Source organism: Lichenifustis flavocetrariae, from assembly GCF_026130545.1.
In the GTDB taxonomy this organism is placed as follows: Bacteria; Pseudomonadota; Alphaproteobacteria; order Rhizobiales; family Beijerinckiaceae; genus Lichenihabitans; species Lichenihabitans flavocetrariae.
This window is the reverse complement of record NZ_JAMOIM010000009.1, coordinates 57,257-114,927: the sequence shown is the minus strand read 5'-3', so window position 1 is coordinate 114,927 and position 57,671 is coordinate 57,257. Positions and strand designations below refer to the sequence as shown.

General features: G+C 63.9%; 49 protein-coding genes and 1 pseudogene (1 of these 50 cut by a window edge). 38 read left to right on the top strand and 12 right to left on the bottom strand.

What is annotated here, in order from left to right:
- The 6 genes from hfq to dusB form a co-directional block, all read right to left on the bottom strand.
- Positions 1 to 135, bottom strand: the 5' portion of a protein-coding gene (gene hfq, locus M8523_RS15010) for an RNA chaperone Hfq (RefSeq protein ID WP_282585694.1). 126 nt of this gene lie to the left of the window's left edge; the window shows 135 of its 261 coding nt (coding positions 1–135); its start codon is at positions 133 to 135; its stop codon lies off the left edge, out of view.
- 125 nt (positions 136 to 260) lie between these two features.
- The gene (gene ntrX, locus M8523_RS15005; protein ID WP_282585693.1) at positions 261 to 1,628 is read right to left on the bottom strand and encodes a nitrogen assimilation response regulator NtrX; all 1,368 of its coding nucleotides are present in this window, start codon (positions 1,626 to 1,628) and stop codon (positions 261 to 263) included.
- A 4-nt stretch (positions 1,629 to 1,632) separates the two neighbouring features.
- The gene (locus M8523_RS15000) at positions 1,633 to 3,879 is read right to left on the bottom strand and encodes a sensor histidine kinase NtrY-like (protein WP_282585692.1); all 2,247 of its coding nucleotides are present in this window, start codon (positions 3,877 to 3,879) and stop codon (positions 1,633 to 1,635) included.
- A gap of 209 nt (positions 3,880 to 4,088) precedes the next feature.
- Positions 4,089 to 5,567, bottom strand: coding sequence for a nitrogen regulation protein NR(I) (gene ntrC, locus M8523_RS14995; protein WP_282585691.1), 1,479 nt, complete (start codon positions 5,565 to 5,567; stop codon positions 4,089 to 4,091).
- 12 nt (positions 5,568 to 5,579) lie between these two features.
- The gene (locus tag M8523_RS14990) at positions 5,580 to 6,755 is read right to left on the bottom strand and encodes a two-component system sensor histidine kinase NtrB (protein ID WP_428350608.1); all 1,176 of its coding nucleotides are present in this window, start codon (positions 6,753 to 6,755) and stop codon (positions 5,580 to 5,582) included.
- A complete protein-coding gene (gene dusB, locus M8523_RS14985; RefSeq protein WP_345894251.1) occupies positions 6,739 to 7,725 on the bottom strand; it encodes a tRNA dihydrouridine synthase DusB in 987 nt (328 codons plus the stop codon). The genes M8523_RS14990 and dusB overlap by 17 nt, the downstream gene beginning before the upstream one ends.
- Before the next feature lie 325 nt (positions 7,726 to 8,050).
- On the opposite strand from dusB, the gene M8523_RS14980 reads away from it, so the two are divergent.
- From M8523_RS14980 to tssH, 11 genes are all read left to right on the top strand, one after another.
- Complete coding sequence (locus M8523_RS14980; protein WP_282585689.1) at positions 8,051 to 9,247, top strand: bifunctional 2-C-methyl-D-erythritol 4-phosphate cytidylyltransferase/2-C-methyl-D-erythritol 2,4-cyclodiphosphate synthase; 1,197 nt, start codon at positions 8,051 to 8,053, stop codon at positions 9,245 to 9,247.
- 6 nt (positions 9,248 to 9,253) lie between these two features.
- Positions 9,254 to 9,763 (top strand): CinA family protein, encoded by a 510-nt coding sequence (locus M8523_RS14975; protein WP_282585688.1) that lies wholly within the window; start codon positions 9,254 to 9,256, stop codon positions 9,761 to 9,763.
- Between the two features lie 291 nt (positions 9,764 to 10,054).
- Complete coding sequence (locus M8523_RS14970; RefSeq protein ID WP_282585687.1) at positions 10,055 to 10,189, top strand: hypothetical protein; 135 nt, start codon at positions 10,055 to 10,057, stop codon at positions 10,187 to 10,189.
- Complete coding sequence (locus M8523_RS14965) at positions 10,186 to 10,758, top strand: OmpA family protein (protein WP_282585686.1); 573 nt, start codon at positions 10,186 to 10,188, stop codon at positions 10,756 to 10,758. The genes M8523_RS14970 and M8523_RS14965 overlap by 4 nt, the downstream gene beginning before the upstream one ends.
- 174 nt (positions 10,759 to 10,932) lie before the next feature.
- The gene (gene tssB / locus M8523_RS14960; protein ID WP_282585685.1) at positions 10,933 to 11,493 is read left to right on the top strand and encodes a type VI secretion system contractile sheath small subunit; all 561 of its coding nucleotides are present in this window, start codon (positions 10,933 to 10,935) and stop codon (positions 11,491 to 11,493) included.
- Positions 11,493 to 13,037 carry a type VI secretion system contractile sheath large subunit gene (gene tssC, locus M8523_RS14955; RefSeq protein WP_282585684.1) on the top strand — a complete coding sequence of 515 codons (1,545 nt, stop codon included), beginning with the start codon at positions 11,493 to 11,495 and terminating at the stop codon, positions 13,035 to 13,037. Before tssB ends, tssC begins: the two co-directional genes overlap by 1 nt.
- A gap of 259 nt (positions 13,038 to 13,296) precedes the next feature.
- Positions 13,297 to 13,779: an Hcp family type VI secretion system effector gene (locus M8523_RS14950; protein ID WP_282585683.1), complete on the top strand. Its 483-nt coding sequence runs from the start codon at positions 13,297 to 13,299 to the stop codon at positions 13,777 to 13,779.
- Positions 13,780 to 13,966: 187 nt separating this feature from the next.
- Positions 13,967 to 14,485, top strand: a complete 519-nt coding sequence (gene tssE, locus M8523_RS14945) for a type VI secretion system baseplate subunit TssE (protein ID WP_282585815.1) — start codon at positions 13,967 to 13,969, stop codon at positions 14,483 to 14,485.
- A gap of 7 nt (positions 14,486 to 14,492) precedes the next feature.
- Positions 14,493 to 16,463 carry a type VI secretion system baseplate subunit TssF gene (gene tssF / locus M8523_RS14940; protein ID WP_282585682.1) on the top strand — a complete coding sequence of 657 codons (1,971 nt, stop codon included), beginning with the start codon at positions 14,493 to 14,495 and terminating at the stop codon, positions 16,461 to 16,463.
- Positions 16,409 to 17,482 carry a type VI secretion system baseplate subunit TssG gene (tssG, locus tag M8523_RS14935; RefSeq protein WP_282585681.1) on the top strand — a complete coding sequence of 358 codons (1,074 nt, stop codon included), beginning with the start codon at positions 16,409 to 16,411 and terminating at the stop codon, positions 17,480 to 17,482. Before tssF ends, tssG begins: the two co-directional genes overlap by 55 nt.
- A gap of 19 nt (positions 17,483 to 17,501) precedes the next feature.
- Complete coding sequence (gene tssH / locus M8523_RS14930) at positions 17,502 to 20,135, top strand: type VI secretion system ATPase TssH (protein ID WP_282585680.1); 2,634 nt, start codon at positions 17,502 to 17,504, stop codon at positions 20,133 to 20,135.
- Between the two features lie 248 nt (positions 20,136 to 20,383).
- Here the strand turns inward: tssH and M8523_RS14925 are convergent.
- Positions 20,384 to 20,757 (bottom strand): annotated as a pseudogene (locus tag M8523_RS14925) (IS110 family transposase); the annotation flags it as partial.
- 369 nt (positions 20,758 to 21,126) lie between these two features.
- Here M8523_RS14925 and M8523_RS14920 point away from each other — a divergent pair.
- The 4 genes from M8523_RS14920 (at position 21,127) to M8523_RS14905 (ending at position 27,034) form a co-directional block, all read left to right on the top strand.
- Complete coding sequence (locus M8523_RS14920; RefSeq protein ID WP_282585679.1) at positions 21,127 to 23,046, top strand: sigma-54-dependent Fis family transcriptional regulator; 1,920 nt, start codon at positions 21,127 to 21,129, stop codon at positions 23,044 to 23,046.
- A gap of 181 nt (positions 23,047 to 23,227) precedes the next feature.
- Positions 23,228 to 25,045 (top strand): NAD(P)/FAD-dependent oxidoreductase, encoded by a 1,818-nt coding sequence (locus M8523_RS14915; protein ID WP_282585678.1) that lies wholly within the window; start codon positions 23,228 to 23,230, stop codon positions 25,043 to 25,045.
- 75 nt (positions 25,046 to 25,120) lie between these two features.
- Positions 25,121 to 25,900, top strand: a complete 780-nt coding sequence (locus M8523_RS14910; protein WP_282585677.1) for a glucose 1-dehydrogenase — start codon at positions 25,121 to 25,123, stop codon at positions 25,898 to 25,900.
- A gap of 60 nt (positions 25,901 to 25,960) precedes the next feature.
- Positions 25,961 to 27,034 carry a 2,3-butanediol dehydrogenase gene (locus M8523_RS14905; RefSeq protein WP_282585814.1) on the top strand — a complete coding sequence of 358 codons (1,074 nt, stop codon included), beginning with the start codon at positions 25,961 to 25,963 and terminating at the stop codon, positions 27,032 to 27,034.
- 478 nt (positions 27,035 to 27,512) lie between these two features.
- Here the strand turns inward: M8523_RS14905 and M8523_RS14900 are convergent, their stop codons facing one another.
- Positions 27,513 to 28,262 carry a GntR family transcriptional regulator gene (locus tag M8523_RS14900; RefSeq protein WP_282585676.1) on the bottom strand — a complete coding sequence of 250 codons (750 nt, stop codon included), beginning with the start codon at positions 28,260 to 28,262 and terminating at the stop codon, positions 27,513 to 27,515.
- 145 nt (positions 28,263 to 28,407) lie between these two features.
- On the opposite strand from M8523_RS14900, the gene M8523_RS14895 reads away from it, so the two are divergent.
- The 7 genes from M8523_RS14895 to M8523_RS14865 are packed head-to-tail and all read left to right on the top strand — an operon-like array spanning position 28,408 to position 34,533.
- Positions 28,408 to 28,890, top strand: a complete 483-nt coding sequence (locus tag M8523_RS14895) for a RidA family protein (protein WP_282585675.1) — start codon at positions 28,408 to 28,410, stop codon at positions 28,888 to 28,890.
- Positions 28,887 to 29,636: an aspartate/glutamate racemase family protein gene (locus tag M8523_RS14890; protein WP_282585674.1), complete on the top strand. Its 750-nt coding sequence runs from the start codon at positions 28,887 to 28,889 to the stop codon at positions 29,634 to 29,636. Before M8523_RS14895 ends, M8523_RS14890 begins: the two co-directional genes overlap by 4 nt.
- Positions 29,636 to 30,823, top strand: a complete 1,188-nt coding sequence (locus tag M8523_RS14885) for an ABC transporter ATP-binding protein (RefSeq protein ID WP_282585673.1) — start codon at positions 29,636 to 29,638, stop codon at positions 30,821 to 30,823. Before M8523_RS14890 ends, M8523_RS14885 begins: the two co-directional genes overlap by 1 nt.
- Entirely contained in the window at positions 30,820 to 31,860 is a 1,041-nt protein-coding gene (locus M8523_RS14880) for an ABC transporter substrate-binding protein (RefSeq protein WP_282585672.1), read from the top strand. The genes M8523_RS14885 and M8523_RS14880 overlap by 4 nt, the downstream gene beginning before the upstream one ends.
- An 11-nt stretch (positions 31,861 to 31,871) precedes the next feature.
- Entirely contained in the window at positions 31,872 to 32,699 is an 828-nt protein-coding gene (locus M8523_RS14875) for an ABC transporter permease (RefSeq protein WP_282585671.1), read from the top strand.
- Positions 32,692 to 33,516, top strand: coding sequence for an ABC transporter permease (locus tag M8523_RS14870; protein ID WP_282585670.1), 825 nt, complete (start codon positions 32,692 to 32,694; stop codon positions 33,514 to 33,516). The genes M8523_RS14875 and M8523_RS14870 overlap by 8 nt, the downstream gene beginning before the upstream one ends.
- A gap of 15 nt (positions 33,517 to 33,531) precedes the next feature.
- Entirely contained in the window at positions 33,532 to 34,533 is a 1,002-nt protein-coding gene (locus M8523_RS14865) for an asparaginase (protein WP_282585669.1), read from the top strand.
- Positions 34,534 to 34,563: 30 nt separating this feature from the next.
- Here the strand turns inward: M8523_RS14865 and M8523_RS14860 are convergent, their stop codons facing one another.
- Positions 34,564 to 34,980 carry a hypothetical protein gene (locus tag M8523_RS14860; protein WP_282585668.1) on the bottom strand — a complete coding sequence of 139 codons (417 nt, stop codon included), beginning with the start codon at positions 34,978 to 34,980 and terminating at the stop codon, positions 34,564 to 34,566.
- 205 nt (positions 34,981 to 35,185) lie between these two features.
- Here M8523_RS14860 and M8523_RS14855 point away from each other — a divergent pair, with 205 nt between their 5' ends.
- From M8523_RS14855 to M8523_RS14845, 3 genes are read left to right on the top strand one after another with little or no spacing between them, the layout of a single operon-like run.
- Entirely contained in the window at positions 35,186 to 36,706 is a 1,521-nt protein-coding gene (locus M8523_RS14855; protein ID WP_282585667.1) for a sugar ABC transporter ATP-binding protein, read from the top strand.
- Complete coding sequence (locus M8523_RS14850; protein WP_282585666.1) at positions 36,703 to 37,728, top strand: ABC transporter permease; 1,026 nt, start codon at positions 36,703 to 36,705, stop codon at positions 37,726 to 37,728. The genes M8523_RS14855 and M8523_RS14850 overlap by 4 nt, the downstream gene beginning before the upstream one ends.
- Positions 37,729 to 37,784: 56 nt before the next feature.
- Positions 37,785 to 38,762 (top strand): substrate-binding domain-containing protein, encoded by a 978-nt coding sequence (locus M8523_RS14845; protein WP_282585665.1) that lies wholly within the window; start codon positions 37,785 to 37,787, stop codon positions 38,760 to 38,762.
- 534 nt (positions 38,763 to 39,296) lie between these two features.
- On the opposite strand, the gene hydA is transcribed toward M8523_RS14845, so the two are convergent.
- Positions 39,297 to 40,727, bottom strand: a complete 1,431-nt coding sequence (hydA, locus tag M8523_RS14840) for a dihydropyrimidinase (RefSeq protein WP_282585664.1) — start codon at positions 40,725 to 40,727, stop codon at positions 39,297 to 39,299.
- 332 nt (positions 40,728 to 41,059) lie between these two features.
- Here hydA and M8523_RS14835 point away from each other — a divergent pair, with 332 nt between their 5' ends.
- The 7 genes from M8523_RS14835 to M8523_RS14805 are packed head-to-tail and all read left to right on the top strand — an operon-like array spanning position 41,060 to position 47,966.
- Entirely contained in the window at positions 41,060 to 42,475 is a 1,416-nt protein-coding gene (locus tag M8523_RS14835) for a substrate-binding domain-containing protein (protein ID WP_282585663.1), read from the top strand.
- Positions 42,476 to 42,499: 24 nt separating this feature from the next.
- Positions 42,500 to 43,354, top strand: coding sequence for an ABC transporter permease (locus M8523_RS14830; RefSeq protein WP_282585662.1), 855 nt, complete (start codon positions 42,500 to 42,502; stop codon positions 43,352 to 43,354).
- Positions 43,355 to 43,364: 10 nt separating this feature from the next.
- The gene (locus tag M8523_RS14825) at positions 43,365 to 44,189 is read left to right on the top strand and encodes an ABC transporter ATP-binding protein (protein ID WP_282585661.1); all 825 of its coding nucleotides are present in this window, start codon (positions 43,365 to 43,367) and stop codon (positions 44,187 to 44,189) included.
- Positions 44,186 to 45,043 (top strand): ABC transporter permease, encoded by an 858-nt coding sequence (locus M8523_RS14820; protein ID WP_282585660.1) that lies wholly within the window; start codon positions 44,186 to 44,188, stop codon positions 45,041 to 45,043. The genes M8523_RS14825 and M8523_RS14820 overlap by 4 nt, the downstream gene beginning before the upstream one ends.
- A complete protein-coding gene (locus M8523_RS14815) occupies positions 45,040 to 46,353 on the top strand; it encodes an amidase (RefSeq protein WP_282585659.1) in 1,314 nt (437 codons plus the stop codon). The genes M8523_RS14820 and M8523_RS14815 overlap by 4 nt, the downstream gene beginning before the upstream one ends.
- 10 nt (positions 46,354 to 46,363) lie before the next feature.
- A complete protein-coding gene (locus tag M8523_RS14810; protein ID WP_282585658.1) occupies positions 46,364 to 47,122 on the top strand; it encodes an aspartate/glutamate racemase family protein in 759 nt (252 codons plus the stop codon).
- On the top strand, positions 47,109 to 47,966 hold the full coding sequence (locus tag M8523_RS14805) for a 6-bladed beta-propeller (protein ID WP_282585657.1): 858 nt from the start codon (positions 47,109 to 47,111) through the stop codon (positions 47,964 to 47,966). The genes M8523_RS14810 and M8523_RS14805 overlap by 14 nt, the downstream gene beginning before the upstream one ends.
- A 123-nt stretch (positions 47,967 to 48,089) precedes the next feature.
- Here the strand turns inward: M8523_RS14805 and M8523_RS14800 are convergent, their stop codons facing one another.
- A complete protein-coding gene (locus M8523_RS14800) occupies positions 48,090 to 48,839 on the bottom strand; it encodes an SDR family NAD(P)-dependent oxidoreductase (protein WP_282585656.1) in 750 nt (249 codons plus the stop codon).
- Between the two features lie 409 nt (positions 48,840 to 49,248).
- Between M8523_RS14800 and M8523_RS14795 the strand changes: the two genes are divergently transcribed.
- The 3 genes from M8523_RS14795 to M8523_RS14785 are packed head-to-tail and all read left to right on the top strand — an operon-like array spanning position 49,249 to position 51,824.
- Complete coding sequence (locus tag M8523_RS14795; RefSeq protein WP_282585655.1) at positions 49,249 to 50,007, top strand: SDR family NAD(P)-dependent oxidoreductase; 759 nt, start codon at positions 49,249 to 49,251, stop codon at positions 50,005 to 50,007.
- A gap of 9 nt (positions 50,008 to 50,016) precedes the next feature.
- Positions 50,017 to 50,916: a polysaccharide deacetylase family protein gene (locus tag M8523_RS14790; protein WP_282585654.1), complete on the top strand. Its 900-nt coding sequence runs from the start codon at positions 50,017 to 50,019 to the stop codon at positions 50,914 to 50,916.
- Positions 50,913 to 51,824, top strand: coding sequence for an allantoinase PuuE (locus tag M8523_RS14785; RefSeq protein WP_282585653.1), 912 nt, complete (start codon positions 50,913 to 50,915; stop codon positions 51,822 to 51,824). Before M8523_RS14790 ends, M8523_RS14785 begins: the two co-directional genes overlap by 4 nt.
- 2 nt (positions 51,825 to 51,826) lie before the next feature.
- On the opposite strand, the gene M8523_RS14780 is transcribed toward M8523_RS14785, so the two are convergent.
- On the bottom strand, positions 51,827 to 52,498 hold the full coding sequence (locus tag M8523_RS14780; RefSeq protein WP_282585652.1) for a GntR family transcriptional regulator: 672 nt from the start codon (positions 52,496 to 52,498) through the stop codon (positions 51,827 to 51,829).
- A gap of 246 nt (positions 52,499 to 52,744) precedes the next feature.
- On the opposite strand from M8523_RS14780, the gene M8523_RS14775 reads away from it, so the two are divergent.
- From M8523_RS14775 to M8523_RS14765, 3 genes are read left to right on the top strand one after another with little or no spacing between them, the layout of a single operon-like run.
- Positions 52,745 to 54,082: an aspartate aminotransferase family protein gene (locus M8523_RS14775; RefSeq protein WP_282585651.1), complete on the top strand. Its 1,338-nt coding sequence runs from the start codon at positions 52,745 to 52,747 to the stop codon at positions 54,080 to 54,082.
- The gene (locus M8523_RS14770) at positions 54,079 to 56,088 is read left to right on the top strand and encodes a hydantoinase/oxoprolinase family protein (RefSeq protein ID WP_282585650.1); all 2,010 of its coding nucleotides are present in this window, start codon (positions 54,079 to 54,081) and stop codon (positions 56,086 to 56,088) included. The genes M8523_RS14775 and M8523_RS14770 overlap by 4 nt, the downstream gene beginning before the upstream one ends.
- On the top strand, positions 56,078 to 57,670 hold the full coding sequence (locus M8523_RS14765) for a hydantoinase B/oxoprolinase family protein (protein WP_282585649.1): 1,593 nt from the start codon (positions 56,078 to 56,080) through the stop codon (positions 57,668 to 57,670). Before M8523_RS14770 ends, M8523_RS14765 begins: the two co-directional genes overlap by 11 nt.
- Position 57,671 lies beyond the last annotated feature (1 nt).

Genomic DNA, 57,671 nt, shown 5'->3' with positions numbered 1-57,671 from the left:
GCAGAAGTTGTCAAACCATGTGACGACGCCCTGCAGCTTAACCCCATTCACCAGGAAGATGGTTAAGGGAACCTTATTCTTACGGACGTGGTTCAGGAACGTGTCCTGCAAGTTTTGCGCGCGTTCAGCAGCCATGTTGTTCTTATCCTTGGTGGTCGCTTCGATTGGACTCGAAGCCTCCACTCTATTGCAGGGTCAATCGCTTGAATACCCCCTGAAGGGCGACGTCCCGTCCGTTAAAGATGTCAGATGAGCGCAGCTCAGTCGATGCCGAGAGACTTCAGTTTGCGATGAAGCGCCGACCGTTCCATACCGATGAATTCCGCGGTCCGCGAAATATTGCCGCCAAAACGGCTGATCTGAGCCACGAGATATTCCCTCTCAAAAGCCTCGCGGGCATCGCGCAAGGGTAGGCTCATGAGGCGTTCCCCCCCTGCCCCGCTCGGCGTGGAAGGAACGAGCGCGCCCACCTCTGACGGAAGCATGTCGGCCGTGATCTCGACCTCGGAATCACCCGTCGCCAGGATCATGAGCCGTTCCACGTTATTGCGGAGCTGGCGGATGTTCCCCGGCCAGTCATGAGATTGCAGGACAGCCATGGCGTCGGCCGCGATGTTGCGGCGCGGCAGGCCACTGGTGAGCGACACCTGATCCATGAAAAAGGTAATCAGTTCGCTGATATCCTCGCGCCGCTCCGACAAGGAAGGGACGCGGATCGGCACGACAGAGAGGCGGTGGAAGAGATCCTCGCGGAACGTTCCGGCCGCGATCCCCTCGGCGAGATCCCGACTTGTCGACGACATGATTCTCACATCGACATGGACGCGAGTGGTCCCGCCGACACGAAGAAAATTCTGGTCGACGAGAACGCGGAGGATCTTGCCTTGGGTCTCCTTCGGCATGTCCGCGACTTCATCGATATAGAGCGACCCCCCATGAGCCTCTTCCAAGGCGCCGACCTTGCGGCTCCGCCCCTCCACGGCTTCTGTTCCGAAGAGTTCGACTTCCATCATGTCTGGAGTGATGTTGGCCGCATTGATGACGATGAAGGGTGACGAGGCGCGGGACGACGATTCGTGAATCATCCGCGCCGTCAGTTCCTTGCCGGACCCTGGCGCCCCCGTGATCATCACACGGGAGTTGGCCGGTGCCACGCGCTCGATCGTTTGCCGCAGGTGATTGACCGCACTCGACTTACCGACAATGCGATTCGGCGTATGCGACTGGACTCTAAGATGCGTGATTTCCCGCTTCAGGCGCGATGCCTCTAGGGCACGATCCGCGACTAATACGAGGCGATCCGCCTTGAACGGCTTTTCGATGAAGTCGTAAGCGCCAATTTTGATCGCCGAAACAGCGGTCTCGATATTGCCATGGCCAGAAATCATGACAACCGGCAGCGTCGGGTGCTGCTCCTTGATAATCTCCAGCAATTGCAGGCCGTCGAGCCGTGAGCCCTGGAGCCAGATGTCCAGAAACACAAGATGCGGACGTCGTGCCCCGATCAGCGTGAGAGCCTCGTCGGAGTTCTTGGCCGTTCGGGTTCCATGGCCTTCGTCAGACAGGATGCCCGACACGAGTTCTCTGATGTCAGTCTCGTCGTCAACAATGAGAATGTCGGTTGCCATCAGGTCAAGCCTTATTGATCATTGGTTCAGAAGCCTCGAGAGACGTGGGTCGGATCTTGGTCGGGCCGTGCACTGGCCAGAACAAGCGGACCCTCGCACCCCCGCCGCTCTCTCCCTGGCGGTCGTTGTCCAGCAGCTCCAGGCCGCCGCCGTGATCCTCAAGGATCTTCGCGACGATCGGGAGGCCGAGGCCGGTTCCTTCCGCTCTGGTGGTCATGTAGGGCTCAAGAAGCCGCTGACGATTTTCCGTGGGAAAACCTTTTCCATTATCGTCGACATCGATCACCACCGCACCGTCCTGAACCGTCAGCGCCACCGTCACGATTCCGGGGCGCTCACGTTCTGGATCGAGGCCGGCGATTCCCTCTGTCGCGTTCTTGACGATGTTCGTGAGCGCCTGGGTGAGCAGGCGGCGGTCGAATCGAGCCACGATCGCCTCGTCGGGCAACTTTTCTTCGAACGTGATGCCTGGGTGACCGACCCGCATGAGGAAAAGCACCTGTTGAATGCATTTCGTGAGGTCGTCCTCTTCGAGGGTTGCCTTCGGCATCCTGGCAAACGACGAAAATTCGTCGACCATGCGTTTGATGTCGTCGACCTGACGGATGATCGTTTCGGTACACTGGTCGAAGACATCCCGCCCTTCCACGATCACGCGGCCATACCGGCGCTGGAGGCGTTCGGCCGAGAGCTGGATTGGCGTCAGAGGATTCTTGATCTCATGCGCGATTCGCCGAGCGACATCGGCCCAAGCTGAAGTGCGCTGTGCCGAAACGAGGTCGGTGATGTCGTCGAGAGTCACGACGTGGCTCTGGTCGGAGCGCGCGGAAGCTTCGGCAGTCACCCGGACATTGAAGTTCCGTTCACGGCCACTGCGCACCAACGTCACCTGGGCCTGATACATCCGGTGGCGGGATGCCTTCGCGTCTTCCATCATGGGAGCCAGTTCAGGAAACTTGTCCGCGAAAGGTTGGCCTACAGCCCCCTCCTCCGCCTGATCCAGCGACAGCAGTTTGCGCGCGAACGGGTTCAGAACCGTGATGATGCCTGTCGCAGCGACGCCGATGACGGCCGCCGGAACGCCCGACAAGACGGCTTCGGTGAACATTCGCCGCTCGTCGATCACCCGGCTTGCCTCGATGAGCCGGTTCTGGTGGTGGCGCAGTTCCGAGGTCATCTTGTTGAAGGTTTCCCCCAAATGGGCAAGGTCACCTTCCGCACGCCGCACCGGAACCTGGACATAGAGATTGCCGGACGAGACTTGATCTGTCGCATGGATGAGCCGGCGGATCGGAGCGACGAGCGTGTTTGCGAACGACAGCCCGAGCCAGATGGCGGACAGGAGCATGATCAGCGCCAGCAGGGCGTACATGCTGATGAATGCGAGTTGGATCGACCGTCGATGCTGATCGAAGGCATCATAGAGACCGATGATATTCTGCGCCTGTTCATCAAATTCGACCGCGAAAGGGTCTACGGGCCGGCCAAGATAGAGGTAGGTGTCGTCAAACGAAGGAAGGACCCGCAAGGCGATGAAGGTTTTGCCCTCGTCGAGCACGAAGCAGACCGGCTCCTTGCTTTTCGCGTCGTTGAAGTCCGCGGCACTTGGCGTGACCACCTGGGCGGGACGGCCCGTGTCAACCTTGGCGATGACAGTGCCGTCACCCTTCATCATGACGGCCGTCGTGAACCCGAGAAAGTGGACCCGCGAGGCGAAATAGTTCTGAAAAAAGCTTCGGTCGGTGAAACCGACCTTGGCGCGATCAAGGTCGGATGCGGTCAGATCCGATTCGCGTAGAAGCGAATGACATTGAGTTTCGCGATAGAGGCGGGCCGCATCCGCCGTGTGTGAGATGAAGCCCCGCACGTCCTGCATGAAAGCCGGATAGAGCCCTCGCTCCAGGGTGACCGAACCGACGACCGCCATGATGATGGCCGGGACCGCCGCAATGATCGAGAACAAGCCGATGATGTAGAGATGCAGCCTCGCGCCCGCGGCGCGGGCACGCCAAGCTGCCACGATCCGCAGCGTCTCCACGCTGACCAGGACGAGAAGGATCAACACGATCACGGCATTGGCCATGAAGACGTCGATCACGACGGCATCCGTCGGCATGATCGGCGTGTAACCCGTGAACACCGCGAAGGACGCGAGGGCCAGGATCAAAGCCAAACTGACGATGACACGTCCCAGGCGCGGCGCGAAACGCCGCTTGATTTGCGGCATCACCGTCGAGTCGGTGGCTGACATTCAAGCTCCGGACATCGGCATCCGCTGTGAATGCAGAACGGGCTGTTCCCACCCAGGGCGCGGCTCACCGCGAAGGCGCGTTGCATTTGGGTGTCAGTGTTGCTGAATTACGACGTTTTGAGGGCGTCAGATCGAGTTACTGTCCGAAGACGATCGATCTGGCTGGGCTCTTCGATGTTTGCAGGACCGGCGGGATTGCTCCGCTGTCTTCAGCGCGGGGCGCGCATCAGGCGGATATCGAGCTCCCGCACCTTCTTGCGCAGCGTATTGCGGTTGAGGCCTAACAGCTCCGCCGCCTTGATCTGGTTGCCGCGCGTTGCCGCCAACGCGGCGGAAACCAGCGGCACTTCCAACTCCCGCAGCACCCGATGATAAAGACCGGGCGGCGGGAGGTGGTCGCCATGCTGCTTGAAGAGATCGGCGAGATGGCGCTCGACGGAGCCCATCAACCCTCCCTCGTCGCCCACGGTCATCGCCTTGCCCGGGAGCGATCCGGCGTGGGCGTCGCTCATGGACGCTGGCGAAGGCTGATCCATGCCGAGCTCGGCCTCGACCAGTTGCGCCGTGATGAGATCGTGAGGATAGAGCGCCGTGAGGCGGCGCGTCAGGTTTTCCAGTTCACGGATGTTGCCCGGCCAGCGATACCGCTTGAGTCGGTCGAAGGCGGCGGCATCCATATGTTTGAGCGGGAGCCCTTCGGTCGCCGCCAATTGGAAGAAATGACGCGTGAGATCGGGAATGTCTTCGGTACGTTCCCGCAATGGAGGAAGCCGAAGGGGTACGACGTTCAGACGAAAGAACAAGTCCTCGCGAAACAATCCCTGTTGGATCGAGATCCGAAGATCCTTGTTCGTCGCCGCGACGATGCGGACATTGGTCTTGATCGGCGTGCGACCGCCGACCGTGGTGTATTCGGCCTGCTGCAGAACACGAAGCAATCTGGTCTGAGCTTCCATCGGCATATCGCCGATCTCGTCAAGGAACAGGGTGCCGCCTTCGGCCTGCTCGAAGCGTCCGGCCGAGCGGGTGTTGGCGCCCGTGAAGGCGCCCTTCTCGTGCCCGAACAGTTCGCTTTCGATGAGGTCGCGCGGGATCGCCGCCATATTAATGGCGACGAAGGGCCCGCTCTTGCGCTTGCCATAATCATGCAGCGCGCGCGCCACCAACTCCTTGCCGGTCCCGGATTCGCCTGTGATCATGACAGTGAGGTCGGTGCGCATCAACCGGGCAAGCGACCGGTAGATCTCCTGCATGGCTGGGGAACGCCCGACGAGCGGCATGCCCTCAAGCTCTGGATCCTTGACGGCTGGCAGACGGTTGCGGGGCTCGCTGAGTGCCCTTCCAACGATCGCAACGAGTTCCTTGAGGTCGAACGGCTTGGGAAGGTAGTCATAGGCCCCGCGCTCGGAAGCCTTGATCGCGGTCATGAACGTGTTCTGGGCGCTCATCACCACGATGGGCAGATCCGGCCGAAGCTTCTTGATGCGCGGCAGCAGTTCAAATGCATTCTCGTCCGGCATGACCACATCGGTGATCACGAGGTCGCCGTCGCCCGCCTGGACCCAGCGCCACAGAGACGCCGCAGTCGCGGTTGTCCTCACATCATAGCCGGCGCGCGAGAGCGCCTGGCTCACCACAGTGCGGATTGCCGTGTCATCGTCAGCGACGAGGATGTGGCCATTTATCATTAAAACACCTTCCTAAACCTTCGACCGTTCCTGCCGCACGTCGGAGTCGCTCCGACCATCGCGAGCCGCGAACATTGGCATCAGGACACGGAACGTGGTGCGCCGCGGATGAGATTCGCATTCGACGATGCCCCCATGGTCGCCGATGATCTTGGCCACCAGTGCAAGTCCAAGGCCAGTTCCCGACGCCTTGGTGGTGACGAATGGATCGAAGAGGTGGCGCCGGATATCGTCCGGAACGCCGTGCCCGTTGTCACGCACACAGAACTCGAGAGGCAAGCTGACGGGGGTGCGTGATCCCGGTGTTCGGAGCCTCACGCCGGGGCGAAATGCCGTCGAGAGTTCAATTTCCCCGTCGACAGCGTCGGGCCCAAGGGCCTCGGCGGCATTCTTGACGAGATTTAGGAAGACCTGGATCAGCTGGTCCCGGTTGGCGTGGATATGCGGCAGCGAGGGGTCGTAGGACTCTTGAAAGCGCACATTGCGGGCAAACCCGGCTTGGGCCACACGTTTCACATGGTCGAGCACCACATGGATGTTGACGCTTTCCCGGTCGACAGGCCGATAATCCGTGAAAGCTTCCATGCGATCGACCAGCTTCACGATCCGGTCGGTCTCCTCGCAGATCAGCCGCGTGAGGCTGCGGTCCTCGTCGCTGACCGCCGTCTCCAGCAATTGTGCCGCGCCGCGAATGCCGGATAACGGGTTCTTGATCTCGTGGGCCAGCATGGCGGCGAGCGCAGAAACTGAGCGGGCTGCTCCCCGATGTGTCAGCTGCCTGTCCATTTTGTCGGCAATTGTGCGTTCCTGAAGCACAATGACGATTGAGTCGCCGGCGTCTCCCATTGGCGCGACATGGATGTCGACCATGCGGTCCGGCCCGAGTCGCGGCGTGCCGAGGTCGACACGATGCTCTTTCATGGCTGAATTGCGCAGCTTGACCTGATCCACCAGGGCAAGGAGCGGTGAGCCGAACGGCAGCAACTCGGCGAGGCTGTGCCGGATCATCATGCCCCGACTCATGTCGAAGAAGCTTTCCGCCGCGGCGTTGGCGTCGATGATTGCGCCGTGAGGATCTACCGCGATGACCGCATGCGGGAGAGCGTTCAGAACGCTTGCGGCGTTCTGAGCGAGGGTCGTCGGGTTGTGAGGATTAGGCATCTCGGCGAGCTCAAGCAGCGCGTGCATCGTGTCGCTCTCCAGGATCTTCGGCAAAAACCTGATCGAGGGCGGCGAACACATCGGCAGGTGTTTCACTGCGAACAAGGCGGGCGCGCATCCCGTCCTTTTCGGCCGGGTCTATCTCCGCATGCGTGACATAGGCCGCGAGATGCTTGCGGGCGTGCCGAAGGCCTTTCTCAGTCCCGAAAGCGCTCAGCAGCCATTCGTAGTGACCTCGAGCCGCCAGGGCTCGCGCGGCAGCCGAAACCGGCCTACGGGTTTGTCCTGTGGCCAGGCTTTCCGAAATATTCCCCACGATCCACGGTTGACCAACCGCGGCGCGCCCGATCATCACCGCTTGTGCGCCGGAAGCCGCTATCATTCGGTTGGCGTCATCGGCATTCGCGCAATCACCATTCACGACAACGGGAATGCGCACGGCTTCGGTCACACGTCGCACGGCCGGCCAGTCTGCCGCCCCTTTGTAGAACTGGCATCGTGTCCGCGCGTGAACCGCGATCATCGCGACGCCTTCCTGTTCTGCCCGACAAGCGAGGTCCGGCGCGTTGCGAGAAGCATCGTCCCACCCGAGCCGCATCTTGACCGTGACCGGGATCGAGACGGCCGAAACGGTGGCTCGGATCAACTGCAAAGCCTGGGGAAGGTCACGCATGAGTGCTGAACCGGCCTCCCCGCCTGTGACCCGCTTTGAAGGACACCCCATGTTGATGTCGATCCACGTGGCGCCGCTGCCCTCCGCGAGACGCGCCGCTTCGGCCATATCGGCGGGTTGGCAGCCGGCGATCTGCACGACGTGAGGAGACATGCCGTGTCCCTCGGCCCTGATACGGTGCTCCGTCTCACCTCGGGCGAGCCCAGGTGCCGCCACCATTTCGCTTACCGTGAAGGCGGCGCCAAACTGTTGCGCCACGCGTCGCATACCAAGGTCAGTGACACCAGCCATTGGCGCCAAAACGGCCAGCCCGTGGATCGCCACAGATCCTATCGACCATGTCTGTGAACCCGCCACACGGTTCAAAGCTTATCTCCCGGTTGCGAAACAGCCCCGCCCTTCATCAGCCTTCCCCACACTTAGTGAACGATCGAGCCGATTTTCGTGAGGCGGTGAAAACCATCAGCATCCTTCGGGCGGCCGCGATTGAGGTCGTGCCCGCATCATAGGCAGCAAGCAGATTGATTACACAATAGTCAATTGCTGCAGCACAGCAAGCAAGCGATTGGCAAGCTTGGAACGATTCGCATGGAGGTTTGACGCAGGCCGGAAAACAGGGGAGAAGCCCGTGGTACCACACGGGTTCTGAATGGCCGGATCATCTCACATTCTTGTCGTTGCGGCGGGCAGAGGATCGCGGGCAGGCGAAGGCTTGCCGAAGCAGTATAGGTCTGTGGCCGGCGAACCACTTCTCACGCGCACCTTGCGTGCGATGCTGGCCGACCCGAGCGTCGAGGGTGTGACACCCGTCATTCACCCTGATGACGAGGCGCTGTTCCAGCAATCGGCGTCGATCCTCAATGGCGCGGGATCAGGCCGCCTCGGCGCTCCAGCGCATGGTGGCGCGACCCGGCAGCAGAGCGTTCATGCCGGCCTTGAGGCGCTCGCACGCCGTAACGGCCCAAAGCCGGACATCGTGCTGATCCATGACGGGGCACGACCCTTCTCGTCCCCTGCCCTGATCAAACGCGCTGTGCGGCACGCCCGACTGCATGGTGCTGCGGTGCCCGGCTTCCTTGTGACCGACACGATCAAGCAAGTGTCGTCCGACGGCGCCGTTGTCGGAACCCCGGACCGACGAGCCTTGCGGGCCGTGCAAACTCCGCAGGCCTTTGCCTTCGATCTTATCCTCGACGCCCACCGCCAAGCGAGTGAAGCCGAGCGCCACGACCTGACGGACGATGCAGCTGTGGCCGAGTTCGCCGGTCATCAGGTCTTTGTTTTCGAGGGCGAACCGGAGAATACCAAGATTACGACCCTTGATGATTTCGCGCGCGCGGAAGCGCGCATCCAGTCTTCCCTGCTCGACGTACGCGTGGGCCAGGGTTATGACGTGCACGCTTTCGCCCCAGGTGATCATGTCTGGCTTGGCGGCATCAAGGTGCCGCACGACCGCACCCTCTTGGGCCATTCTGACGCCGACGTTCTCCTGCATGCGATCACGGACGCGATTCTGGGTGCGATCGGTGACGGCGATATCGGCGCCCATTTTCCGCCCAGCCAGCCGCAATGGAAAGGCGCAGCCTCGGATATCTTCCTCAAGGATGCCATGGCCCGAGTTGCCGCGCTTGGCGGCATCGTGGCCCATATCGACGCCACATTGGTCTGCGAACGCCCCAAGATAGGTCCTCACCGCGACGCCATCCGTGAACGCATCGCGGCGATCACGGGACTCTCAATCGGCCGTGTCGCCGTCAAGGCCACCACCTCTGAACGCCTCGGTTTTACCGGTCGTGAGGAAGGAATCGCGGCCCTGGCCATCGCCACCGTACGGCTTCCGGTTTAGAGGCCCGTGAGTGGTCCTTTCGCCGATCACGAACTCGCGCGCGCCGCAGACCTTATCGCAGCATGCCGTACGCGTGGCTTCCAGATCGCGACCGCCGAATCTTGCACGGGCGGGCTTGTCGCTGCCCTCCTGACCGAGGTGACCGGATCCTCCGCGGTCTTTGATCGTGGATTTGTCACCTATTCCAACGCTGCGAAGCACGACATGCTCGGCGTGCCGCAAGATACGCTTGCGCATTTCGGTGCAGTTTCGGCTGAAACCGCGGAGGCCATGGCCCGAGGGGCCATCGACCGCTCCGGTGCCGCTCTCGCCGTAGCCATCACGGGGATTGCGGGTCCGGGTGGTGGTTCGGTGGAAAAGCCGGTCGGTCTTGTGTTTTTCGGGCTTGCGCGACGAAAGGGCGACGTTCTGACGGTTGAACGGCGTTTCGGTGATCTCGGCCGCAACGCCGTCCGGCGCGCCGCACTCGACCAGGCCCTGCAGCTGCTCGAGCAAGCATCTGCGGCTCAGGTCTGAAGTGCGGGAAGCAATTCAAGCCCCCTGACGCGCGGCTGCCGAGCGATCAAAACGCTCCCGCGCAGATCACCTTCGACGATCGTGCCGCCCCCATGAGACTCCGCGACGACGCCTCTGAACTCCTAGGGTGGCGAGTGTGAGCCGCGTCACTGTTCTCAGTGCGATCCTGCGCTTAGATGGCGCCGCTGATGTCGTTCCAAGCAGATGCAAGAGCGAGCTATCGACCTTGCGAAATGTAGCGGCTTTCTCAGCAGACACTTGTTGAAGAACAGACAAGTCGGGGTCCGATCGATGAAAACGGCTCTTACCCATTTGGGTGTCACAGTCGCGCTCTGCGTGCTGCCGTTGAATGCCTCGGCACATAAAATCATCGGGGCGGCGCTGGCTCAGTTCGCTCAGCCAACCGACGTGCAGATCACCAAATGAAGATCGCCGGGCTTCTGGCGCGCGAAACTCTCGCGACGACCCTCGTGTGGCTCGCACCACCTCTCACGGCCGCGAAAGCCTCGTCGCGTGATCTCCATCTCCCCACCCGCTCGCTAACCATGCCGAGCCAAGAGATTTCGACCAGCTTGCGCGACATCCGGATGTCCGTGATCGATACGGTGGCGGTTCGCGAGACGCCAGCAGAGATCCATGTCGAACTACCGGCAGACATCCTGTTTGACTTCGACAAGGCGGTCATCCGCGAAGCGGCGCAGCCTGCCTTGGCGTCGGCGGCCGCGATCTTGCGCGCGCATACGGCCGGGTCCGTCGAGATCCACGGTCATGCGGATGCGAAGGGCAGCGACGCCCACAATCTGCCCCTGTCGCTCAAACGGGCCGAGGCCGTGCGCCGATGGCTTACTGATCGCGAGGGCCTGCGCGTCGATCATCTGAAGACCGCAGGCTTCGGGTCCCGCCGACCGGCTGTGCCGAATTTCAAGCCTGATGGGTCTGATGATCCCAACGGCCGGCAACGGAACCGCCGTGTCGAGATCATCATCGAGAAATAAGGCCAATGCCATGCCTTCCATGCTGCAAAACAGTTCCGGCCGCAGGCTCTATTCCGCACGTGACGGCCCATTTGCAAATTGACGACCGCCCCAAATTTGTCTTCAATGCGGACGCATTTTCGGCGGCAAAAAACGCGTAAATCTTTCTTTTTATTCAAATTACCGAGGCACTACATGGTCTCAAACAGCGGGCAAAGCTTCATCAAGCGGAATCGCCCCCCGCGCGTGCACATCACTTATCAGGATCCTTATGACGCCGACGTCAAGGTTGAATTGCCTTTCGTCACCGGCGTTCTCGCGGATCTGTCCGGCAATACACCCGGCGTCGAGAAGAAAGATCTCGAAGAGCGCAAGTTTCTCGACATCGACATGGACAATTTCGATGCCCGCATGGGCGAGTCCGTCAAGCCGGGCATTGCCTTCGCGGTGCCGAACAAGCTGTCGGACGAACCGGGCGAGAAGCTTTCGGTACAGCTGAATTTCCGAAAGATGGACGACTTCAGTCCGGCCGCAGTCGCGCGGCAGGTCCCGGCTCTGGCGAAATTGCTCGAAGCGCGGGAGCGTCTGTCCAACCTTCAGCGCTTCATGGATGGGAAAGCCCAGGCTGAACGCGAACTGAAAAGTCTTCTCCGCGATCCGAAGCTGATGGAGGCCCTGAGGCAGCTCGGAACATCCGATGCGGCAATGGCCGAGGCAAGGGCCTTGGCCGAAGCCAAAGACAAGGAGGCCGAGTGATGGCGCAAGCAGGCGAAGAAACCGTCGCGACCGCGGCCTCTGCCAGCGAACTGGCGACCACTCAGGACGCGGGAGAATTCTCATTCCTGAAAGAGCGGTTTTCCGTTCTCAAGGACAGCTTCAAGCCACGCACCGAACGGGCGCGGATTGAAGTCGAGGGTGCCATTACGACTCTCGTGAATGAGGCCTTGGCGGATAGCACCGTGATCAAGGCCGACGTGCTCGACACGATCGAGGAAATGATCGCCCGGATCGATCAGAAGCTCACGGCGCAGATGAATGAAATCCTGCATGCGCCGGAGTTCCAGCAGCTCGAAAGCGCTTGGCGGGGACTGCACTACTTCGTCTTGAATTCCGAGACGGATGCGATGCTAAAGATCAAGTTCCTGAACGTCTCCAAAAAGGAACTCGGCCGCAATCTGCGTACCAGCTACCCCGGTGCCAAATGGGACCAGAGCCCGCTGTTCAAGGCGATCTACGAGAATGAGTTCGGCATCCTCGGCGGCCAGCCCTATGGCTGCCTGATCGGCGATTTCGAATTCACGCATCTGCCGACTGACGTGCAACTCCTGCGCGACATCAGCAAGATCGCCGGCGCGGCGCATGCGCCCTTCTTCTCGGCCGCGAGCCCCACCCTGATGGGCATGGATTCGTGGACGGAACTCGGCAATCCGCGCGATTTGAGCAAGCTCTTCGACACGGTGGAATATGCCGGATGGAAGGGTTTGCGCGAACAGACCGATTCGCGTTACGTCGGACTCTGCATGCCGCGCGTGCTGGCGCGACTGCCCTATGGCGCCAAGACAGAACCGGTCGAGGAATTCGCCTTCGAGGAAGAGACCGACGCGCATGCGGGCACGAAATATGCCTGGATGAACGCCGCCTACGCCATGGGCGTGAACATCAACCGAGCCTTTAAGGAAAACGGCTGGTGCACACGCATCCGGGGTGTCGAGTCGGGTGGTGAGGTCATCAACCTGCCCTCGCACACGTTCCCGACCGATGATGGCGGCGTCGACCTCAAATGCCCGACCGAGATCGCCATCAGCGATCGGCGCGAGCATGAACTCGCCAAATCCGGTCTCATCCCGATCATTCACCGCAAGAACACCGACAAAGCCGCTTTCATCGGCGCGCAATCCGTGTTCAAGCCCCGCAGCTTTTCCGGGCCGAAGGGGGTGGAGGCCACCGCATCCGACAATCTCTCGGCGCGGTTGCCCTACATGTTCGCGGTGTGCCGCTTCGCGCATTACTTGAAGGTCATGATCCGCGACAAGGTCGGCAGCTATCGTGAGGCGCCTCAACTCACACGCTGGTTGACCGAGTGGATCAACGAATATGTCGATGGCGATCCCATCAACTCCAGCGAACTGGACAAGGCGCGAAAGCCCTTGGCGGCGGCCGCGATCGAGATCGTGCCTCTTGAGGAAAACCCCGGCTATTACTCTGCCAAATTCTTCCTTCGCCCGCATTTCCAGCTGGAAGGCATGGATGTCGGCTTGAGCCTCGTCTCGAAAGTGCCGGAGAATATGCTGGCCAAATAATTGGCTGCAAACCTTGGTTTACGTGACCTCCGTCACATCGAAGATGCCGGGTTTAACATAGAAAGAAGGGGTTCCGCAGAGGCGGGGCTCAACAGGGCAAGAGAGCAGATAGCAGAGTTTGGTGAAATAGACCTAGCTTCTTTCACTGAGAGCTGCATCTGATACTTTTGTTCTGAAGAAGTATAAATCGAATATATTGAACTAAATTTTAACAGAGATCCGTGCGACAGTTGTCGCCAACCATACTTGGAGCAAGACAATGGCTGTAGACATTCTCCTCAAGCTTGACGGCGTCAAGGGCGAGTCCAAGATCGACGAGCACAAGGAGGAAATCGACGTTCTCTCCTGGTCCTGGGGCGCGTCGCAGAGTGGCACGACCCACACCGGCAGCGGCGGCGGTTCGGGCAAGGTCGCGGTGCAGGACGTCCATATCACCAAATATCTCGACGCGGCGTCCTCGACCATCATGCGGTTCTGCTGCAACGGCAAGCACGTCGCCAAGGGGACGCTGCTGGTCCGCAAGGCTGGTGAGAAACCGGTCGACTATCTCAAGCTCGACATGGAAGAGATCATCATCACGAGCGTCACCACAGGCGGATCGGGCGGCGAAGACCGTTTGACCGAGAACATTTCGCTCAACTTCGCCAAGTTCAAGTTCGAATACTTCACCCAGGAAGATTCCGGCTCGAAGGGCAAGAGCGCGCCGCTCAGCTGGGACATCGCCGCCAACAAGGCCGCCTGAGCCGCTGGTTCAAGTTGAAATCAGCCGCCGGTTTCGTCGGGCCCGCACGTCATCCCTCTCGGGCTCCGTGCAAACTCGATCGATTGCGGCGGCTCCTCCCTGCAGCAGGCTGTAGGCACCTCCTCCGACGGGATGTTTGCTGACCATGGCAGGCTTAAAAAAGTCGAATAGGCTCAGCCCACCCTTGATGTGGGCCTTCCGGAGCGCCGCGGAAAATCGCGACTCGCGCGACCAACCGGAGCGCCGTAACGACACGAACGGGCAACAGCTCGTTCCCGACCGCAAGGGCACTTCCGCAGCGTCGATCACGGAGCCGATCCTGCGGCGGGAAGTCTGGCGCGACCTTGAAAATCTTCTGAACACGATCGCGCTCGAATCCACGCAGAGGGAGGTCGGCCGCGCCCCGCATGTCCGCACCTCGATTCTTAACTTCGGCCTACCCGATATGGCCCATCGCTCGATCGACGAGCTTCTCGCCAACGACCGCGGCATGGAACGCCAGATTGAAGCGGCTCTCAAAGCCTTTGAGCCCCGGCTTGTCGAAGGGACCATCAGGGTCAAACGCGATGCCACCGTAGACCCAAGCGGGCTGAAGGTGCGCTTCCTGGTTAGTGCGGACCTGATCTGCAGGCCCGTCGATATCCCGCTGGAATTTACGGCGGACGTCGATATCGGCAGCGGCCGTTTCGCGATCTCTCGCCTGTGAAGCTCTGATGAACCGTGAATTCCTTGATCTCTTCAACCAGGAACTCGGACTGCTTAAGGAGCAGGCTAAAGAGTTCGCCGACGAATTTCCCGGCATCGCGTCCCGGTTGGGCGGCCTGATTGAGGACCGGCCCGACAATATGATACTCGGCCTGCTCGAAGGCTCCGCCTATCTCGCGGCCCGCGTGCAACTCAAGATCAAGCACGAATTTCCGGAGTTCTCGAACAATCTCCTGCAGCAGCTGGTCCCGAACTACCTCGCCCCCACACCCTCGGTGATGATGGCCCGGATCGTCCCGCCCTACGGCGATGCTGCCCTCAGGGACGGATGGACGATCAAACGCGGCGCCTATCTTGACGCCAATTACCGCGAGCGCGACCGTCGCGTCGCTTGCCGCTACCGCCTCACGTCAAACGTGACCCTTTGGCCCTTCGACCTGACGCATGCAGAATATTTTTCGAGCCCCGCACCGCTGCAGGCCTTGGGACTCGACGTCGGGCCCGACGTCAAGGCAGGCCTGCGCATGCGGATCACCTGCCGGTCGGCCGCAACTCTCGAGGATGAGGTCGACGAGGCCGCGGCTCTCAAACAGCCTGACAAGCTTGTCGCCGGATGCCGGATCACGGATTTGCCCGTGTACCTTTTGGGCGACGAGGCAGATGCGGTCACGCTCTATCAATCCTTCATCGGCAGCTGCACCGGCGTTTACGTGCGCTCGCTCGACACATTCGGCAATCCCGTCCTGCCGGTCCCGCGCCTGCCGGCCGGTTCAATTGTCCAGGTCGGGTTCGACGAAGACGACGCGTTGATGCCGAACGACGATCGCATCTTCCGCGGGTTTGATCATCTGCGGGAATATTTCATGTTTCCGCGCAAGTTCCTCGGTTTCAAGCTGCTTCGGCTCGATAAGGTTCTGCGCCACCTGCGGGTGAAATCCTTCGACCTCATCTTCTGCTTCGATACGGTCCAGGCGAAGCTCTCGGCCGCGGTGCGCTCCGAAAAATTCGCCTTCTACGCCGCGCCGGCCATCAACCTCTTCACCATGGAAATGGACCGGATCCCCATCAAACCCAACCAGCACGAATACCACATCGTGCCGGACCGCAGCCGGTCCCTGGATTTCGAGCCGCACCAGATCATCGACGTGCATGCTCATTATCCGGGCGCACAGAACAAGCAACGGATCCCGCCACTCTATTCGACGGCGATCGATGGCACCTCATATTCGCAAAACCTCTTCTACACCGTGCGCCGTCTCCCCCGCCGCCGGACCATCGAGGAAAAGAAGTATGGCTCGGTGTCGGATTACCTGGGCACGGATGTCTTTCTGTCATTGATCGAACCTGTCGGCATCGAGGACGAGGATCGGGCGACGGAAGTGAGTGTCCGAGCGCTCTGTTCCAACCGCCACCTCACGGAACGTCTGCCGATCGGAGACAATCGGGGCGACTTCCAGTTCTGCGACGATACGGAGATGAAGATCCTCTGTGTCGAGGGGCCGACCGCCCCGCGAGAGCCGGTGCTGGCGCAATTGCGCAGCCGTGGCGAGACCGCGCACACGGGTGTCGTAACGTGGCGCCTCATCAACATGCTGGCGTTGAACCATCTGGGCCTTGTGGAACGCGGCGGCGGGCGCAACGGAAATGCGCTTCGCGACATCCTGTCGATGTTCGCCGACATGGGCGACAGCATCATGGAAAAGCGCATCCGTGGGATTCGCTCGGTCGATAGCCAACCCATTGTGCGCCGCATTCGCCGCGCCGGCGGGGTGGGGGCGGCGCGTGGCATTGAGGTGACGATCACGTTCGATGACCGGGCCTTCGAGGGCAGCGGCGTGTTCCTGCTCGGCGCGGTGCTCGACCGGTTCTTCGCCGAATATGCCGCGATCAACTCTTTCACACAGACGGTGATACGGACCGTTGAATGGGGCGAAATCATCCGCTGGCCGCCCCGGCTTGGGGCACGGGGCGCGCTATGAGCCGGCTCGACGACATGACGGAGGAGCCCTGGCGCTTCGATTTTCTGGGCACCATGCGGCTCATCGAGCGCAGTCACCCCGAAAAGCCGAGGATCGGCGACAGCGCGGCCGTAGCCGATGAGACGGTGCGGTTGGGCCAGGACCCCTACATGGCGTTCCCAGCTTCGAATCTCAGCAAGGTCGAGGTTCTGAAGGACGGACGCCTGCAGGTGCTGACGAAATTCCTCGGGCTCCTGGGACCGCAAGGGGCCCTGCCCCTGGCCACCACCGAAGAAGCGCTCGGCTGGCAGGAATCCCTGCACGACGATGCCTTTCCCCGCTTCGCCGACCTCTTGAACAATCGCTTCCTCCAGCTCTTCTTCAGGGCCTGGGCGGACGCGCGGCCGATCTCCCAGCACGACCAGCCCGACCGTGATCGCTTCAAAACATATATCGGCGCGATGGTGGGTATCGGGACGGAGACGCTGCAGGATCTCGACACGGTCCCGGATGCAGGCAAGCTCAACTTCGCGGGTCTTGCCGCATGCCAGACCAAGAGCGCCTCACGGCTTCGGCATATGGTGCGTGGCCTGTTCGGGGTGCAGGTCGAAATCGATGAGTTCGTCGGGTCGCGCTTGGCCCTGGAGGTTGGTGAACAGACCAAGCTCGGCGACTGCAACTCCCGCCTTGGCGACGATATGATCTTGGGCGGCAGCTGCTTCAGCGTCGAGGATAAATTCCGTCTCCGCATCTATGTCCGCGACTTGGCGCAGTACATGCGCTTCCTGCCGACGGGCGATCGCTGCGAACCGCTCGCCGACCTCGTCTTCTACTATGTCGGCGAGGCGCTCGACTGGGAGGTCGAACTCGCCCTACCGACCGCGGAGGTTGCGCCGATGCGGCTCGGCAGCTTTGGCCAGATCGGCTGGACCACGTGGCTGTCACCCAATTGGGCCAGCACCGACGCCTACCGCTGCGACGCCCGATTTCACCCCGCAAGCCGCCTCCGTGAGAAACGGCAGCGGACACATCAGTCCTGACTGTTGAGGAGGCGCGACCATGGCTGAGATCAGTCTTGAAACTGTTACGGGAAAACTCAATCGCATCGGCCACGACGCCTTCTTCCAGGCGCTGCGGCAGGCCAAGGCCGCCCGCAACAGCCATGTCGAACTCGTTCATTGGCTGCACCAGGTCTTGCTCCAACAGGGGACCGACCTCGACCTCGCGGTCGATCACTTCAAGCTCGATCGGGCGCGTCTGTCGGCCGATACGGCACGCGCTATCGAGGGTCTCGATCGCAACCAGACGCAACTGGCCGGCGTGGGCAAGCCGCTGCTCTATGCCCTTGATCGCGGCTGGCATTTCGCGACCTTGCTGTTCGGCGAAACGCAGATCCGCACCGGGCATGTTCTCGTCGGCGTGCTGATGACGGAGGATCTGCGGCCCGCGCTGCTGTCGATCTCGAAGGAATGGGGCAAGATCGGCCTCGATACGTTGACCAATGAATTCGGCCGCATTCTGCGGGTCTCGATCGAAGAGGATCTCCGGCCGATCGATGGCTCCGGACTACGCGGGGCCGACACGCCAGGTGCGGCCGCGGCTGCGGGAACACAGGGCAATACCGCGCTCGATCGCTATTCGCAGGATCTCACCGCCAAGGCCGCCACTGGCTCGATGGACCCGATCCGGGGTCGCGACGAGGAAATCCGGCAGGTGATCGACGTGCTGATGCGACGTCGGCAGAACAACCCCATCCTCACGGGCGAGGCCGGCGTCGGCAAGACGGCTGTTGTCGAAGGATTTGCCCAGCGCATCGCCGCGGGCGATGTGCCGCCGCCCCTGCGGGGCGTGACCCTGAGGGCGCTCGACATCGGGCTGATGCAGGCCGGCGCCTCAATGAAGGGCGAGTTCGAGCAGCGACTGCGATCGGTCATCGACGAGGTGCAGAATTCTCCGACCCCGATCATCCTTTTCATCGACGAGGCTCATACGTTGATCGGCGCCGGTGGCCAGGCCGGGACGGGCGACGCCGCTAACCTCTTGAAGCCCGCGCTGGCGCGCGGCACGCTCCGCACCATTGCGGCCACCACCTGGTCGGAATATCGCCAGCATATCGAGAAGGATCCGGCGCTGACCCGGCGCTTCCAGCCAATCGGCATTGACGAGCCGGATGCCGCGCGCTGCTGCGACATGCTGCGCGGCCTGCTTGCGCCCATGGAAAAGCACCATGGAGTACGGATTGCGGATGCCGCCGTCGTCGCGGCCGTGCATCTGTCGCAGCGCTACATCCCGGCCCGGCAATTGCCCGACAAGGCCGTGAGCCTGCTCGACACCGCCTGCGCCCGTGTCGCCATAAGCCAGACCACGACCCCGGCCGCGCTGGCCGACCTTAAGGTCGGCATCTCGGCGTTAGAGACAGAGAAGGCCGCCCTCGTGGCCGATGAGGAACTCGGCACGGACGCCACGAAGCGCCTCGACGAGATCGAGGCGCAACTCGCCGATTTGCGCGAGGATCTCGCGGCCCTCCAATCCGAATGGGCAAGCGAGCAGACGCTGGTTGGCGAGATCCACGCGCTACGGGCCGATTTGAAGAAGCCCGATGTCGATCAAATCGAGACCCGTGCGGCTCTCAAAGGCAAGGCGGCCGATCTCTCCGCGATCGATCCGGAAAGCCGCATGATCTACCCTCATGTCGACGAGCAGTCGATCGCCGCCGTCGTCTCAGACTGGACCGGCATTCCGGTCGGCCGGATGATGAAGGACGAGATTGAGACGGTTCTCAATCTGGCCGACATTCTCAATCGGCGCGTCGTGGGCCAAAGCCACGGCCTCGCAATGATCGCCAAGCGGATCGAAACGAACCGCGCGAGGCTCGACAACCCGAACAAGCCGATCGGCGTCTTCATGCTCTGCGGCCCTTCGGGCGTCGGCAAGACCGAAACCGCCCTGGCGCTCGCCGAAGCCCTCTACGGCGGCGAGCAGAACATGATCACCATCAATATGTCGGAGTTCCAAGAGGCCCACAGCGTCTCGACGCTGAAAGGCGCGCCGCCCGGCTACATCGGCTACGGCGAAGGCGGACGCCTGACCGAGGCTGTGCGCCGCAAACCCTATAGCGTGATCCTGCTCGACGAGGTCGAGAAAGCCCATCCGGACGTGCACGAGATCTTCTTCCAGGTCTTCGACAAGGGCCAGATGGAGGATGGCACGGGACGGAGGATCGACTTCAAGAATACGCTGATCATCCTCACCTCGAACGTCGGCACCGACCGCATAATGGCGGCGCAACAGAAGGGCGGCGCCATCGATGCCACAGAGCTGGCGACGGCCTTGCGGCCCGATCTCCTCTCAGTGTTCCCCCCTGCCCTGATCGGCCGGCTCGTTGTGATCCCCTATTTTCCACTCTCGCCCGACATGCTCGGCGGCATCGTACGCCTGCAGCTTGATCGCATCGGCCAGCGTATCGCTGATAACCAGAACACCGCCTTCAGCTACGGGCAAGCCGTGGTCGACCACATCGTCTCGCTGTGCAACGATCCCGACTCCGGCGGCCGCATGATCGATAACATCATCACCAATACCCTGCTGCCCGACTTATCGCGCGGGTTTTTGGACCGGGCACTTCAGAATGAAGTGCCCGGTCGGGTCAGAGTATCGGTCGAGGACAGCGTTTTTTCATATAAGTGGGATTGATTTTTGAAAATAAGTTTTACCAAGTAAGTCAGTTGTCCTTCAAAAAACTTATTTAGTGTCCATAAAAATTCATATTGGATCCAAATAAGACGAATTTGTTTTTCTGAGCACCTTGCTGGGCATTGATAAGTGGAGTTCCGCTGGGTTCAAGCAGCTACGGTTTGCGGCAATCGAGTGAAGTAGGTCTGGTCCGACGTCTGTCGGTTAAGCGTCGGCACGCTGCGGCCTTGTGACAGCGTCCGCGGCACCAGCAAAGGGCGAACCAGCGTTTCGCCGTCGATCCTGTCGGTCGTTGCGCACCGCCGCCGGCGTGACGTCGCGATGGAGGCAGGATGGACGACATAGCTCTCGGTCCCTTCCTGTTCGAGAACCCGGTGGATCCAGAAACCATCCAGACCCGCCTCCTGAACCAAGATTATCCGGAAGCTTTGGCCCGTACGAACAGCCGCCTTGCGCTGGAGATCTGCGAAGCGTCCCAGAAATGCCGAAAGGTCGCCGCCCTGGACAGCAATTTCGACATCTTCTCTCCCTCGCCGAGCGACTGCAACGTAATAAGCCACTTTAAATGAGAAAACTCCAGCGAAACAAAGATGGCGGCGAGGTCTGTCCGGACAGCAGCCAGGGTCTATAGTGTTGTCGTCGGCAACGTGCATGCTGGTCTCCACGGGTCTTGGCCGGCCTCACTCCGCTAGAGCATCGGTCGCTCGCCATACCGATGCGATCCCAGTAGATGTCGACCCAACCAAACTTTGAAGAGATCTGCCTCAGCTGAAGCTGACTGGCCGCGAACGGGCGAGCCTGGCCGATAGCCGATGGACGGTTTCGGAAGCGCGGCCAGAAAGGGCGGACCTAAACACGCTCGGCATTCGCGCCGGTGTTGCATCGCTTGTATGCAGCCTGCCGCCGTGCCCACTCGAACGACCTTAACCATCGCTTTCCAGCAGCGCCGTCCCGGTGCACACTCTCGTAAAAACAAACGGGGAGGATGGCGATGCGGCCCAATGGGAGCACCCATGTGGACGAGCTGATCAGGGCCGCGCACGGCGAGGTCTGGGGGCGGGACCCCGTGATCGGCCAGTCGTGGCGACGCTGCATGGACGAGTATCGACTTGATCCGGGCGCGCCGCGGCGCGCCTATATCCACACCCACCAGCGGCTGCGCGAGCATCGCGAGGCTATGGACGATCTGATCCGGGTCGCGCGTTTCGGCGTCGAATCGCTCTACAAACAGGTCTCCGGCCTTGGCTATGTGCTGATCCTCAGCGATGCTGCGGGCGTCGCTGTCGATTTCATCGGCGATCCGAGCCAGGACGATGCCCTGCGCCGCAGCGGACTCTACCGCGGCTCCGATTGGAACGAGCGCCTCGCCGGCACCTGCGCGGTGGGCACCTGCATCGCCACCGGAGAACCGCTCACTGTTCACCTCGACGACCATTTCGCGGGCGATCACATCGCGCTCACCTGCACGGCGGCGCCGATCTTCGCCAGCGACGGCACGCTCGCGGCCGTGCTCGACATCTCGGCCCTGCAGTCACCAACCCCGAAGACGAGCCAGCATCTCGCCCTGCAGCTCGTGCAATCCTTCGCGCACCGGATCGAGACCGCGAGCCTGCACAACCGGTTTCGTGGCGACTGGATCGTACACCTGTCGCGTTCACGCGAATTCGCCGAGATCGAACCGGAGCTGGCGCTGGCCGTCGATGCGAGCGGCCTCATCACCGGATTCAACAGCCGGGCCCGGAGGGCGTTGGAACAGTCCAGCACCGGGCGCGGCGATCCCGCCGCTCTTCTCGGAGCACGCTTCGAGGACATATTCGACGCCCGGCTCGATGATCTGCCGAGCCTTACGCGCGCGACCCCTTCCGACCGCCGCACGCTCCGGTTGCGGGGTGGGGGGACGTTCTCCGCCCTGGCCTTGCGACCCGCTGAGCCGCGCAGCCGGCGCGAAGGGAAGAGCGCCGGGACGCCCACGTCGCCAGCCGAACCGGACCTCAATCCGGCGCTGGCGATGATTGCCACCAAAGCCGGCCGCCTGCTCAAGGCCGGGATCGGCGTTCTGCTGCAAGGCGAGACGGGAACCGGCAAGGAGTACATGGCGAAGCTGCTGCATGCCCGCTCGGCGCGTGCCGCGAAGCCCTTCGTGGCCGTGAATTGCGCGGCCTTGCCCGAGACGCTGATCGAGGCCGAACTGTTTGGCACGGAGCCGGGCGCCTTCACGGGTGCCGCGCCGCGCGGGAGGCCGGGCCTGGTGCAGCGGGCCGACGGGGGCACGCTATTCCTCGACGAGATCGGCGACATGCCGCTCGCGGTGCAGACCCGGCTCCTCCGCTTGCTCAGCGAGCGTGAGGTCACTGCGATCGGCGGCGGACAACCCCGCGCGGTCGATCTGCAGGTCCTGGCTGCCACGAATCGCGACCTGCCGGCGCTGGTGCGAGAGGGTCGCTTTCGAGAGGACCTCTGGTATCGCCTCGCAGGTGGCGTGTTCACGCTGCCGCCCCTGCGCGACCGCGACGACCTTATTCCCCTGATCGATCGGCTGCTGCGCCAGCAGAAACGGGCGCTTCGCCTTTCGGCGCCGGCACGGGAGCGCCTACAGACCCATTCATGGCCCGGCAATGTGCGGGAGCTCGCTCAGGCGCTGGCCTATGCGGCTGCCATGGCCGACGGGGAGGAGATCGGGTTCGAGGACCTTCCGGCGCACCTCTCGGCAGCGGCCACGCCCGTCGTGCCGCGCCAAGATGAAGCGGCCCCGCGCGGGACTGAGGCGGACCATCTCGCCTGTGTGCTGCAACGGTCCGGGTGGAACGTTTCCGAGGCCGCCCGCGTCTTGCATGTGGATCGCACAACCATCCATCGCCGCATGCACCGTTTCGGCATCGTGGGGCCTCACAAGACCGGATCCAATCCGTAGCACACCTGAGGCGTCGCCGCAGGTCGTGCGCCACAGCTGAGGCGCGGAAATCGACTGCTCGGCGACCGCACGCCCGACCGACCCCTGGGATCTGCCTGGACTCCGACGTCGCGAAGGCGGCGCCCGACGTTGGCACCATGCTTGCGATGCCTCCCGCAACCATAAACCGGGAGGACCATCAATGAATGCCGTAGCCCTCGCGCCTCAGCGCCTGTCCGCCGCCGATGAACGCGTGCTCGCCTGGCTCGACCGTTTCGAAAAAGCTCTGTCGAAACAGGATACCGCCGGCGCCGCTTCCTGTTTCGCCGCCACATGCTTCTGGCGCGACTTGATCGCGTTGACCTGGAACATCACGACGCTGGAAGGCCGCGACGCCATATCCGGGATGTTGGAGGCGCAGCTCGGCGCCGTTCGGCCGCGCAACTTCGCGCTGGATGAGGCGGCGACGGAGGCCGACGGCGTCACCGAAGCCTGGATCACATTCGAGACCGAGCATGCTAGCGGCTTGGGTTACCTCAGGCTCAAGGGCGAGGAGGCGTGGACGCTGCTCACCACCGCGCGTGAGCTGAAGGGTTTCGAGGAGCCGCGCGGTCCCCGGCGCGAGAAGGGCGTGCAGCATGGCGCCGCGCCGAGCCGTCGCTCCTGGCTGGAGCAGCGGCAGGACGAGGAGGCCGCCTTCGGCCGCTCGCGCCAGCCCTATTGCCTCATCGTCGGTGGCGGCCAGGGCGGTCTCGCGCTCGGCGCGCGCCTGAAACGCCTCGGTGTCCCGACCCTCATCGTCGACAAGCACGCGCGCCCCGGCGACCAATGGCGCAGCCGCTACAAGTCGCTGCACCTGCACGACCCGGTCTGGTACGACCATCTGCCTTATCTACCCTTCCCCGACCACTGGCCCGTTTTCGCGGCCAAGGACAAGATCGGCGATTGGCTGGAAATGTATTGCAAGGTCATGGAGCTCAACTACTGGGCCAAGACCGAGTGCCGTTCCGCGCGCTACGACGCCGACAAGAAGGAATGGACCGTCGAGGTCAACCATGACGGCGAGACGGTGACGTTGCATCCAAAGCAGCTCGTACTCGCCACCGGCATGTCGGGCGTTCCCAACCTGCCGAACTACCCCGGCATGGCCGATTTCAAGGGCGAGAGCCACCATTCGAGCCAGCACCCCGGCGGCGAGCGCTTCAAGGGCAAGACGGCGGTGGTCATCGGCTCCAACAACTCGGCCCACGACATCTGCGCCGATTTCTATGAGAACGGCGCAGATGTCACCATGGTGCAGCGCACCTCGACCCACATCGCCCGCTCGGAATCGCTGATGGAGCTGGCGCTCGGCGGCCTCTACTCGGAGGAGGCCGTCGCCAAGGGCATCACCACCGACAAGGCCGACCTCATCTTCGCTTCCGTGCCTTACCGCATCATGCACGAATTCCACGTGCCGGTGTACGCCGAGATGAAGAAACGCGACGCCGACTTCTACGCGCGCCTGGAGAAGGCCGGCTTCAAGCTCGATTTCGGCGATGACGAGTCCGGCCTCTTCATGAAGTACCTGCGTCGCGGCTCGGGTTACTATATCGACGTCGGCGCGTCCGAGCTGATCGCCGACGGCAAGATCAAGTTGAAGCACGGACAGGTGGAGCGCGTCACCGAGACGGGCGTGCGGCTCGCAGACGGCACCGAACTGCCGGCCGACGTCATCGTCTACGCCACAGGCTACGGCTCCATGAACGGTTGGGCCGCGAAGCTCATCAGCCAGCAGGTCGCCGATGCGGTCGGCAAGTGCTGGGGCCTCGGTTCCGACACGACCAAGGACCCCGGCCCTTGGGAGGGCGAGCTGCGCAACATGTGGAAGCCGACCCGGCAGGAGGGGCTGTGGTTCCACGGTGGCAACCTGCACCAGTCGCGGCACTATTCCCTCTATCTCGCGCTGCAGATCAAGGCGCGCCTGGAGGGCATTCCGACGCCCGTCTACGGCCTCGCCGAAACGCACCACAAAGGCTGAGACCGGCTACCGGCACGCCCTTGACCGCCGCGCCCTCGATGGCGCGTCGGCGCACAACCATTCAGGGAGGTAAACATGGAACTGCAACTCGACGGCGCGCGCGTTCTCATCACCGGCGGCGGCCGGGGCATCGGCGCCGCCATGGCGCGGGGCCTGGCCGAGGCGGGCGCCAAGGTGGCGGTGGCCGATATCGACGGCGGCCTGGCGGAAGCCACGGCTGGCGCGATCGGCGGGGCGGCCTTTCCGCTCCGGATCGACGTGCGGGATCGCACCTCGGTTCGCGATGCGGTCGCGGCCTGCGTGGCGCGCCTCGGCGGCCTTGACGTCATGTTCAACAATGCCGGCATCGCCCAGGTGCGCAACTTCCTCGACATCACGGAGGAGGATTTCCGCACCGTCATGGACGTGAACGCCCTCGGCGTACTGATCGGCATGCAGGAGGCGATCCGACAGATGCGCCTGCAGGGCACGGGCGGCTCGATCGTCAACACGGCCTCCATCGCCGGCAAGCAGGGCTATGAACCGCTCGCGCATTACTGCGCCTCCAAATTCGCCGTGGTGGCGCTCACCCAGGCCGCCGCTCGCGCCTTCGGCAAGGACAACATCCGCGTCAACGCCATCTGCCCCGGCGTGGTCGACACCGCCATGTGGCGGCTCATCGACAAGGGCTTTCAGGACAACGGCCTTTCCAAGACCGAGAACGAAGCCTTTACCACCTTCGCGAGCGGTGCCGTGCTGGGCCGCCCCTCCAAGGCCGAGGACCTGGTCGGTGTCGCCCGCTTCCTGGCCTCGCCCGAGTCGGCCTTCATGACCGGCCAGACCTTGCTGGTGGACGGCGGGATGGTGTTCGACTGACGCGACCGGGACGACGTCAGAGACAACGCGCCAGACAAGGCGCAATCAAGGGAGGACATGATGAAAGCGCTCCGCTTCCACGCGGCCAAGGACCTGCGCCTCGATAGCGTCGAGGTGCCACCCGATCGCCCGCCACCCGGCCAGGTGCGTGTCCGCAACCGCTTCGTCGGCATCTGCGGCACCGACCTGCACGAATATGCCTATGGGCCCATTTTCATTCCCAAGGAGCCTCACCCTTTCACCAAGGCCGTAAGACCGCAGGTGCTCGGGCACGAATATGGCGGTGTGATCGAGGCGGTTGGCGATGGGGTGACCAACGTGCGTCCCGGCGACCGGGTCTCGGTCCAACCGTTGATCATGCCGCGCAGCGGCGACTATTACGCCGACCGCGGCCTGTTTCATCTCAGCGAGAATCTCGCGCTTGCGGGCCTGAGTTGGGGCTGGGGCGGCATGGAGGAGGCTTCACTGCTGCATGACTACAACGTCCAACGCATCCCCGACGCGCTGTCCGACGAAGAAGCGGCGCTGGTCGAGCCGGCTGCGGTCGCGGTCTACGCCTGCGATCGGGGCGGCGTGCGAGCGGGGAGCAGCGTGCTGGTCACGGGCGCGGGACCCATCGGTCTCCTCACCTGCCTCGCGGCGCGGGCCGCGGGGGCGAGCCAGATCTTCATCTCCGATCCCAACACGGCCCGGCTCGCCTTCGCGCGCCGCATGCTGCCGGATGTGATCCCGATCAACCCCAAGCAGGACGACGTCGGCGAACGGGTCCGTGCCGAGACGGAGGGACGCGTCGGCTGCGATGTCGCCATCGAATGTGTCGGCAACGAACATGCGCTGAAGGCCTGCGCCGACGCCGTGCGCAAGCAGGGCGTGGTTGTGCAGACCGGGCTGCACCCGCATCCCAATCCACTCGATTGGTTCCAGGTCACCTTCAAGGACATCGACGTCCGTGGCTCCTGGGCCTACCCGACGCAGTTCTGGCCGCGCGTGATCCGCCTCATCGCCAGCGGGCAATTGCCCGCCAAACGGATCGTCACCAAGACCATCGGTCTCGGCGAGGCGGTCGGCGGCTTCGATGCACTGCTCGACCCCAGCGGCGAAGAGATCAAGATCCTGATCGACGTCGCGCGCTGAGCGCAGGGCTGCCTCGGCCGCGCAGAGGTAGCCTCAAGACCGGCTGGGCGCCCAATGCGGTCAGCGTCATATATCCGCCCTCAGCGCTCGTAAGACAGACTGAGGGGTTTCGATAAGGGATAACGTTTTTTGCCGCAAGGAGAGTGGCGGCTTTCGAGAACATCATAAGGGCGAGCGAACGTAGCAGGGATAGCCGCCCAATCTAGGGACCGGGCGACACTATCGAGGGCTTCGCGGTGTCGCGGGAGCCGCTCTTGACGGCGCGGTTCAACTCAACGAGGTGGCCGATCATGTACTTGTGACTTTTTGCTCGATCCAGCGCGCACCTTGTCGATCGTATCCACCTGTGCGGTGGAAATCCGATCAGCGGCATCAACTGCTGTACAATCGAGCGTCCCGCCTTGCCGTATAGGAAGCCACATCAAGGCCCTATGAGCCATCTCGGCATCCTTTCAGCCTTGGGCGTGCCGAGGCAGCATCAGGCCGGTGTAAATGCCTTGAGGATCGACACGAAGGTGTGGCGGTCGCCTTGCGCGGGCGTCAGCATGACCCGGCCCTCAATGTCGGCGAGATGCTCGCTCATCCGTGCCCGAGCAGCCGCAAGGTCGCGGCGGCGAAGGTCTACAATGATCGCGTGGTGATAGTCCGTACCGCAGTCGTCATGAGCCTCCATCTTGTAGAGCGCCATGACCAGCGAGATGCGTGCCACGACCTTGGCCAGCAACTCGGTCAAAACGCCGTTTCCGCCGATCCGTGCCAATTCGAGATGGAACTGGCCTGACAGCTTGTTCTTGGCCGCTTCGTCCATCGCATCATGGATACGTTGCTCCCCGGCGACGATCTCGTCGAGCCGATTGAAGTCCGCCGCGGTTGCGCGTTCGAAGACGTGACCGAGAACGACATTCTCGAGGGCTCTCCGCGCCTCGAAAAGGTTCTTGGCGTCCTCGACGGTCGGTTCGGCCACGAAGGTGCCGCGGTTCTTTTTTCGTTCGAGCAGATGCTCGCGCTGCAGCATGCCGAGCGCGCCACGCACCACGGTACGGCTGACCCCGAAATGATCGCCAAGCGCATCCTCCATGATCTTGACGCCCGGCTTCAGCGCGCCCTCGGCAATGGCATCCGCCAGCGTGGCGCAAATCCGATCGACGACGTCGTCCGCCGCGCCGTCCGGCACCTCGCGTGACAACGGGGTCGGTTCCGCAACCGGTTGTTTCGACGCTCGCTTCAACGCTTGACCTCCATCAGGGCTGCCTAGTCTTTTAGCACAAGTTGTTGGAAATTTGTGCTTATACACTTTCGAAAATAGATTATCATATCGGTGCGAACCAAATCAATTCGGCGATCTTAGTCGCCATCTGGATCCGCCCACGCTCATGAGCCTCACACCCGACGCCATTGCGATGCGCCTGCACGACCTCGGCAAGGCTCTCCCCGACACGGCGCATCCGCGCGCGTTGTTCCGTCCCTGGCGGCGATCCGGAGCGCTGCTGATCCTGTCGGGCCAGGTGAACGAACGAGACGGGACGATTATCCGGCCTGGGACAGTGGGATCCGACATGTCGGTCGAGGAGGCGCGCGGCCACGCCGAGACCTGCCTGCTCAATCTGCTGTTCCATGTGCGGGCTGCCTGCGACGGCCAGCTCGACCGGGTCGCTTGCTTGCTTCGCCTCGGCGGCTTCGTCGCGGCTGTCCCCGGCTTCGCGGATGCGCCGCTTGTCATCAACGCGGCCTCGGAACTGCTGATCGGACTCTACGGACAGGATTGCGGCGCCCATGCCCGTACGGCCATCGCGGTCACGGGATTGCCCGGAGGCGCGCCCGTCGAGATCGACGCGATGCTGGAGATCCTGCCATGACCGACCGGCCGTTCCGCATTCTCGCCGTCAACTCGAATACCGACGAACGGGTCACCGGCCGGGTGACCCGTGCCATTGGCGACGTGCTGCCAGGTTGCCACGTCGAAGGGATCACCGCGGGCTTCGGGCCGCGCGGCATCGGTGGTCGTGCGGACCTCACGATCTCGGCCATGGCGACGTTGAGCGCCGCCGTCGACCATCCGGGCGAGCATGACGCGATCATCGTGGCCTGCTTCAGCGACCCCGGTCTCCACGCGCTGCGCGAGGTTCTCGACATTCCGGTGGTCGGGATCGGCGAGGCCTCGTTCCTCACCGCCGTCCAGCTTGGCGCCCGCTTCTGCGTCGTCACCGTCGGTCCGCGCGTCGTGCCTGTCATCGAGGAAGCCGTGCAGGCGACAGGTCTCGCTTCCCGCTTCTGCGGTGTCGAGATCGTCGACACCGCGGCCTTGCAGGCACCTGACCCGGTGCCGTTGCTGCTCGAAGGGGTCGAGAAGGCGGTGCGGGGGCGCGGGGCCGAGGTGGCCATCCTGGGTGGCGCCGCCTTCGCGGGTTTGGCGGCAAGGGTCGGCGAACGATCCCCGATCCCAATCGTCGGCAGCGTCGAGGCGGCGGCCGTCCAGGCCCTGGCCCTGATCCACCTGAAGGCCGGCCGTCCGAAGGTCGGTAGCTACGCGCGACCCGCGGTCAAGCCGATGACTGGCCTGACCGGACGTCTTGCCCGTCTGCTGGCAAGCGAGGCCTCGTGATGCAGCGTGCTCTGCCCGCTCTCGACCAGAACACCGCCGCGAGGTCGCTTTCGAGCGAGCTGGCCCAGCGCACCGGTGCGCTGACGGTCGCTGGGCTCAGCCACTCCTACGGATCGGGTTTCGCGGTCGACGGGGTGACCTTCGACATTCCGGCCGGAGAAGTCGCTGCCCTGCTCGGCCCCAGCGGCTGCGGCAAGTCGACGGTGCTGCGGGCGATCGCCGGGCTGATCCGCCCGGCGAAGGGCACGATCGCGCTCGGCGACACGGATCTTCTGCAAGTGCCGGCGCGGTCACGCGGCATCGGCATGGTGTTCCAGAATTACGCCCTGTTCCCCCACATGACCGTGGCCGAGAATGTCTCTTATCCCCTCGCCTGCCAGGGCGTTCCGAAACAGGAGCGGCGGGCGCGGGTCGACGAGATGCTGCGGCTTATCCAGCTCGACAGCTTCGGTCGGCGTCTGCCGCATCAATTGTCCGGCGGCCAGCAGCAGCGCGTGGCCGTGGCCCGCGCTCTTGCGGGGCGCCCCTCGCTCCTGCTTCTCGACGAGCCATTCGGGGCGCTGGATCGCGCCCTGCGCTTCGACCTGCAGGTCGAGATGCTGCGGCTGCAGAAGGCGCTCGGCATCACGACGCTGCTCGTCACGCACGACCAGGAGGAGGCCCAGAGCCTCGCGAGCCGGCTGGTGCTGATGAATCGTGGCCGCATCGAACAGATCGACACGCCGAGCCGCATCTATGACCAGCCCCGAACGCTCTTCGTCAACCGCTTCATCGGCCAGACCAGCATGCTCACCGGCCGAGTCGAGGGTGCCGGCCCCGAAAGGATGCCGGTCCGGCTGACCACGGGTGAGCTCCTGGACCTGCTCCGGCCCACGCGCTTCGTGTCCGGCGCCTCCGTCGTCGTCACCTGCCGGCCGGAAGAGGTGAGCCTGTTCCCCGACGCCGGACCCGGCCGGCTCGCGGCGCGCTTGATCGTCTCGATCCCGCTCGGCCCGCACGTCATCCACGATCTCGAACTCACCGACGGCACAGGCATCCGCTGCGCGCAGCTCCGCGCGCAAGCGCCCGACACCCTCCTTCTCGGCGATCGCATCTTCGTCGCGATCGATCCCGCGCGCTGCCACGTGTTTCCGCCCGATGCGATCGGCGGCGATCTTCACGCTTCCTTAGAAGGACCCTCGTCATGACCGGACCGATGCTCACCCGCCGCCATTTCGGCGCCCTCGCCGGAGGCCTAGCTACCGCCGGCTTGCTGCGTCGGGCGGCCTTCGCGGCCAATCCCGGCGTCGTCGCCGCCACCTTTCCGGGCGCGTGGGAAGACGCCTACCGCACGGTACTGACCCCGATGGTCAAGGCGGCGGGCTTCGACCTCACCGTCGCGCCTTCCATGGCGCAGGATCAGCTCGCCAAGGTGATGGCGAGCCGCAGCCACCCGGCCTACGATTCGCTCCTGATGTCGCCCGGCCAGACCGCGGTCGCGACCGAGAACGACCTGATCCAGAAGATCGATCCCAGCAAGATTCCCAACTGGAGCCAGCTCGACCCGTCGTTTCAGACGGAATGGGGCCCGACCGTGACGGTCGAGGTCAATGGCATCGCCTACAATCCCGACCTCGTGCCGGCGCCGAAGGGCTACAAGGACCTCTTCACCAACCCGGCCTATGCGGGCAAGGTCTCCTGGACCGGCTTCGAGTCGAATACGGCCGTGATGGCCTACACCCAGATCGCCAAGATCTTCGGCACAGGGCCGGACGACATGGACGCCGTCTTCAAGCTATTCAAGGACCACCCGGAGAGCCTGTCCGCGGTCGTCGACAGCACCAACCACCAGATGTCGATGTACCAGCAGGGCGATATCGCCGTGTTCATGTGCTCGACCAACAATGTGGCGCACCTGAAGTCGCTCGGCCTGAAGGCTGAGTTCGTGCACCCGGAGACGGGATCGCCCGCGGCACCCGTGTATCTGCACCTCACCAAAGGCGCCGCCGACCCGGATGGCGTCTATGCCTATATGAACGCCGCCATCTCGAAGCCGGCACAGGAGGCCTTGCAGCAACCTCCGACCGAGATGTTCCCGACCAATATGGGCGTCGATCTCACGCCCAGCATCGCGGCTTATATCACCAAGGCGCAGGTCAAGACGCTCGTCTATCCGGATTGGGTGTCGATCAACAAGAACCGGGGCGCCTGGACGAAGTCCTTCGACGCCATCGTGGCGAAGTAGGCAGCGCGACGATGCGATCGAGCGGCATTCCCTACCTGCTCCCGATGCTGGTCCTGTCGGGACTGTTCTTCGTGCTGCCGCTCGTACTGCTGATCCTCTTCAGCTTCACCCGGGACGGCGCGGTCTCGCTGCAGAACTACGCCGCCTTCTTCGAGGACCCGTTCAACGTCAAGGTCCTGACCGCCACGGCGCGGCTCGGCCTCGAGACGGTGGCGGGCACGACACTGCTCGGGCTGCCCGTGGCGCTGCTCTACTGGCACAGCGGGCCGAAGACCCGGCAGGTCCTGGTGTTCCTCTCGCTGGTGCCGATGCTGACCAGCAACGTGGTGCGCACCTTCGCCTGGATCGTGATCCTCGGCCGGCAGGGGCCGATCAGCCAGACCCTGATGGCGCTGGGGGCCACGGGCGCCCCCTTCAGCCTGCTGTTCACCGAGTTCGGGTTGGTGCTCACCATGACGCAGATCGATCTTCCGCTGATCATCCTGCCGCTCGTGGCCGTGCTGTCCGGCACCCGGCGCGACCTGTCGGACGCCGCCGCGACCGCTGGCGCCGGGCCCTGGCGCATCTTCGTGACGATCCTGCTGCCCCTGATGGTCCCCGGCCTGCTGGCCGGCTGGATCCTCGTCTTCGCGAGCACCAGCGCGTCCTTCGTCACGCAGGCTGTGATCGGCGGTGCCCGCAACGTCTACGTACCGCAGCTGATCTATCGCGAGGTCGGCATCCTGTTCGATTGGCCGCTCGCCTCCGCGATCGCCGTGATCCTGCTGGTCCTGACCGGCGGAACACTCCTCGCCTTGGCTTCGCTGGCCCGGCATCCCCGGTTCGCCCGCTATGTTTAAGCGCATCCGACAAACCCTGCCCGTGGCGCTCTACAATCTCGTGGTGCACGGCTTCGGCTGGCTCGCGATGGCGTTCCTCGTCGCCCCGATCGCCATCGCGCTCATCATGTCGCTGACGGCCGGGCAGACGCTGCGGTTTCCGCCCCAGGGCCTGTCGCTGCGCTGGTATGCGGCTCTGCTCGATCCGGTGCGCTCGGCCACCGAGCAGACCGCCGCGTTGAACTCGCTGGAGATCGCGGTCCTGGCCGTGTTCGGCTCGTTCCTGATCGCGGCACCGGCCGCCATCGGCATCACGCGGCTGCGCCGCCGGCGCGCCCTCGTGGTCGAGCCGATGCTGCTCGCGCCTCTCGTGTTGCCGAGCCTCGTCTACGGCCTCGCGGCGCTCGTGGTCGCCAATGCGATCGGCCTCCGGCCCTCGTTCTGGCTGACCGTGATCGGCCACATCGTCGTGTTCGGCCCGCTCATGTACCGCGCCACGGCCGCCATCGCGCAAAACCTCGACCCCTCGCTCGCCGAAGCCTCGGCCACGATGGGCGCCAGCGCCTTCACGACGCTCCGCCGCGTGATCCTGCCCCTCCTCGTCCCCGGCATCATGGCGGGCGGCTTCCTGGTGTTCATCGAGTCGCTCGACAACGTCTCGGTCTCGCTCTTCCTCGCCGACCCGAAGACCACGGTGCTGCCGCTGCGCATGTTCGCCCTCATCGAGGAATCGCTCGATGTCCGCGTCGCCGCCATGTCGGGGGTGCTCATCGCGGTCACGCTGGCCGGCCTCGTGCTCGGGCGGCGCGTGCTGATGGTGTCCCGGTCTCAGTCCTGAAGAATGGTGTTCGTTATGGGGTCCAAGCCTAAAATCGGTCTGCTCGGGTTGGGCGGCACGATCTCCTCGATCGGCAAGGGCCCGCTCGACCTCGCCAATTATGGGGATACCCGCGTCATCATGGGCGCCGACGAGATCTCACAACGCGTGCCCGACCTCACGGACTTCGCCGACATCGTGTCGATCCCGTTCCGCGCGATGCCGGCCATCGACATCACGCCGGACGACTGGCTCGCCATCAACCGGAAGATCCACGAGGTTGTCGAAGCCACGCCCGATCTCACCGGCCTCGTGCTGACGCATGGCACGGCGAGCCTGGAGGAGACCGCCTATTTCCTCAATCTGACCCTCAGGGTGGATCTGCCCGTCGTGCTCGTCGGGTCGCAGCGCCCCTTCAGCGCCATCTCGTCGGACGCGCAACTGAACCTCATCAACGCGGTCCGCGTGGCCGCAAGCCCCGAGGCCCGCAAAAAGGGCGTTCTGGTGGTGATGAACGACGAGATCCAGGCCGCCCGCGAGGTCAGCAAGACCGATACCTACCGACTGCAGTCCTTCCAATCGCCCGGGTTGGGGGCCTTGGGCTATGCCGATGCCGACCGTGTCTCGTTCTACCGGTCACCCACCCGGCGCTTCATGACCGATACGCCGTTCGACGTTCGTCAAAGCGAGGCGCTTCCGCGCGTGGATGTCGTGACCTCCTATGTCGGCGCCGATGCCACGCTGATCGACGCGTCGGTGGCCGCTGGAGCCGAAGGTATCGTCGCGGCTGGCTTCGCCCCCGGCTTCGGCTCGCCAAAGGAGGTCGAGGCCCTGAAACGCGCCGTCCAACGCGGCGTCGTCGTGGTCCAGGCCGCGCGGGCGCATTCGGGGCGGGTCGACCCCCGCGACCGCATTCGCGAAGCCAACTTCGTGGCCGCCGACAATCTGCCGGCTCACAAAGCCCGCATTCTCCTGTCCCTGGCCCTGACGCAGACGCGTGCTCGCGACGCGATCCAGGAGATGTTCCTCACGTTTTGATGGCGATATGGCCTTGCTGTGGCAGCGGTCCTAGGATCCTCGTAGGGACGACGCGCATTCGGAACGGGACGTCGCCGCCAGACCGAACCGGCGATGAGGCCCCGCAGACATCTGGTCAGGGCCGTGTCGCCATCCCGTATCGTTTGCGTGGCCTGATGGGTGGATCGCGAAGGCGAGGGTCGTAAGATGATGCTGGCGGGCGTCGTCGGGGCGCCCGAGCGCCCAGGGCGCCTCGACGGCGATGACGCGCGCCCAAAGGGCGGCGAGTCCCGCGTCGATCAGTTCCGCCTGCGTCAGCATATGCTGGGCTGGGAGAGAGCGACGTCGGCCCCCCCGCCAGTGCGGCAGCGCCGTTGCGGCGAGCGCCTCGTGACCCTCTCTGCAGGTCGGCCAACTGATGGCGAGGCCCACCGCGCCAAGGGACGGCAGGCGCTTGAGAAGCGTCAAGAGCTGCCGTTGGCGACCGCCATTTTGCGGACATTCGGAGCAGGACTGCAGAACCGGGCCGTTTCCGGTGCAGCGACGAAGGTTGAAGCGTCCCGCTTGCTCAGGCGCAAGATAGGAATAAGGTTCCTACCAAACGGCGGTCCTGAATTCGCCGACAAGAGGGAGGAGCCCCCGTGATCAAGCGGCGGGTCGGACAGGGCACGGAATGACCGCGCCGCTGCTGCAGGTGAACGGCGTCCAGAAGCGCTATGGCGGCGTCCATGCCCTTAAGGGGGTCGACTTCGACCTCGCGGCGGGCGAGGTGCATGTGCTGCTTGGCGAGAATGGCGCCGGCAAATCAACGCTCATGGGCGTGCTCTCAGGCGCGGTGAGCCCGGACGAGGGCTCGGTCGCGCTGGACGGCAGGCCAGTCCGTTTCGCGAGTCCGCGCGATGCCCATGCGGCCGGCATTGCCATGATCCCGCAGGAACTTGATCTCGTGCCGGGCCTCGATATTGCGGCCAATCTGTTCCTCGGCAGCGAAATCACCCACGCCGGCGTGCTGGCCCACGGGACAATGCGGCAGCGCGCGCAGGCGCTTCTGAAGAGCGCCGGGGTTGCGCTCAATGCGAGCCTGCCGGTCGCGAGCCTGCGCATGGGCGAGCGGCAACTCGTCGCCATCGCCAAGGCGCTTTCGGCCCAGGCCCGTATCCTCATCATGGATGAGCCGACTGCGGCGCTCTCGGCTGTCGAGGCGGACCACCTCTTCACAGTGGTGCGGGACCTGGCGGCGCGGGGCGTGGGCATCGTCTATATTTCGCATCGGCTCGAGGAAGTCGGCCGGATCGGAGATCGCGTGACGGTGATGCGCGATGGTCTGGTCGTCGGCACCGCCGGTCCCGATGCGCCGCAGGCCGCACTTGTGCGCATGCTGGTCGGGCGCCCGTTCTCGGACCTGTTTCCGCCGCGCGCCGGCACGCTCGGCGCGCCGATCCTGCGTCTCGACCACGCGCGTTTCGAGCCCCGCCACCCTCGACCTGGCTGGCAGGCGCCGCAGGACGTTTCGCTGATCGTGCACGCGGGCGAGATCGTCGGCCTCACGGGCCTGATGGGGGTCGGCCGCACCGAGCTTCTGTCGGCCCTGCACGGCTTCGGAGCGAACGGCCGTTGGCACGGCACGGTCGAGGTCCGCGGCAAGCCGGCCTCGCTCGGCACGATCGCCGCAGCGCGACGCGCCGGCATCGCCTATGTGACCGACGACCGCCGGGGCACCGGCCTCGTGCTCAATCACACGGTGGCGCAGAACGCCGTGATGTCTACGCTGCGGCGCGTGACGCCGTTCGGCCTCGTGTCCCGGGCGCTGGAGCGGCGGGAAGTGGCGACCGCACTCGATACCTACGACATCCGCCCGCGCCTGCCCGACGCCAAGGTGGTCAACCTGTCGGGCGGCAACCAGCAGAAGGTGGTCTTCGCCAAGGAGCTGATGAACGGCCCGGGACTGCTGCTGCTCGACGAGCCGACGCGCGGGGTCGACGTTGGCGCCAAGGCCGAGATCTACCGCCGCCTGCGGGCGCTCGCGGGCAGCGGCCTCGGTGTGCTGGTCGCCTCCTCCGAACTGCCGGAGCTGATCGGCCTCTGCGACCGCATCGTCGTCATGCAGGCCGGCCGGACGGTGCATGAATTCGGGGCCGGCCCCGCGGAAGACGAGGTGCGCCGGGTCAGCGAAGGGGAGGTTGCGGCCGCATGACCACCGTCTCGACCCCTGCCACGGCCCCGCGCCCACGCAAGAGCCCGCTCGCCTATCTGGTGCGTTTCCAGAGCCTGCTCGGGCTGGTGATCGTCATCATCGCCGGCATCGTCTTCTCGCCGCGCCGGCACGGCCACATCCTGTTCCTGCAGACCGACAATATCGCCAACATCATCCGCTCGATCTCGGAGACCGGCATCCTGGCACTGGGCATGACCTTCGTGATCATCGCGGCTGGCATCGATCTCTCGGTCGGCGCCGTGCTGGGGCTGTGCTCCGTGCTGACCGCTCAGCTTCTCGTCAACGAAGGGTGGGGCTTGTGGTCGACACTGCCGCTCGTGATCGTCGTCGGTGTTCTTTTCGGCGCCGTCCAGGGCGCTATTTCGACCAAGGCCCGCATCCAGGCCTTTATCGTGACGCTCGCCGGGCTGCAGGCGGCGCGCGGCCTGTCGCTGATCGTCTCGAACAACAGTTTCATCAACATCAATTACGGCCAGGGCCCCGGTAGCGCGCCGCCCGCCTTCGCGGTGCTGGGGGAGCGCATCGGCGGCGTGTTTCCCGTGGCGACGCTGGTGTTTCTGGTGCTCGCGGCTGTCTCGGCCTTCGTGCTGAACAACACGCGCTATGGCCGCTACGTGTTCGCGGTCGGCGGCAACGAGAAGGCGGCGCGGCTTTCGGGCATTCCGGTCAACGCGGTGAAGATCTCGGTCTATGCGCTGACGGGCTTCGTCTCGGCCATCGCCGGCATCGTCCATGCGGGGCAGTTCGCCTTCGGCAGTCCCAACGACGGCACCGGCTACGAGCTCAACGCCATCGCGGCCGTGGTGATCGGCGGTACCGACCTGTTCGGCGGCGCCGGATCAATGGTGGGGACCATCGCGGGCGCCGTGATGCTCGGGGCCCTGGCCAACATCCTGCAGCTCAACGACATCAGCGCCGCCATGCAGCTGCTCGCGACAGGCGCCATCATCGTGGCCGCCGCGGCGCTGCAGACGCTCGTCGTCAGCCGCGGCACACGCTGAACACCCCCGAGAAGCCGGGCGCAACCGGCCCTCACCACATGCAAGGGAGAACCACCATGAACTATCTGCTTCACGCCGCCACCATCCTGGCCGGCGCGACATTGGCCACGGGGGCCTGGGCGGCCGACGGCAAGCCGCTCGCGAAGGATTGCGGGCCGAACAACGACTACGTGATCGGCTTCAGCCAGGCGAATTTCAAGGAACCCTATCGCGAGCACGTCAACCACGAGCTTGAACGGCTGGTGAAGAATTACCCTAAGTTCAAGATCGTCATCGCAGACGGTCAGGCAAGCGTGAACACGCAGGTGAGCCAGGTCGAGAACTTCATGACCCAGCAGGTCGACCTGCTGATGATCTCCCCCTTCGAGGCGGCCCCACTGACCCCGGTGGTCAGCCAAGTCTACAAGAAGGGCGTACCGGTCATCGAACTCGACCGCAAGACGACCGGTGACGCCTACACGGCCTTCGTGGGCGGCGACAACCGCAAGATCGCCAAGGAAGCCGGCGAATGGACCGCCAAGACGTTGCTACCCGATGGCGGCGAGGTCGCGATCCTGGAAGGCCTACCCTCTTCCTCGCCGGCCATCGAGCGGATGGAAGGGTTCAAGGAGGGCATTGCGGGCAATCCCAAGATCAACCTCGTCGCCACCCAGCCGGTCGACTGGATGGAGGACAAAGCCGTCACGGTCTTCTCGGCCATGCTGCAGGCCCATCCGGACATCAAGGTTGTCTACACGTCCAACGATCTTGCGGCGGCCGGCGCCTATATCGCGGCCAAACAGGTTGGCAAGCAGGATCAGGTGAAGATCATCGGCACCGATGGTCTCCCGGGCCCCTCGGGCGGCATACGCTCCGTCGCCGACGGACAATGGGCTGCGACCTACACCTATCCGACCGGGGCCGCCGAAGCGTTGGAGCTCGCCAGGAAAATCCTGATCGATTGCGCCACCGAGGTGCCGCGCAACGTAACGGTGCCCAGCCAACGGATCGACGCGGCGAACGCGAAGGAGATGTACGGCAAGGAAACCTTCTGACGAGTTGTAACCTGCGCCACCAATCAGAAAGCGATCCCACGCACCAGAAGCCCCAAATCGGCCAGTTCCAAGCGGGCCTTTAACGTTCGGAACTGGCGAGAGACGGGTCGGTAAGCGCCTTAAGCTGCCGCTGGCCGGTCACCGTCTTGCTGACATTGCCGATCTGAGATGCGGTGGTCTGCCGTCGACGCGAAGGCGCTGGTAGCTATCGATTCACAGCTGATTGGAGCAGCAAGCCTCGAAATGGACGTTGCATAGCTTTGTTCGAGTTGAACACTTCGCGCATCGCTCAGCTCCAGAGCTTTGTCACTTAGATCGGCCGCAACAACGTCGTGCATCATCTGCAGCCGGGAATTTGCGCTCAAGGGTTCGATCTTCTTCTGGAAATACAAGGAATTATCGGCGTTAGCGGCTCCCGCAACTCGAGCCATAGTGAATACACTCGATCCAGACGTCATCACCGTATTTCTCGGAAGATGGCCTTGGTTCAGCAAGTGACGTGCCGTAGCACCATGGCGGCGGACAAATGCGCGGTCAGGCCGCCGAACCGCCGGTTGGCACGGCATAGGGCGACAGCCCACGCCGCAGAAACTTGCCGCTGGTGGGGGCACCGAGAATGCGCCCCTCCTCCATCACGACATCACCGCGCAGCACCGTCATCACCGGCCAGCCCCTGACGGCAAGCCCTTCATAAGGTGTGTAGTCGGCGCCGTGATGGAGGATGTCCTGCCGGATCGTCTCCTTGCGGTTCGGATCCCACAGCACGAGATCGGCGTCGAAGCCTGGCGCGATCGAGCCCTTGCGCGGATAGAGGCCGTACATCTTGGCGTGGTTGGTCGAGGTCAGCGCCACAAATTCGTTCAGCCCGATACGCCCCTCGCTGACGCCCTTGCTGAACAGGATCGGCAGTCGGGTCTCGACGCCCGGAATGCCATTCGGCACCCAGCGAAATGAGCTGCGGCCCTTGGCCGACAGCTTGCCCTTCGGATCGTCATAACGGAAAGGGCAGTGGTCCGACGAGAAGGTCTGGAACACGCCGCCGCGCAGCCCTTCCCAGATCGCGTCCCAGGAGGCCTCGTCACGCGGCGGGGGCGAGCAGACATATTTGCCGCCCGTCTCGTCCATGTTCAGGCCCTTCATGTCGTCGGCCGTCAACGCGATGTACTGCGGGCAGGTCTCGCCGTAGATCTTGAGGCCGCGCTGCTGCGCCCAGCGGATCTGCTCCATGGCCTGCCGGCCCGAGACGTGGACGATCATCAGCGGCACATCGACGAGTTCCGCATGGCTGATGGCCCGGTGAGCGGCCTCGCGTTCCACCAGTTCGGGCCGGGACACGCCATGATAATAGGGTGCCGTCTTGCCAGCCCGCTCCAGCCGCTCGACCATGAACTTGATGGCGTCGTAGCCTTCGCAATGAACCATCACGAGCGCGCCGCAGCCGCGTGCGCAATCGAAGACGTCGAGCAGCTGCCGGTCGTCCAGCACCATATCCGCATAGGTCATGAAAACCTTGAACGAGGTGTAGCCGTCGGCCACGAGCGCGGGCAACTCCTGGCCCAGCAGCGTCGGTGTCGGATCGCTGATGATGAGGTGGAAGCCGTAATCGCAATAGCTCTGCCCCTCGGCCTTGGTGTGATAGTCCTGCACGACAGCCCGAAGATTCTTGCCGCGCGGCTGCACCGCGAAGGGGATCACCGTGGTGTTGCCGCCCGCGATGGCCGAACGCGTGCCGCTCTCGAACCCGTCCGCCATGACGGATTCGCCCGAGGGCTGGGCCAGATGGACGTGGCTGTCGATGCCGCCCGGCATCACGAGCAGGCCCGAGGCATCAATGACCTTGGCGCCGCTCTCGAGCCTGTCGGCCACCGCGCCGATGATCCCGTCGCGGATGCCCACATCGGCCCGCACGGTATCGGCGGCCGTGACGACAGTGCCGCCTTTGATGATCAGATCGAAATCAGCCACGGTGAGGTCCTCCTCACGGTGAGGCCAGCAAAGACCGTTCCAGCTGCACGTCGGCGCGGGGACGCAGCGGCGAGATCACCCCATCGCGGCGACCGCTGTTTCCTTGCTCTTCGGATCCGCCTCTGAGACAGCAGCATCCAGGGTCATCACCGTTGCTCTCTCACCAAGCCGAACGCATGCACAGGGATTGACCGCGTTGGTTGTTTTGCATGCAAAATGCAAAATTGATGTTCTGATGCGCGGTTCTCCCGGCTCCCATACCTCGCTCTCAGCTTCGACGCGAGCAAGTGTCGCGCCGGACGGATGCGCCTGAAACCAGCGATGAGAAGCAAATGGCACGAACGATGCTGCGAGCTTTCGTGACCCCGGACAGACAACCGGCCGAGCCCTCCCTGGGCGACCATCCAAAACAGGTGACCGCCATGCGAATGCAGCCCTCCTTTTCAGCCTGGCGACCTCGCCTCACCGCGACCGTCGCGGCTTGTCTCGCGAGCCTGATGGCCTTCGTCGCGACGCCGTCGCACGCCGAAGACCGCTTCGTCCCGGCTGCCCCCGAACCCGGAACCGACATTCCGGCCGCCACCGTCAAGTTCGGCATGCGGCCCTATGCCGACAACACCTTCTACATCATCGGCATGAAGAAGAACTGGTTCCAGGATGTCGGGATCAGCTTCGATCCGGCGCCTTACGGCCTCAAAGCCAATGATTCCAATGTCACCACGCTGCTGCTCAACGGCCAGCTCGACATCATCTCGGAATTCTGCCCGCTGATGCTGCCGACCTACAAGGACGCGACCAAGCTCAAGTGCATCGGGTTCACCGACAATTTTCTTGCCAACGCGATCCTGGCCAATCCCGCTCTCAAGCTGAAGAGCTTCAAGGACTATATCGCCGAAGGGAAGAGCTTCGAAGACGCACTGAAGGCGGCGCTGGCCCCGATGAAGGGCAAGCAGCTCGTCGGCGCGCCGGAGCTCAGCGATCGGGCCTTCGAGGAATATGTCAACAAAGTCTCGGGCGCCGGCTTCACCCTGCAGGTGCTCGATGACGCCAAATCGCTGGTTCTCGCCAAGGCGGGCCGCGAGAACTTCGTCAATCCCGAGGGCGCGCCCATCGTCTACACGCTGCGGCAGGCCGGCTGGACCGACCTCGTCGACATCGACGACCTCATCAAGCACGGCCCCGGTGGCGTCGCCTCGCCGATCGAGCCGCTGATCGGCATCGTTGGCATCGGCGCGAATTCCGACTACGTGAATGCCCACCAGAACACGGTGCTGCGCTTCATGTCGGTGGTCTGGCGCATCATCGACGAGACCAAGAAGGACCCGTCGCTGTATGACCTGCAGGCGCCCTATCTGAACTCAATGGCCGGAACGAGCCTCGACGGCAAGGGCGTCGAGGAGACCGTGAAGATCCTGCACCCCTTCACGAGCTTTGCCGACGACAAGCAATATTACGACGACGCGTCCGGCACGACGTACTATGCCAATGTCTATTCGGCGATCATCAAGGACTTCGAGGCGCATGGCGTCATCCCGAAAGGCAAGATGACCCCGGACGACTTCGTGTGGGGTGGCCCGATCTGGCATCAGATGGTCGAGTACAAGACCAAGACCGACGACCTGATGGACAAGATGAAGGGCAAGACGCTCGCGGCCGACAAGCAAGCGCTCGCCGATAAGGCCAAGGCCTTCTATGCCGGCTACGACTACCTGGACAGCTACCGCCTGGCCCTCGCGGCCTCGATGTAGCCGCGAGCGCGTGAGCGGCCCAGCATGACCCCCGTCGCGGACAGTCTGCGACCTCGCTTGAGGTCGCATCGCCTCCGCGCGGGGTTGCGCTCGGCCTGGATCGCGCTCGATCCGCTGCGGCTCTTCGGGGTCGTCCTTTTCGTCGGGGTCTGGCAGCTCTGTACCTTGATGCTGCCGCCGATCATTCTGCCCACGCCATGGGGTGTGGTCAGCCGGCTCTCGGCCGATTTCTGGTCGGCCCCTGCCCTCTCGTACTATGGCGTCAGCGAAGCCAATCTCTATGGCAACCTGCTCTACACGGCCGAGAACGTCGTCATCGCCGTGGCGATCGGCGCCGCGATCGGCATCCTGTCCGGATTGCTCTCGGCCCGCTTCGCCCTGTTCCGCGCCGTGGTCGACCCGGTCATGATGACGGCTGGCACCGTGCCGATCCTGATCGCGGCACCGTTCCTGCTGATCTGGTTCGGGGTCGGACGGGCGAGTGCCGTCTGCCTTGTGATCTTCTACGTGGCCGTCATCCTCTACGTCTTCGCCGGCCGCGCGGCCCGCAACCTCGACCCGATCTACGAGCAATCGGCCCGCACGCTCGGCGCCACCTCACGCCGCATGGTGCGCGATATTCTCATTCCCGCCACGGTGCCGGAAATCCTGGGGGGCTTGCGCATCGCGCTCGCCGGCGCCTGGGGACTCGAGGCGATCTCCGAGTTGCTCGGGGCGCAATCCGGTATGGGCAAGGTGCTCGAGGTGCTGGCCGGGGCCACCGATCCGCAGGGCATCATGGCGACGCTGCTGGTGCTCGGCCTGACGGCCATCGTGGCCGACGGCCTGATGGCGCTGGCCGTAGCCCGCATCGCTCAATGGAGCGCACCCGGACGATGAGGAGCCGCGCATGAGTCCCCCCGTCGACCGCCGCATGATCGAACTGGCCAACGTCCAGCGCACGTTCAAACGGGGCGATGGCACCACCGTTCAGGCGATTTCCGACGTGTCGCTCACGGTGCCTGAGGGCGAGTTCGTTTGCATGATCGGCACCTCGGGTTGCGGGAAGAGCACCCTGCTCAGCATGGTCGCCGGGCTGCTCGAACCCTCCGACGGCTCCATCGTGGTCGACGGCCGCGAGATCGACGGGCCGGGCCGGGAGCGCGGCATGGTGTTCCAGAAGGACAGCGTGTTCCCGTGGATGCGGGTGATCGACAATGTCGAATACGGCCTGAAATGCCGCGGCGTCCCAGCCAGCGAGCGGCGCGCCATCGCCCGCACCTACCTACAACGGGTCGGGCTCGCCCATGTCGAGACGGCTTGGCCGCGGGAATTGTCGGGCGGCATGCTCAAGCGCGTCGCCATCGCGACGGTCTTCGCCAATGGCGGCAAGGTTCTGATGCTGGACGAGCCGTTCGGCGCGCTCGACTATGTCACGCGCCACCAATTGCAGGACGTGCTGCTCGATCTCTGGGACGAGACCGGCGGCAAAGCCGCCCGCCGCACCATTCTGTTCGTCACCCATGACGTGGACGAGGCCCTGTCGCTTGCGGATCGCATCCTGGTGTTCGGCACCGGTCGCCTCGTCGATGACCTGCGCGTCGACGCGCCCCGGCCGCGCGACACCGACAGTCTGCTGCAGCCCGACATGGTCGCCATCAAGCACCGGCTGCTTGGCCATCTCGGGCTGGAACGCCCAACCGGACGGGCGGTCGCACGGGGAACGGCGGCATGACCGCCCTCACCCGCCATCGCGATCGTTGGATCTCGCTCGGCGTCTTCCTCGTGCTGGCGCTGATCTGGCAGGTTTTGTCGGTTGTCTACACGGCCGAAGCGCAGCCCGGCGAGCCGATGGTGGCCGGCTGGCAGGTGCTGTTCACCCACACCCTCTTGAGCCTTTCGGATTACTGGCCGGGCGGCTGGGGCGTGCCAGCCGTGTCGGAGGGCGCGCCGCGATCCTATCTGGCCGCCGTTCTGTCCATCGTGGTCCACTCGGCCGACACCATCGGCCGGCTCGCGGCCGGCATGGCGCTCGGCGGCTTCGCCGGTCTCCTGCTCGGCCTCGCCATGTCCTGGTCGCGCTGGACGCGGCGACTTGTCGATCTGCCGATCCAGTTCCTGCGCACGCTGCCCCTGCTCGCCATGGTGCCGCTGTTCCAGCTCTGGTTCGGCACCGACTATATGGGCGAGGTGATGTTCGTGGCCTACGGCATCGGCGTCATCGTGTTTGCCGGCACGGTCAATGCGGTGCGCAACATTCCTCCCATCTATCTCGACAACGCCCGCGCGCTCGGCGCTTCGCAGACGATGCTCTACCGTAGCGTGATCCTGCCCGCGATCTTTCCGGCCATGCGTTCGGTGATCCTGCTCAGCCTCGGCGCCGGCTGGGGCGCGGTGCTGGGTGCCGAATATCTCGGGGCGCAATCGGGCCTTGGCTACATCATCGTCTACGCCCAGCAGTTCGCCTTCCTGGACCGCATGTTCCTGGTGGCGTTGCTGTTCATTCTCTACACCTCGGTGAGCTACTGGGGCATCAGCCGCCTCTCGGCCCGCATGCTGGCCTGGGCGCCGCCGGCGCAACGGCAATGACGGTGCCGTTACACGACTGGACTGCGCGAGAGCTCGTGCGGGCGATGGCCGATGGCAGGGTCAGCGCGGTCGACGTGATGGAGGCGCATCTCGATCGCATCGCGGCGCTTGAATCCTCGGTGCACGCTTGGGCCTTTCTCGCTCCCGAGGCCGCCCTGACGGCAGCGAGAGCGGCGGACGAAAGGCGTTCGGCGGGCATGCCCTTGCCGGCGCTGCATGGTCTTCCGGTCGGTGTCAAAGACATCATCGATACGGCGGATATGCCCACCACTTACGGCACCCGCGTTCACGCAAGTCGGCGCCCAGCCCAAGACGCCACGCTGGTGGCGCGCCTGCGCGCGGCGGGTGCCATCGTGGTCGGCAAGACGGTCACCAGCGAATATGCGCTCTTCGTTCCGGGGCCGACACGAAACCCCCATGATCTCGCCCGCACACCCGGCGGCTCATCGAGCGGCTCGGCCGCCGCGGTGGCGGCCGGCATGGTGCCCGCCGCCCTGGCCACGCAGACCAACGGTTCGACCATCCGGCCCGCGTCGTTTTGCGGCATCGTCGGCTACAAGCCGAGCCTCGGCCTCCTGCCGAGAACCGGAATCCTCCGCCAAGCCGCGATCCTCGACCAACCGGGGCTCATGGCCCGAAGCGTCGACGACGTCGCGCTTCTCGCCCAGGCTCTCGGTGGTCGCGACGAGACAGACGAGCAGAGCTTTGACGCTGAGGTCGTGGTTGACGACGGCCACCGGGCGCTCCGCATTGGTCTTGTCCGAGGCCCCTACTGGTTGCGCGCGGAACGGTCGACGCGCGAGGCCATCGAAGCCTTCACGGCCGGCGCCGCCACTCCGATCGAAGACGTCGAGCTCCCATCGGACTTTGCGACGGCGGCCGAGGTCCTGACCCTCATCATGGAAACCGGCATCGCCGAAGCCTACCGGGCCGATGCCGAAACGCATCGCGACCTGATGCCGGACCTCGTGCTCAAGACCATCGACCGGGGACGATCCCGATCGGCTGTCGATCTGCTTCGCGCGCTCCAGACCCGCAGCGATCTGCGCCTGCGCTTCGACGCCATTGCCGCGCCCTACGATGCGCTGATCACGCCAGCCTCTGTCGGCATCGCGCCATTGGTCGTCGATGGCACGGGCGATCCCCTCTTCGCCACGCTGTGGACCCTGCTCGGCGTCCCCTCCATCAGCCTGCCCCTCTTGAAGGGGGAGAACGGGCTGCCGCTCGGCCTGCAACTTGTCTCCCGCTCGCGCAACGACGCGACGCTTCTGCGTGCAGCCGCACAGCTGCTGCTGTCCCCTCCCCACTAAAGTTCCGCCCGTGCCGCGCATCCTGCTTCTCAATCCCAACACCACATCGTCTGTCACGACGCTGATGATGGCGGCCGGGCGCGCCGTCGCGAGCCCTGGAACCGAACTCGTGCCGCTGACAGCGTCGCGCGGCTTCCCGTATATCGCCACCCGGGCCGAAGCCCAGGTCGGTGGCGCCGTGGTGCTGGAAATGCTTGCTGAAGCGCACCACACCGTCGACGCCGCCATCGTGGCGGCCTTCGGCGACCCTGGGCTTCTTGGCGCGCGCGAACTCTTCGATATCCCAGTGGTCGGCGTGTCCGAGGCGGCCATGCTGACCGCCTGCATGCTCGGCCAGCGCTTTGCCATCGTGACGTTCACACGCGCCTTATGCCCCTGGTTCCGCGATTGCGTCGACCTGCACGGGCTCGCCGGCCGCTGCGCCGGCATTGTCGCGCTCGAAGGGCCGGTACCGTCGATCGATGCCGTTCAAGACCAGAACGAGCAGCGCCTTGTGGCGCTCGCACAGGAGACCGTGCGCGCGTCAGGCGCCGACGTGCTGATCTTCGCCGGCGCGCCGCTCGCGGGTCTCGCGGCCAAGGTCGTCGACAGGCTGCCGATTCCGATCGTCGATCCCGTCGCGGCGGCGGTCAAGCAGGCCGAACTGCTGGTCGCGCTTAATCCGCGCAAGGCTGTCGGAGGAGGCTTCGCTCGTCCCGGCCCGAAATCCTCGATCGGGCTCCCTGCCCCGCTCACCGACCGCATGAGTCACGCCGATGCCCAATCCTGATCGCACCGTACCGGAAACCGGCATGATCGTCCTCGCGGGACGTCGCTACACGGTTCTGCGCAATTTCGGGGATCTGCCAGCGACGATCGCGCCGGCGCGGGTCAGCATGGTCGCGGTCGACAGTCATAGGCGCGTTCACGTGCTGCGCCGGGGCCCCGCGCCGGCCGTCGTCTTCGATGCGGACGGCCGGTTCCTGTATTCCTACGGCGAAGGTCATGTTTTCGATTCGCACGGGATTACGATCGATCACCAAGACCGCGTCTTCATCGTCGATCGCGACGCCCATCAGGTCCTGTGTTTCAACCTTCAGGGCGCCCTCCTCTTCGCCCTCGGCGAGCGCCATCGGCCGTCGTGGGAAGATCCGTTCAACCATCCGACCAAAGTCGCGGTGGCGTCCGACGGAGACATCTACGTCGCGGATGGCTACGGCAACGCCCGCGTGCATCGCTTCGACCGCAACGGCACCCTGCGCTCCTCCTTCGGCAGCATCGGCCATGGTCCGGGCGCCTTCATGACTCCGCATTCGATCCTCATCGACAGCCATGACCATGTTCTCGTCTGCGACCGCGAGAACGATCGCGTGCAGGTGTTCGACCGGCAAGGGGGATGGCTGGCCAACTTGGATGGCCTTTGCCGCCCGATGGACCTCTGTGCCCTACCCGACGGCACGATTCTGGTCACTGATCAGGTTCCGAGTCTCACCGCATTCTCCCCCGACGGCGTCCGCCTCGGCCGGGCCCGCCCATCCCTCAACGGCGCCCATGGGATTGCGGCCGACCCGCACGGCGGCCTCTATCTCGCGGAGATAGACCCATCGTCCATCAGCAAACTGACGCTTGTTTGAGGTCGCGACCGCAGAGAGCGAGATCGATCTCGGCTCTATTCGTTTGAGCACTGCTTGGCGCCGCGTGAGAATCAAGTCTGCCTCAGGCGTTGGTCAAGGCCAAGGATGCCTGGGACGGTCAGGCTACGACATGAAGCTTCCACCGTTCACGTGGATCGTCTGCCCCGTCATATAACTCGAAGCATCACTGGCCAGGAACGTGGCCGTGGTTGCGATTTCCTCGGGTCGAGCTATGCGCTTCATGGGAAGCTGCGCGCCGATCTCAATCAACTCCTCCTCGGAATGACCGAAGCGTGGCTGTGCCGTGTCCGTCCAGCCAGGCGCGATGGCATTCACGCGGATGCCGAAATCGACGAGATCCGTGGCCATGCCGCGCGTTAACGAGACCACACCGCCTTTCGAGGCGCTGTAATGGGCCGAATTGGCGCCGCCTTGAACGGAGGCTGACGCCATGTTGATGATCGCTCCCGTCTGTTTTGCGGCGACGAGGCGCCGGGCCACGGCCTGAGCCAGAAAGCAGCTGGCTTTCAGGTTGATGGTGTGAACGGCGTCCCAGGTGTCTTCCGTGAGCTCGAGGAAATGGGCGCGCGGGAAAATGCCGGCGTTGTTGACGAGAAGATCGATTGTGCCAATGGCCGCTTCGGCGCGGCTCGCGAGGCCATCCAGTGCTGGGATGTCGGCGACATCGCCTTGCAGGATGACGACCTTGACCCCGAACGTCTCGCAGGTCCGCGCCACGTCAGCGGCGGCCTCTTGTCCGTCGAGATAGTTGATGGCCACATCAGCACCCTGGCGGGCGAATTCGATGGCGATCGCGCGACCGATACCTTGCTGAGCGCCGGTGACTAACGCTTTTCGTCCCGCGAGTTGCATGTCCGGTGATCCCTGCCCTGAAGACCTCTGCGTCTCGGCGGCCGTCGTTTGGCGGCCGACATGATCGCTCACGACGGTCCGATCTCACCGAGTCCAAGCAACCGCTACGCCAATCGAAGTGAGAGAAGCACGAAGGTGGTAACCCGCATCGCATTTGGCCCAGCTTCAGGGCTAGCACCGCCACCGCATCGCATTGCCTGTCAGGGCATGAAGCTCCACGCTCATCGCCTCCGACAAGCCGCCGAGGTGCACGAAAGTTGATATCTGATCACATTGCCGAGTTTGAAAGCAATGTATGCCGGTCTCGTACGCATCGTCACGCTGCTTTCTACGAAGATGTCGAAGCTTACGACTTGGCGTCGCTTTTGCTGCTGCAAAGATCTCGCGGAGTGATACGGGAATCTGACCCATGCCAAAAACCTTCGACCTCACCGGCCGAAAGGCCCTTGTCACCGGCGGGAGCCGGGGCATCGGGGCCGCCGTCGTCGAGATCTTGTGCGCACACGGCGCCCAGGTCGCATTCTGCCATGTCGATGACGAGGCAAATGCCATGGCGCTGATCGAACGGCTCTCGACCGTCGGCGCCTCGGTTCATGGCCGTGCCTGCGACGTCGCCGACGAAGATCAGGTCGCGGCCCTGGCACAATGGGCGGAAGCGACGCTCGGGCAGGTCGACATTCTGGTCAATTGCGCCGGCATTGGCGGCCATTGTGCCTTTGGCGAACTCACGATCGCGGCCTGGGACCGAATGATCGGCGTCCACCTCCGCGGCACATTCCTCGTCACCCATCATTTCTTCGACAAGATGGTGGCCCGCAGATGGGGCCGGATCGTCAATTTCTCGTCGCAGCTCGCCTACAAGGGGGGCGGCGGCATGGCACATTATTGCGCCGCCAAGGCGGGCATTCTGGGGTTCACCCGGGCCCTCTCCTATGAAGGCGCGCCGCATAACGTGCTGGTCAATGGCATCGCGCCGGGACCGATCGAAACCGACATGCTGAAAGGCCTGTCGGACGAATGGCGAGCGGCGAAAATGGGGGAACTTCCGATCAAGCGGTTCGGCGAGCCCGACGAAATGGCGCCGACCGTGCTGATGCTGGCCTCGGAGGCCGGCTCCTATTATGTCGGCCAGACCTTGTCGCCGAACGGCGGCGACGTGATGGTCTGAGAGGCACTCATGGCACTTCCTCCGGCACAAGCCATTCGTGACCGCCTCTCCTACCAACCCATCGCGACCCGACCGAGATTGCGCCTGCCCGGCGGGGCCAGGGTCGCCGTCTGGACCATCGTCAACGTGGAGAATTGGAGCCCGACCGATCCGATGCCCCGGGCCGTGCTGCCGCCCCCGATGGGGCAGCCGCTGCTTCCCGACGTTCCAAACTGGGCGTGGCACGAATACGGGATGCGGGTCGGCTTCTGGCGCTTTCTCGAGGTGCTGGGCGCCCGCAATCTGAAGGCCAGTTTCGCTGTCAACGGTACGGCTTGCACCTTGTATGAGGAGGCGTGCCGGGCGGCATTCGATGCCGGATGGGATTTCATTGGCCATGGTTATGTGCAGCGGCCGATGCACAAGGTGGATGACCAACGGGCTGCGATCCGGGACACGATCGATGCGATCCGGGCTTTGACCGGCAAGGCGCCGCGCGGTTGGGAAAGTCCGGGCCTCACCGAAACCGCAGAGACACTCGACCATCTTTCGGAAGCCGGAATCGAGTATGTCTGCGACTGGTGCCTCGACGATCAGCCGGTGATGCTGCGGGCGTCACCCCGCCCCGTGGTCTCCGTGCCTTATTCGGTCGAGATCAACGATGTGGTCATCACGGCCGTACAGGGACACCGGTCGGACGAGATTTTCCTGCGCGGTGTCGATCAGTTCGATCAGCTCTACAAGGAGGGAATCGATCAGCCGCGCGTCATGGCGATCTCGATCCATCCCTACCTGACAGGTGCGCCACACCGGATCAAATATCTTGAAAAGCTCTACGACCATATCCTCGGACATGAGGGCGTCGTGATGTGGACCGGGTCCGAAATTCTCGATTGGTACCGCGGCCAGATTGGGAGCGAAGCGCCATGAAAGCCCCGCCCGGAGGGCCGGTGCGCGACTTTATTGGCTATGGCCGCCGACCTCCGCATCCGCGCTGGCCGGGCGACGCACGGCTCGCGCTGAATATCGTTCTCAACGTGGAAGAAGGCTCGGAGCCTTCCGTTCCGGATGGGGACGACGCGAGCGAAACCGGTTTGACGGAAGGCGGGGGCGGAGGCTTCGAAGGTCGTGATCTCGCCGCGGAATCCATGTTCGAATACGGGAGCCGTGTCGGCTTCTGGCGCATTCTGCGGATTCTCGAAGAGCGCGGCATGACCGCGACCATGTTTGCCTGCGCGCTGGCGCTTGAGCGCAATCCCGAGGGAGCCGCAGCGATCCGTGACGGCGGTTACGATGTCTGCTGCCACGGCTATCGCTGGGAACGGCATCAGCCGATGAACGCCGAGCAGGAACGTGCGCGGATCGACGCGGCGGTCGCGAGCCTCACCAAAACCATCGGACGACGACCGAGCGGCTGGTACTGCCGCTATGGACCAAGCGTCAACACGCGCCGTCTGCTCGTCGAGGAAGGCGGTTTCGTCTACGATTCGGACGCCTACAATGACGAACTGCCTTATTGGACGAATGTCGACAAACGTCCACATCTCGTCGTGCCCTATAGCCTCGCCAACAACGATGTGAAATTCGTGCGCGGCGGAGTCGCCAAGGGCGAGGACTTCTTCGTTTTCTTGCGAGACGCCTTCGATCTCCTATATCGCGAAGGCGCGGAAGCCCCGAAGATGATGTCCATCGGGCTCCACTCGCGCATCATCGGCCACCCTGCCCGCGCGGCAGGTCTCGAGCGCTTTCTTGATCATGTGGCGGCCCAACAGGGCGTTTGGATCTGCCGTCGCGAGGAGATCGCGCAGCACTGGATCACCCATCACCCTGCAGCATGAGATCAGGCTGGAACTGAAAGCGCAAGCGCGCGACGCTCGTAGGCCGCGGCCGCCGCCGGCCACGCCTCCGTCAAATCGGCGATGCGGGCCTGGAGAACCATGTCGAGGCGCGCAAGATTGCGGGAGCGGACACAAGCCAGGATCTCGCTGCCTTCGATCGGCAGGCGGCTCATTCGATGCGGCATGAATTCGAAGAAGGATGCGGACGACAATTGCCAGGCCCGGTCCCAGAGCTCCTGAACATGCTCGCGAAGAAACGCATTAGGGGCGAGCGACATGAGCTCGGTGTGAAAATTGCGGTTGATGCGGGCGAGTACGACCGGACGCTCGATCTCCTTCTTCATCTCGGACAGGAAGTGTTCCATGCGACCGCAGGACGCGTCATCGTGAAAAGGGGCGGCGCTGAGACAGGCGCGCGCTTCGAGATGAAGACGCACCTCTTCGATATTCCAGGAATGCTGAAAGGAGAGTTGCGCGACCTCTGCGCCGCGATGCAGATGCATGACCACGAGTCCATCGCGCTGGAGCAGTCGTAACGCCTCCCGAATGGGCATTTCGCTCAGGTCGAGTTCCTTGGCGAGATGCGAAAGCCGCAGCCGCTGCCCCGGCTGCAAGTGCCCGTCGAGGATGTTCCGGCGCAGGCTTTCGTAGGCGTGGTCGGTCTTGGAAAACATGAATCGAGGTCCGCGCGATCGGCTGTGACCACATGAGACAGAGTTTGCGCACAGCCGCAAGCCTCTCGACCGCGCGTTCCGCTGCAAATAAAAGCGAGCATCTGCACATCGGATAGTCTTTGAGACGATGTCATCTGCCTATTTTTTACAGTTGAACATACTGACTTCATAGGATCTGATATGAAATCAGATAGAGGTTCAAGCCGAGTGTTCCTGTTGGCGAGCCTATCTTGAGCAGACGAACGGATGACACCGCACTTCACGCCTTCCAGCAACACCGCAAGATCGCAGGCGCTATGGGAGCGGGCCCGCAAGGTTGCGCCCATGGGGGCGCAAGGCGAGGGAAAGTATTACGCGCCCTATCCCCACTTCATTGAACGTGGTCGCGGCGCTTATGTGTGGGACGCCGACGGCAATACCTACGTCGACTATTGGAACGGCGCAGGTCCTGGCGTGCTTGGTCATGCCGACCCCGTCGTCGAGCGGCGTGTTGCGGAGACCATTGAGACACAAGGGGTGGTCTTCTGCGCTCCAAACGCGCTGGAAGTCGAACTCGGGGAAACTCTCTCTCGCATCATTCCCTGTGCGGAGATGTCGGCCTTCCTGAACGCGGGCTCCGACGTGCTGTACATGGCCGCCCGGCTTGCCCGCGCCGTCACAGGCCGCACCATCCTGGTCAAGTTCGCTGGATCCTACCATGGCTGGTTCGAGGACCTGCTGTTCAATGTCTCGTCTTACGAGAAGCCCGCGGACAATCGCGGCCTCTACGCACCTTTGTCGGAATCGATTGGGACGAACACGTCTGCCGCTTGCATCAGAGTGCTCGATTTCAACGACATGGCCGCGGTCGAGCAACTCTTCGAAACCGAGGGCGACAATATCGCGGGTCTCGTGGTCGAACCTGTCATGCACGGGCCGTTGACGGGCTGCATCACACCGCTTCCAGGTTTTCTCGAACGCCTTCGCGAGCTTTGCACGGCCCACGGGAGCCTGCTGATCTTCGACGAAATCCTCACCGGCTTTCGGCATCACATCGGCGGCGCCCAGGCCCTGCTCGGCGTGACGCCAGACCTTGCGGCATTCGGCAAGGCGATCTCCAACGGTCATCCCATCGCGGCTTTGTGCGGGCCCCGCGCCGTGATGGAGCAATTGGCCCCGGTCGGCCGAGCCTTCTTTTCAGGCACCTACAACGGCAACGTCGCCTCGGTCGCGGCCGCTCTCGCGACGATCGAGCGTCTGTCTGACGGAAGCGTTTTCGCGCATATCGCCGCCATGGGGGCCAAGCTCGGCGACGGCCTCAACGCAATCTTCGATCGCTACGGGATCGAGGCGAATGCCCGGGTATTCGGGTCCGTCGTCGCCCTGCATCATTCGAACCGGACCTTGCATTCCTTCGGTGATGTCTGGCGGCATCACGACATGTCGTTCGCGTCTGAGCTTGCGACGTTCATGTTCGACAACGGTCTCTACGCCAAGCCGCGCAAGACGCAGCGCCTTCTGGTGTCCGGTGCCCACACGGCTGCCGACATCGACCGGACGCTCGATGTCTTCGATCGCTTCTATGTCGGGAGGGCCGCGGCATGAAGCGCGTCGGCATCGATATCGGCGGGACGTTCACGGACATCGTCGTCTTCGACGAAGAGACGGGCGCCGTGACCCGTTCCAAGACGCCCTCGGTTCCGAGCGCGCCGGAACAGGGGTTTATGACGGCTCTCAGCCTCGCCGAGGTCGCGCTCGATCAGGTGCGGACCTTGGTGCACGGCACCACGATCGTCACCAATCTGATCTTGGAGCGCAAGGGCGCCAAGGTGGCTCTGATCACCACCAAGGGGTTCCGCGATATTCTCGAAATCATGCGCGCCACGCGTCCGTTGCCATACGATCTTGCGTGGCGCAAACCGCAACCGCTCATCCCGCGCTCCCTTTGTTTCGAGGTGGACGAACGGTTGATGGCCTCGGGCGAGGTTGCGACCCCGATCGATCGGGCGGCGGTCGAGGATGTGGTTCGCAAGGTTCTCGCGGAGGGAGTCGAGGGCATCGCGGTCAGCTTGCTGCATTCCTATCGCAACGACAGTCATGAGCGCCTCGTGGCCGACGTCATCCGGTCGCTTGCGCCCGACATGCCGCTGTCGGTCTCGTCGGTCGTGTGCCGGGAGATTCGCGAGTACGAGCGCACCAACACGACCGTCGCAAACGTCTACGCCATGCCTCGCGTCCGCCGCTATGTGGCGGCGCTGCGCGATCGTGTCGGCAGCGCCGGCCTCGTGAATTATCTGAGCTCGGAAGGCGGCTTGCAGCCCGGCCAGGAAGCCTCGGACCGCCCCGTCTCGCTCTGCGTTTCGGGGCCGGCTGGCGGCGTGCTGGGCGGTGCGTTCGTTGGACAACTGACCGGCCGCAAGAACCTCATCACGGTCGATATGGGGGGCACGAGCTTCGACGTCGCCGTCATCCGGGACGGCCGCTTCGAACTGAAGAACACCTTCGAGATCGAGTGGGGCCTGCCGGTCAAGACGCCGACCATCGACATCAAGACGATCGGTGCGGGCGGGGGCAGCATTGTCTGGGTCGATGAGGGTGGCGCCCTGCAGGTGGGCCCACAAAGCGCGGGTGCCGAACCGGGTCCCGCCTGTTATGGACGCGGCGGCACGGCCTGCACCGTCACCGATGCCAATCTGGTGCTGGGCCTGATCAAGGAAGACGGTCTGATGCCGCTTCATCGCGATCGGGCGGAGGCAGCGCTCAGGAGCATCGCCGATCGGTTCGGATTGAGCGTCCAGGATGCGGCCGCCGGCATCTATCGGGTGGTGAATGCCAGCATGGCCTCGGCGATCCGGCAGATGACGGTCGAGAAGGGTATCGATCCGCGCGAGTTTGCCCTGGTTCCGTTCGGGGGCGCGGGCGGTCAGCATGCCGCCGTTCTCGCGGCCGATGTCGGGATTTCGGAAATCCTCGTCCCCACCATGGCCAGTGTCTTCTCCGCCTATGGCATGGTCAGCGCCCCGATCAAGATCTCCCGCTCGCGCACCGTGATGGCGGCGCTCGACGATCTGCGATGGACGGACCTTAACGACATCTTCGCCGATCTCGCTTCGGATATCGCGTCGGTCGAGAGCGGACGAAGCGCCGAGACGCGCCGCTTCGAATATAGCCTCGACATGAAATACGCGAAGCAGGCGCACGAGATCAACGTGTTGATCGAACCGGACTGGTCGCCGAGCCAGGTCGTCGACGCCTTCGAAGCCCGCCACTTTGCACTTTATGGCACCCGTTTGGGCCACAAGACCGCTGTGGTCACGGCGCGATTGACGGCGGTCGCAGCTCTGCCGCCGCTTGAGCCGCAATCGGGCCACGCCCGTCCCGACCGAAAGCCGAAGCCGGTTCGCACGACGGACATGCCGGGCGTCGGCTCATCGGTCGCGGTGTTCGACCGCACGGAGCTCTGGCCCGGCATGCATGTGGATGGCCCGTGCCTGGTCGAGGAATACGACACCTCGTTCTTCGTTCCGAGCGGGGCGACGGGCCGTGTCGACCCCTACCGCAACCTGATCGTCCGCATCGATGGATCGCAAGGAGCCCCTCATGGCGCTTGATCCGTTCACCACGCAGATCATCCGAAACTTCCTGTTCAGCACGACGGAAGAGATGATCCAGACGACGGTGCTGACCGCTTATTCGCCGACCTTCTCGGAAGGCTTCGACTTCTCCTGCGCGCTGTTCGACCGTGATGGACGCATGGTGATCCAATCGCGCGGCATCGGCGTGCATCTCGGCTCGCTCGTGCAAGCCATGCGGGCCGTCGTGGCGAAGTTCCCCACACCCGAGCCTGGGGATGTCTTCATTACCAACAATCCCTATCTCGCGACCCATCAGTCAGACGTGATGGTCTGCCGTCCGATGTTCCTCGACGGCGCCCACCTCGGCTTCGCGGTCAATATCGGGCACTGGACCGACATCGGCGGCATGAGCCCCGGCGGGTGCGCCGGAACCTCGACTCACGTCGTGCAGGACGGACTCATCATCCCGCTCTCCCGACTTTATCGCGGTGGTGAACTCGTCGAGGAAACGCGCGATTTTATCCTGGCCAATGTGCGGTTGCCCGAGGACGACTGGGGCGACCTGATGAGCCAGATCTCCGCGACCGCCGTCGCCGAGAACCGCCTTCGCGAGCTTGTCGGCCGCTACGGCATCGACGACGTTCTGGCCGGGATGGCGGCAGCGATCGACTATTCGCGCGACCGTTTCCTTGCCCGCATGAGGGATGTGCCCGACGGGGTCTATGAGGCGGAGGACTTCATCGAGGACGATGGCCTGACCGACGCGCGCTATCCCATCCGCGTGAAAGTCACCAAGAACGCCTCGCATTTCCGGGTCGACTTCGCCGGCACGGCGGCGGCGGCTCCGACGCCGATCAATGCCGCCCTGAGTTCAGCACGCGCCGCCGTCTATACCGCCATCATCGCGTTGGTGGACCCTCTGACGCCTGTCAACGCCGGCATTTTCGACCTGATCGAACTGGATGCGCCCGAGGGCAGCATCGTCAATGCGCTCTGGCCGCGTCCCGTCTACGGCTGCACCTTTGAAATGGCGAAGCGGGTGCCCGAAACCATCCTGAAAGCCTTTGGCAAGACGCTGCCCGCGCAGGTGGCGGCCGGCAGCCACGCATCCGGCAACAACCTCGCCGGACGCTCGAAGAACCCGAAGACCGGCGAGGATGTCGTCTGGTACAATTATTACGAGGGGGGTCAGGGCGCCACCGCGCATGCCCCCGGCAACGACGCCGTCTATTTCTGGGGCGAGACCTCCCACAACCAGCCCATCGAGGTGTGGGAGCACAAATACCAGGTACTCGTCGAGCGCTATGGCCTGCGCGATGGTTCGGGCGGCGCGGGCCGACATCGCGGCGGCATGGGCACCGTGCACGAATATCGGCTTCTCGAAGACCACCATCTCTCCGGTCTCGGCGACCGGCACCGCATCGCCCCTTGGGGCCTCGCGGGCGGAGAGGATGGCGCGCCAAACCGCTGGAGCCTGCGCCGCAATGGCGAAACTCGCGAACTCGGTGACGTCTTCGGCCTCAAGAGCCCGTCGAAATTCTACAACATCCCGCTTCTCAAAGGTGACGTGCTGATCATCGAAACGGGCGGCGGCGGCGGCTACGGCCGCTCCGCCTGAC

Bases quoted from the DNA above. Each gene is read 5' to 3' on its own strand.
- ntrX (WP_282585693.1), bottom strand. From the start codon at position 1,628: ATGGCAACCGACATTCTCATTGTTGACGACGAGACTGACATCAGAGAA.
- M8523_RS15000 (WP_282585692.1), bottom strand. From the start codon at position 3,879: ATGTCAGCCACCGACTCGACGGTGATGCCGCAAATCAAGCGGCGTTTC.
- ntrC (WP_282585691.1), bottom strand. From the start codon at position 5,567: ATGATAAATGGCCACATCCTCGTCGCTGACGATGACACGGCAATCCGC.
- M8523_RS14990 (WP_428350608.1), bottom strand. From the start codon at position 6,755: ATGCACGCGCTGCTTGAGCTCGCCGAGATGCCTAATCCTCACAACCCG.
- M8523_RS14980 (WP_282585689.1), top strand. From the start codon at position 8,051: ATGGCCGGATCATCTCACATTCTTGTCGTTGCGGCGGGCAGAGGATCG.
- M8523_RS14970 (WP_282585687.1), top strand. From the start codon at position 10,055: ATGAAAACGGCTCTTACCCATTTGGGTGTCACAGTCGCGCTCTGCGTG.
- M8523_RS14965 (WP_282585686.1), top strand. From the start codon at position 10,186: ATGAAGATCGCCGGGCTTCTGGCGCGCGAAACTCTCGCGACGACCCTC.
- tssB (WP_282585685.1), top strand. From the start codon at position 10,933: ATGGTCTCAAACAGCGGGCAAAGCTTCATCAAGCGGAATCGCCCCCCG.
- tssC (WP_282585684.1), top strand. From the start codon at position 11,493: ATGGCGCAAGCAGGCGAAGAAACCGTCGCGACCGCGGCCTCTGCCAGC.
- M8523_RS14950 (WP_282585683.1), top strand. From the start codon at position 13,297: ATGGCTGTAGACATTCTCCTCAAGCTTGACGGCGTCAAGGGCGAGTCC.
- tssE (WP_282585815.1), top strand. From the start codon at position 13,967: ATGTGGGCCTTCCGGAGCGCCGCGGAAAATCGCGACTCGCGCGACCAA.
- tssF (WP_282585682.1), top strand. From the start codon at position 14,493: ATGAACCGTGAATTCCTTGATCTCTTCAACCAGGAACTCGGACTGCTT.
- tssG (WP_282585681.1), top strand. From the start codon at position 16,409: ATGGGGCGAAATCATCCGCTGGCCGCCCCGGCTTGGGGCACGGGGCGC.
- tssH (WP_282585680.1), top strand. From the start codon at position 17,502: ATGGCTGAGATCAGTCTTGAAACTGTTACGGGAAAACTCAATCGCATC.
- M8523_RS14920 (WP_282585679.1), top strand. From the start codon at position 21,127: ATGCGGCCCAATGGGAGCACCCATGTGGACGAGCTGATCAGGGCCGCG.
- M8523_RS14915 (WP_282585678.1), top strand. From the start codon at position 23,228: ATGAATGCCGTAGCCCTCGCGCCTCAGCGCCTGTCCGCCGCCGATGAA.
- M8523_RS14910 (WP_282585677.1), top strand. From the start codon at position 25,121: ATGGAACTGCAACTCGACGGCGCGCGCGTTCTCATCACCGGCGGCGGC.
- M8523_RS14905 (WP_282585814.1), top strand. From the start codon at position 25,961: ATGAAAGCGCTCCGCTTCCACGCGGCCAAGGACCTGCGCCTCGATAGC.
- M8523_RS14895 (WP_282585675.1), top strand. From the start codon at position 28,408: ATGAGCCTCACACCCGACGCCATTGCGATGCGCCTGCACGACCTCGGC.
- M8523_RS14890 (WP_282585674.1), top strand. From the start codon at position 28,887: ATGACCGACCGGCCGTTCCGCATTCTCGCCGTCAACTCGAATACCGAC.
- M8523_RS14885 (WP_282585673.1), top strand. From the start codon at position 29,636: ATGCAGCGTGCTCTGCCCGCTCTCGACCAGAACACCGCCGCGAGGTCG.
- M8523_RS14880 (WP_282585672.1), top strand. From the start codon at position 30,820: ATGACCGGACCGATGCTCACCCGCCGCCATTTCGGCGCCCTCGCCGGA.
- M8523_RS14875 (WP_282585671.1), top strand. From the start codon at position 31,872: ATGCGATCGAGCGGCATTCCCTACCTGCTCCCGATGCTGGTCCTGTCG.
- M8523_RS14870 (WP_282585670.1), top strand. From the start codon at position 32,692: ATGTTTAAGCGCATCCGACAAACCCTGCCCGTGGCGCTCTACAATCTC.
- M8523_RS14865 (WP_282585669.1), top strand. From the start codon at position 33,532: ATGGGGTCCAAGCCTAAAATCGGTCTGCTCGGGTTGGGCGGCACGATC.
- M8523_RS14855 (WP_282585667.1), top strand. From the start codon at position 35,186: ATGACCGCGCCGCTGCTGCAGGTGAACGGCGTCCAGAAGCGCTATGGC.
- M8523_RS14850 (WP_282585666.1), top strand. From the start codon at position 36,703: ATGACCACCGTCTCGACCCCTGCCACGGCCCCGCGCCCACGCAAGAGC.
- M8523_RS14845 (WP_282585665.1), top strand. From the start codon at position 37,785: ATGAACTATCTGCTTCACGCCGCCACCATCCTGGCCGGCGCGACATTG.
- M8523_RS14835 (WP_282585663.1), top strand. From the start codon at position 41,060: ATGGCACGAACGATGCTGCGAGCTTTCGTGACCCCGGACAGACAACCG.
- M8523_RS14830 (WP_282585662.1), top strand. From the start codon at position 42,500: ATGACCCCCGTCGCGGACAGTCTGCGACCTCGCTTGAGGTCGCATCGC.
- M8523_RS14825 (WP_282585661.1), top strand. From the start codon at position 43,365: ATGAGTCCCCCCGTCGACCGCCGCATGATCGAACTGGCCAACGTCCAG.
- M8523_RS14820 (WP_282585660.1), top strand. From the start codon at position 44,186: ATGACCGCCCTCACCCGCCATCGCGATCGTTGGATCTCGCTCGGCGTC.
- M8523_RS14815 (WP_282585659.1), top strand. From the start codon at position 45,040: ATGACGGTGCCGTTACACGACTGGACTGCGCGAGAGCTCGTGCGGGCG.
- M8523_RS14805 (WP_282585657.1), top strand. From the start codon at position 47,109: ATGCCCAATCCTGATCGCACCGTACCGGAAACCGGCATGATCGTCCTC.
- M8523_RS14800 (WP_282585656.1), bottom strand. From the start codon at position 48,839: ATGCAACTCGCGGGACGAAAAGCGTTAGTCACCGGCGCTCAGCAAGGT.
- M8523_RS14795 (WP_282585655.1), top strand. From the start codon at position 49,249: ATGCCAAAAACCTTCGACCTCACCGGCCGAAAGGCCCTTGTCACCGGC.
- M8523_RS14790 (WP_282585654.1), top strand. From the start codon at position 50,017: ATGGCACTTCCTCCGGCACAAGCCATTCGTGACCGCCTCTCCTACCAA.
- M8523_RS14785 (WP_282585653.1), top strand. From the start codon at position 50,913: ATGAAAGCCCCGCCCGGAGGGCCGGTGCGCGACTTTATTGGCTATGGC.
- M8523_RS14780 (WP_282585652.1), bottom strand. From the start codon at position 52,498: ATGTTTTCCAAGACCGACCACGCCTACGAAAGCCTGCGCCGGAACATC.
- M8523_RS14775 (WP_282585651.1), top strand. From the start codon at position 52,745: ATGACACCGCACTTCACGCCTTCCAGCAACACCGCAAGATCGCAGGCG.
- M8523_RS14770 (WP_282585650.1), top strand. From the start codon at position 54,079: ATGAAGCGCGTCGGCATCGATATCGGCGGGACGTTCACGGACATCGTC.
- M8523_RS14765 (WP_282585649.1), top strand. From the start codon at position 56,078: ATGGCGCTTGATCCGTTCACCACGCAGATCATCCGAAACTTCCTGTTC.